Here is a 56,818-nt window from a genome sequence, read left to right on the forward strand (position 1 = left end):
ATTTGATTGGCATTAGCAACCGTAGCTGTAAGACTTGTCGGTACTGACAAAGTACCATTGGAATTAGTTGTCCCAAAAACAGCAGAGGATTCTGAACTTGTTCCAACACTGTTGATAGCCCGAACTTTGTAATAATAAGTAGTGTTCAATGACAAGCTTGAATCTATATAACTTGTGGTTTGTGGTGTAGCAATAATGGAATAAGTTCCAGTTGGCGAGGTAGACCTGTAAACATAATAGCCAGTTGCATAACTTGCGGGATTCCAGGTCAGGTTTATTTGATTGGTACTTGAAACTGTAGCTGTGAGATTTGTCGGTGCTAATGGAGTACTTAGTGCTAAAGTGTTCTTCGGAAATATTAATGTTGAGATTAATAAGCAAAGTACAAGAGTAATTAATTTAAAATTATACTTTTTCATCAATTTGCCTCCTCAAAAAATGGTCCCTTAACGAGGTGTTTATCAGTTCTTATTCTCTATTTCTCTATTCTTGTTTGTATCTTGATAATCCTTCCTGCGAAGCAAACATTTCTCATAGAGAAACAATAATCAACGAAAAAAGACTAGAAAAGTTTCTCTAGCCTCAATGATTACGCACCTTAAAAAAGTTATAGTTTCACTAACGTAAAATACTTTGGTTCCCAAAAAGCTTTTTTAGCCAACAAGCAACGCATCTAAAGATCAGGTAAAGTATAAACGCAACTAAAAAACCCCAAAGGCCTTCAACAATATCCTGGAATTCCATATTACCTCGACCTGTTAATTTCTGCTCAATCTCTATGGCAAAAACCAGAACAACAAGGACTGTAAACGTATAAATGAATGAAATTGCTGTTAGGCTATACCGAACAAGATACTTGAATAACTTATGTACAACTAAAAAGAGTACTATTCCCAAAAGTCCAATGACTAAAAAATGTAGCTGTTTATCGTTGAGGTGAAGACCCAACGAATGAGTCAATAGGACTAATTTGTCGTGGAAATAGTTCAAAATGCTGGTTATAAGTCTCAACGCATTACTCAATACATTACCTCCAAGCAGGCCTACATTATACACGCCGATCTCTATGCTAAAACAAGTATCTTGCGCCTCTCTCAAATGTGATTGAGACCCTCCACACAACACCCAATCGCCCCATTAAACTGGGGCTCCTGCGGTATAATAATCCGCTTGCCCGACCCCGCTTCCAAAAGCTTACCTACCGAACGATTATGTGCGACTCCTCCGGTAAAGACCAGAACCTCACCGGCGAATGAACGCAGGAGAGGTAAGATACGCTTCACAATTGTAGCATTAACCCCAGCCGCGAGTTCAGCTAAGGGGAAACCTTCCACAATCTTACCGATCAACTCGCTTTCACCAAACACGGCACACGTCGAGCTCAACTCCACCGGAGTATCTGCATATTGTCCCAGTTCCTCTAGTGACACATCAAGAATGCTCGCCATATTTTCTAAGTAGCGTCCAGAAGAGGCCGCACATTTATCGTTCGTCATAAAATCGATCATTTTGCCATTTCGGATCTGGATGATTTTACTGTCTTGTCCACCCAGATCGACCAAAGTAAAATCCTTAAGCCCTGTCTGATAAATTGCCCCCAAGACATGCGCCTTAAGCTCCGGAATAGCGTCCCCACCGGCAAGCTCTAAAGTATTACGCCCATAACCAGTGGAAACTAAGCGATCCACCACAGGCAGTCCCAAAGCCTCAAAATTTACAGCCAGTTTTCCCCCTTGCTTGCGCCCATACTCTCGGTAAAAACGGATCGTATCCAAACTTTCCAATCGGAGGATTTCTAAACCTTCCCCCTCTATCCTCTGCCGCATGAGGGCGATCTTCACGCTCCGGCTGCCCAAATCAATTCCACAAATAGTTTGTTGTTCAGACATGTGATGGCCCCTTCCAAAATGTTCGAAACAATTTCTAGTTTGGCACGACGATCGCATGGCCGAGGGACGTGTCTCATGACCCGATCATACTCAAAAAGGATTCCAATCTCATCTTACTCCGAGCATCCAAGCCCGTTGGATTTTCTCCTTCAAGGGTTAGAATCGGGCAATCCAATTTCTTGCGTATAATTAAATCCTCGATCTGTCGATAGCAAAAACTTTGGGTATAATGGATAATCCCGTCAAGACGACGACGGTCCATCTCTGTCGCGATATCTTCAATCCGTTGAAATACTTGATAAGGATACGTGTATAACCGATACTGTTCGACAACGTCGTTCGTCTCAAAAGGCATTGAGAACTGCCTCTGGACTTCATTAAAAACAACGCGGGCTCCGTGTTGTTCTAGAAAATCGTATAATTCCGGAAAAATAGGTGGAACCCCGATAAAACCCAGACGGATTTCTCGACCTTTCCCTCGTGGGCCCGAACGAATCTGCCCCGATAAAGGCTCTCTCTTACGGGCAGTTTGAATAAAGTCTTGCATTTCACGGGCAAAGCTTTCGGGGTGACCATTAAAATCAGAACAGGAAACTTGGTAGAGGTGGTTTTCAAACCCACTTACGCGGTTTTCTTCCCAAGTCAGTCGATCTATTTCCCAAGCCAAAGCTCGGACCCGATCCAGCCGTTTCTTCTGTCGATTCACACCCTCCCAATCCGTGCCCATAGCTTCCATAAACTTATTGATTTGGAGACGGAGCATATCAGGATCTCGATCATATGGAAAAGCGAACGGGATAATTTCGATCCCCTCAACTTGCCAAGTTTCCATCAATGCATGGGTATTGCTACAATCTCCTTGGGTTACGGCAACAATGCGCTGAATCTCCGGATTACGCAAGGCCGTCGAATACAACCCTTTAATCCAGCCACATACATTTCGGGGGTATCCGGCCAGCTCGGCTTCCTCCACTCGACGCATGGCTTCCGAACTAGTAATGAAACTATTGTTTAAATCGACTGGCGTATCTCCTGCTGCGTAAATTACTTCAACAGGCACCGTCGTGGTTAAACCGATTTTACTCATAATCGCTGTCTACTCCTTGTTTAACCCTGTTTGAACTGACTCTCGGTTCTAGTTTAAAGGATCAAGCCTAAAATGTTAAGTATGTGACATTAGGAAGTTTAAATCTGTTTTTAAAATAAGTGGATAATAATGGTATATAATCTTGATACCATGTTAGCATGAGGGTTATAATAGTAGATAATTAATATACAATTTGCGATTAACAGAAGTTTACGCCTAAAAGCCAATACTGATTTTAATACTGAAGTCTCCACAAGTTGAAAGTTATTAAGGAGAGTGATTATTATGCCACTATCCCAAGAAGAAAAAAAATACACGTATGCAGACTACTTGACATATCCAGAAGATGAAAGATGGGAAATTTTTGACGGTGTACCCTTAATGCAAGCAGCTCCTGCACCTATACATCAAGAGATACTGATGGAATTATCCAAACAAATCGCAGTCTATTTGACGGGTAAAACCTGCAAAATTTACCCTGCACCTTTTTGTGTAAGGCTGCCTGAAGGCTATGAGAAAGATGATAAAGAAGTCAAAAACATTGTGGAACCTGATATTTCTATTATTTGCGATAAATTCAAAATTGATGAAATGGGTTGTAATGGGGCACCCGACATGATAATTGAAATAATTTCTCCGTCGTCAATTAAAAAAGACAGGTTTCTTAAGTTCAATATGTACGAAAAAGCTGGTGTTAAAGAATATTGGATTGTAGAACCTGATCAAAAACTTGTGAGTGTTTTTCTGCTTCAGACAAACGGAAGATTCAGTCGTCCAGAAATGTACACTGACGAGGATAGTATAAATGTATCTATCTTTCCCGATTTAGTCATTAATTTGAGTACTGTTTTTACGGTCTCATAAGCTCATGACCGTGGAAGTGATACTTCAACAGTGCTAAGGTCCTATTCATCTCATTATGCACGATCATATACCCTTCATCCACCCCCATACCGGGTTTAGCCAGCATTTGGTCAGGCCGCGTTGCCAGCGATACATGCACTGCTGTCCGACCTCCTGCATCTGTTTCATTACAGGATCCTCCGACATAGGCACCCACTCCAAATTTCTTAGCATAGATTACCGCTTCAATCGTATTTTGAATTCCACCCAAGTCCGGAGTTTTAATTTGAACCATATCTGCGGCTTGCGCATCGACAAATTTGACGATATCTTCATACGTATTGCACCATTCATCCGCCACGATTTCCACGTTAACTCCTCGTACTTTTAAAGCGTCACGCAAAGACTTAAGTTGTTCAATCTGACCTTTTATACTTCCCGCATCCATCGGCCCTTCGATCCGCAAATGCAAAGGGGAAGCTGCTTTTTCCAACTTCGCAAAATAATTGACCATCTGCTCTGTATCATCCTTAAAAGCAATCCCAATCGTACCATAAACATCGATGTGCAAGACAGGACGATAATCATCGCCACCCAATGATAGCACACGATTTCTAAGCCATTCTACATAATCTAAAAGTAGTTCACCATGGTTGCCCAACTTTGTCTCTACATGATTAATTAAGGCATGGGGTAAAACCCCGGCTCGTTTAATAATTGCTTTATCAGCATTATCATAGCGGTCATCACCCGTTTGTGTAAAAATTGGTACAGGTTCAAGGACCATCGGAAGTTCATATTCTTTTACAATAACTTCTGTCATCGTTTTTTGATGAGCTTTAGCCACACCATCAAGAATTGCTTGGCTGATCCCATAACGAATGGCAGTATGATAACGAACCCCATTTGGTCGTTTCGAATCCTCAATCTGACCCGCTAAATGTCGGAAAGAATCTAAGTTCTGCCCAATCAACATAGGAGCAATCTCTTCCATGATAATTGAAATAAATTCCTCAGCTAAAAAAAGCGGATCCCGACCACCCGCTCCAGAATATTGTACAGCAGCGCAATCCCCCGAAGCAACTTGTCCATCCTCCAAAATTAACATGACTGAAATCGACTCACCTCGTTGACGAACCGCCTTAAATCCCGGCGTCTGCGGTTCACCCAGATAAGCAAATCCATCATGAGCAGCACCCGCTTTAATCGCTTGTTGATCATCAAAATAAAATCCCGTCAACCCAGGCGAAGCAATAACATCAATAATTTTCATCATGATCCTCCTTTTTAGTGAAACAGGGGGACAGGTTCACTGTTTCACCAGGGAAACAGTGAACCTGTCCCCCTGTTTCTGCCCCTGTTTCTGTGAAACAAGGAACCTGTCCCCCTGTTTCATGTCCCCCTGTTTCACAACCAACCTAAATACCCCCAAGGGGCTTAGCATCCTAAACCTCCCCAGCCTTCCGGGAATACCCGACCATCCAACCTAGGATAGACGTTGCTTGAGACAGAGTGAACGCCTAAAGCAAGCAGCCCGCCAAACTTCACGAAAGCGACCCGGAAAACAGGGCTGAGCACAAGGATGTGCGAAGCCGGCCATGCGACACGGATGTCGCTTTGGACGGGTACCCTGTTTGGAGGCAAGCTTGAGTGACTAGTTTGGCCTGCGAGCGCCCGAAGTGAACGAGTCTCAAGCAACGTCCATCCCCAGCAACCCAGGTAATCCCGAGACACTTGCCAAGGGATGCTAACCCCTTGGCCGCCCAACGAGCATCCCTTTCCCAATCGCATAAATATCATCGATGACCATCTGGAAGGACGGATCTCGATTCTCATCACGTCCGCGCTGAGCAATACGTTCTCGATGAAACTCCTTGATGGTTTCATCAAACGGAATATTTCCAAAATCTAAAAGCCTTACCGCACCCGCGGTATCCCGGGCTGGGAGAATTTTGCCCGCGTTATAACGGCTTGGTGCAAACGGGACGTCAATCACTCCTGCTTGAAAAGCTCGCACAGTACCAACCGCAGCATCTCCCTCGCCTAGTTCGAGAACTCGATCAAGAATAGCCCTCGTTTCCATCAGAATCATGGTCTCTTCTAAAGCCAGCTCTGCAGTCATGGGCAAAGTTTGGTCTTTCAACATACTTAGAACTTGCTTCGTGGTACGAATGCCTGCTGCATTAGCCTCTTTAGTGGGAATGCCGAGTGCTTCGTGCGGAGTTTTCACAATCACCTTAGACGCCTTACCTAAGGCAGCAGTCACTGCACCCCACGAAATCACCCCATAGGCTTTCGCCTCATCTTGTGGAAAACCACCCATCCATTGATGAAAGACCGTGGTGATCATCACCTTTGGATAACCTAGTTTTGCTAAATACTCTTCCGCCAAAACAGGAAGAGTATGCAGAGCTGCAATATCTTGCATAAGATTACCACATTGACCGTAACCCAGCGTCAGGCTACGGACCCCTTGAGCTACTGCAAAGATCCCTTCAAGAACTGCTACAGCATGGGAGATAGCAGGAGGAACAAGCGTCCCGGTTAATGGTCCGAACGGTTCACGGTTAATTTTAACCCCTCGCTCTTCGTAGAGACCGATAAGGCGGTCAACATACTGCCAGTATTTAATCGTATTTTCAATCGAAACGTCTTTAGAATACGGAATGTTATAAGAAATTCCGCCTCCTTCGTAATCTGTAAAGCCACCAGCAATCGTCACTTCAGCAAGCAATCGAGCATCCGGAGTTCCATGCCGAACCTGAATTGGCACTTGAACACTTTCTACTACACGCCGACAGGAGGCTACCCCATGGTTTACCGCTGGAAATCCATTCAACATCGAGCGTCCGATGGCTACACTTTCTTCTATGCCCGCCTGCGCTTCTGCATAACGGTTTTGCCGAGTATAAGAGTCGATCGTGGAGGGCAGAAAATCTGCTCCCCCTTCATCTTGAAGGAAACGCAACAGTTCAATATGTTCATTGAGCAGAGCTACTCCGGCACGCGGTTGGGCAAAGGTGATTCCTTTAGCTTTCCCTTCGGCAAGTTTTTCTGCAAAAATTTTACTTTTGGGTAATGATTTTTGATACGCTACAGCTTCCTCAAAGTCAACATCCTTACCAGTCTCCCATTGCCCCAAAACTTCCAGCCGCTGACGTTGAAATTCCTCAGCATCCATTTGTTGAACGGTTAATTCCATTTCTAGACCCCTCCTCCTAAAGTTCGACGATATGTTTTTTCATGATCCTGAGCGCGGCGAGTGGTGCCACTTCACGAAGTAAACCCATAGCCGCTAAGATATACTCTTTATCCAAATAAAAAGCAGCGTTTTGTGGCTTAAGTAGCATAGGTTCCTCTGGCTTAAAAACCGCTCCTTGTAAGATTTCCAAAACATCAGGGCGATGAAGAAGCACCCCCCCCGTCCCGATTACCACAGGTAGTGGCGTTAGATCTTTTCCATGCTGTACATAAGTTGCACCGAAGGGTGTATAAACGACTTCAATCGTACCCACGTGACGATCCACAGATAAAGCGACGGCCATTCGACCCATAGCCACATCAAATTTGGCTTCCTCCTCTGTTTGAGGAATTCGCCAAGGATCTTGTTTACATAAACCCAGTTGACTTACCACTTGAGCCTCCGTCCAACCCAAATAGTCATTTAACCGTCTTCCCGCCGCCTCCACCAGTGCCTCTGAACTATAGCGCATTCCCAAGTCGCCCTCTACCGTTCGTTTGGCATATGGCTCTGGTAACCCTTTGAGCATAACGCCGGGTTTACTGGGATCCCCCTTAGCAATCGAATGGACATCCGTTGTAGCCCCTCCGACATCCACAATCATCAACTCTCCCATTCCCCGTTCCGAACCATGTCCCTGAGCCAAAAGTTCAGCCGCAGAAAGGACAGCTGCTGGGGTCGGCATCATAATTCGTTCCAGGAATTCCTCGGCAGAGTCTAAACCCTTAGCCCGAATAATGTGAGTTAAGAACACATCCCTAATCGCCAAACGTGCCGATTCTACTGATAATACGCCAAGCTCGGGCATCACATTATCTGCTACAACCACAGGATGATGTTGTGTTCGCAAGATCTCTGCAGCCTGTGCAGACACCACCTTATTTCCCGCAATCACAACCGGGAGGCTCTGAGGAAGTAGAGTAAGCATTTTGGCATTTTTTAAGAGGATTTCTTTATTGCCACCGTCAGTTCCCCCCGCTAACAAGAGCATATCTGGTTTTGAACTTATTATGAGTTCAAGATCATCTGGCGTCAGTTCGTAGCTAAAAACTTGAAGGACACGTGCGCCTGCTCCGAGGGCTGCTCGCCTGGCTGCTTCTGCCGTGAGTTCTTTTACTAAACCGCTGGCAATCATTTTTAACCCGCCAGCTGCACTACTGCAAGCGAGCTTGCGAACAAAATTCCAGCCTCCTACTGGCTCAGGAATCTGGGCCAATGCAGCCTGCAAACCTTCCATAATATTAGTTTTAATGGTCGTCCCCGCTCGAGCCGTGCCTACTATATCCTCTGAATCTAGGTCTGCAATGGTCACTTTAGTGAACGTACTGCCAAAATCAATGAGAAGGACTGCTTGCAAGGTCCGTTCCCCCTTTAATCTTCAGTCATGCCTAAATCTCTACGTAAATCTTCGATTGGAGTCTCTGGCATAGTTCCAGGTGGATAAACCCGGTCAAAACCCATGGCCAAAAACCGTTCTTTAACTGACTCAAAATCCTGTTTCCCACAGACTAAGTTACCACCGACATACATAAGGATATGACCGATTCCCGTTTCCTGGCATTTTTCACGTAAACCTCGGCAATCCATCTCTCCATGTCCATATAAGGATGAAACCAAGATTACGTCAGCGTTTGTTTCAATAGCGGCATGGATGAACTCCTCCTGTGTGGCAAGCACACCGATATTGATCACTTTAAAACCCGCTTGAGTAAAAGCAAAATCCAAGATCCGATTTCCCACAGCATGAACATCTGATCCGATGACCCCTAACACCAAGGTTTTTTGTTCCACAATCATTCCTCCTGGTCTTCTAAGAAAATTTATCAGAACCTAAGCGCCAACAAAGTAGGGATTCGTGGTTCATACTTCGCGCTTCGTGCTTCATACTTCATGCTTCATGCTTCATACTTCAGCCTCGTGCTTTCGCTTCGTGCCTCGCGCCTCGCGCCTCGCCTTACTCGCCCAAAACGACTTGCTCCACATGATCGATCCCCTCTGAAAGGAGCGTATTGCCTACTTGTCGGAAAAGCCCTGGGTCTCCACTTACAAAATAACGAGCACGCCAATGCTTTTTCCCCAAAACGGATGCAGCAGGTGACTCCAGTAATCCCGAACATTCCCAATCGTCCAAATGCTGAAGTAATATTTCCAGCTCTTTAACCACTGCCAAAGCTGGGTCCACAATCAAGACATTTTCTCCTAAGGTTTCCCTGATAACTGGCTCAAGAAACGGATAATGCGTACATCCCAGGATGAGAGTATCTACTCCCGCTGCTTGTAAAGGAGCTAGATAGGTTCTGGCAATTCCACGTGCCTCGGATGAATTCGCTAAACCAGCCTCAATCAAAGGGACAAAGAGTGGACAACCTTGAGCTTTAACTAAAGCTATAGCCTGTTCGCCTAGCTGCCATGCTTCTCTGAGCACTAAGTCTTCGGGTAAGGTTCCTTTAGCCAGTGCTCGGCTCACCCCGGACGAATACGCTTTGCTGCGCACAGTGGTTTCTGTGGCAATCAGCCCTATCCTTCCAGCGATGGTTTTTTCCACCGCCAAGCGAGCTCCTGGTTCAACCATACCGATCATGGGGATATCAAACCGATCTCGCAGAACAGGGAGTGCGGTAGCCGAACTGGTATTGCAGGCTACGACAATCATCTCTGCCCCTTGCCCAATTAGAAAGGTGACAATCTCCTCTCCAAAACGGATTAATTCCTCTCGAGATCGGTTTCCATACGGGACACGCGCAGTATCTCCAAAATAAACAATTCGGACATCGAGTAGTCGCTCCAGAATTTCTTTCATCACGGTAAGGCCACCCACTCCTGAGTCGAACATCCCGATAACACGCTGTTTCTTCAAAGTTTCTCCCCCTTTAATTCCAGCAAAAGTCCTCTTATCAGATTAAGACTTCCTGCATCCGGTTCAAACTTAAACTCAATGCACTCCATGTTTGCCGGGAGCACTTTTTCAACCTGAAACCGTAGCCTAGGAGCTAAGATCACTGCGCCACATTCTGGCAAGACTTCACTCAAACTGGTCTCATCAGGTTGAATCAAGGTTTTTAGCATTAGGTACAAACCAGCTTGCCTAAGTGCCCCTTTCACCATTTCCGCAAATTGATGACTCTCACAGACCAAGGCCAATCCTCGTCCCATACTAAGCTTGGCAATGCGCACAATCGTATCAAGCTTAGGCTGCATAGAAATCCCTAAAATAGGAATGCGTAGCTTACCAAGGAGGATTTTGACTTCCGCGAGGTGAGTTACCCCTGTGATCACCATATCCATTCCCGTCAAACGTTCCTGCGTCCGAGGGGATTCCTGAAGTTCAGAAAGTAAAATCGGTAGCAGGCTCACTCCTGGACCAAGATTCCAATTAACTTCCGCAAGTTGCTCAGGGTTCGTGACGATGAAAGCTACTTTCATTCGTGATAGAAGCTCTTTCTTTTCCATTCCCCGGACATGCACAAACGATACAAAATCATCGATCGAAAAACCAAGTCCAACTGCTTCCTCCATGGCCAAATCGACAATTCGGAGGACCTTCTCCTTTCGACCTTCTTGCTGTAAGATTTGCGAAGTATCCTCAACGAAGGTTCCTTTGCCCCTGGCTGAACTTAAAATCCCTTCACTCTCCAGTTCCTTATAAGCTTGGCTGACGGTATTTCGGCTGACGGCTAAGCTTACTGCCAACTCTCGTTCTGGAGGAAGTTTCGTCCCTGCCGGCCAAATTCCCTGAGTAATTCGCCGACGAATCTGCTCCTTAAGTTGGATGTAATAAGGTACACCACTTTTCCGATCCAAATCCATAAAAATCACCTTTCTAAAATCCCACTACTTGAGAGCACAATCTATTCTATGTTTGGTATAATCCTTTTTGGACCTGTTGACTAGTCCAATTTATTATTTCTACATCCCTATAGGTTTTCCCTTCTTTAGATTAGTCTTGTATTAAATTTAAATTTATTAAATTTAATACAAGGCCAGCGGCCACCTTAGTTACTTATACTACTGGAAATTTATACTTTTGATAGTACAAAAGAAACCTGTCACACTATGACAGGTTTCTTGTAACATATTTACTGTTCGAAAGGTATATTAAATTGTGTGTTCAAAGTGTGTTAAAAGGACCGTCCCTCTTACACACCCCTCTTACACACCTCTTACACCCCTCTTACACATTACACACCCTTACACACCCACACCTTATCTCATCATGTAATTATTCTGTGGTTGCTCTACTGCATAAGCATGGACTAAAGCGTAGGCGGCTTCAGCTCTTGTTACGGTTTGATTTGGGTTTAGGGTAGTCCCATCTAATTTCAAAATGCCTAGTCCCCAAGCAAGTGCAATATAGCCCATTGATTCGGTTTGAATCTGATCAAAATCTGTAAAAGGTACAAAATAGATGCCTCTAACCTTCGCTGCAGGTTCCATATTAATGAGGCGAATCATCATTTTGGACAGATCATCTCGACTCAATTCAGACCCCAGTTTTAAATCCCCAGGGATCCAACCCCGCTCTTTGGCAATCTTCAAAACATCCTCATCGTTCAAAACACGATCCCGGTTATTTCCTTCCGCCGCAAGCATCGCCCGCAAAAGCGAACCCGCGGTAATTTTTTCGTCAGGATGGAATGTATCTCCATATTCTCCAAAGGCTCCCATCAGACCCATTAAACTTATTTCCTTTTCCGCATAATTTCCCGAGATATCTGTGAAATTCTGGGACTTAAACCACTGGGACTGCGATTTGCCATACCAATCCGTAAGGTCACCCGTTTTAGCGTCCAGCATCGCTGGATTGTTCATGCCATAGTTTGTCTTTGGTTGATAGACCAAGCGGACTTCCTGTTGCCCCTCCTGCTTAGAAATTAAGGTGTAGTTCATCTCCAAGGGACGCATTTTTAAGAACCGATCTGTTGCTTGGTTAATAGGCAGCACATCAGCGGAACTTGGGAATTCCAAGTTAGACCAAGTCATATCGTAATTCATGACTTGGTTAGCAGCCGTATCTACGGTTATGTTGAATCCGTTACGTGAAACAGGAATGCCATTGACGACCCTAACATAAGAAAACATCTGCATATTGGGAGGCATTTTTCCCCCATAGAAGTTTTCTGATTCCATTTTAACAAGTTTAAAGCGCTCAGGCTGTATACGTTTGAGAAAGTCCTCTGCTATTATTTGCGCCTCTTCACGGTTAATGGTCTTAGACTTGTCATCCAGTTTTGTTCCATAGGACATATTAAACCCGATCAAATCCCCAGTGTTAGCGTTCACGCGAGCACCGATGTAACGGTTTTCTCCCATATTGAAAGACCCAGTATTCCAATTTAATTCCCAAACTTGTTCACTAGGGTTTTGCCAATCTGGATTCAGGCTGGAGAACTGGATCACAAAATCCTTGGGAATTATAATCGCTTTTTTGACGATCTCAACCGCTTCACTCTGGCTAATTTTTTGAGAGTTCTTCAGAGTATCCTGGCTGATTGAGGATTCTTTCACTGGGGAAGCAGCTCCTGCTGGTTCTGTCGCTGATGTTGCAACTGAAACACTGCTTACAGCACTCATGGGTTTATAGCCGACTGCCTGCGTATCAAGGGTCACAGGCTGCCCGCTCAAGGCGTCAATGGCTCCTCCGTAGTATTTATTGGACAACTGGTACACAAGGAGTACTCGCCGGGGTTCTGATGTTTGAGGATTCATGATCGGAGGTATAAAATACTGTAATTCGAGCATGGGTGTATCGGTAAACGCTTGCCGCGCCGTTTCAAGGGAGATAACCTTGGAGGCAGCGGGGAAAGTAAGATCTTGTGCCCAATTAAAGTTATAGTCTCTAACATGCCCATTGTCACCCCTAACACTCACGCTCACTCCGTTCCCGGGAAACGGAATACCGTCTACAACACGGATCCATTGGAAATTGTACGCAAAGGGTTGCGAGTTGTTTAAGGCAAAAACTTGTTGGTTATCTCTGACAAGTTTCATTTGTGTTTGATATTTACTAGTTAATTTTGAGACTAAATCGGTAGCTACTTTCTCAGCATCCCCTGCGGATAGCACAGGTAGCTTAAAAGACGGCTTTAGCGCTTGCTCCCATTGATTAACGTTCAAAATGTCTCCGGTCGTTGCGTCAACCATTGCATTGAAACTCCCACCCGGTTGATCTGTTGAATTCCAGTTTATGGAATAGGTGGCACGGTTGTTATACTCATTATACCCCGTTGACATTCGTGTATAGTTCGCTGGGATACTAAAATTATCCTTGACCACCTGCACGGCCTGCTCAACTTTAATACTTGTCTTTTCGTTTCCAAGGGTATTTACCGGATAAACTACTAATTGTACAAGGAGCATGAAAATAACTACAAGGTTCAATTGGCGAATCTTCCTAAACAATCCTTATCAATCCTTTCCCACCTCATTTTAATGCGACCATTTCTTTCCTGGTTGCGAAATACCGGGCAATTCTATACATTAACACGTTCCCTTTGTCTATATAGCAAGTGGTCATCCCAACCTCCTTCAATCTATGAAATGTTAAAGCTATTAATTCTAATGTATAGGCCGCACTCTTAATATATTCTTCACTTACCGATATCCTCCTGCAATATTAGAATTATTTTCCTTTTTGTTTTTCAAGATTATGGGTTTCTATCAAACAAACGTTTTATTGGCTCACCTGCATAGCGAAAAATCCGTTTGACAAACTAAAGTCAAACGGATTTACAAAATGCAGTTTATGGATTTTCAAGTTCTATCTGATATATGGATGGGGATGGAGTGGATTAATGTTGCAGCATCTGTTGAAGTTTCTGCTCCAGATCATACGTGACCCCGCTGTTATTGCCAACAACTGCTGATTTTGAAATATATCCTTTATTGTATAACAAGAAATAGTTTAGACTTGATGGAAGAGTATTCGGTGGTGTCATTGCTACAAATCCTCCGGTTTTAGCCGCCAAGGCAGCCGTTACCAACGCATCAGCATAGGGTTTTCCCGAACTAACATCATCTTGGCGAACTAACCCTGATGCAAAGTAAATTGGAGACTGAGGTTGCGAGCTGTTGAAAAGGTTTTGAAAAATGATGCTCTGCGTATCGTAGCGATCATATCCACCCCAGCGGTTGACAGTATACTTGGAACTTAACTGATTTTCAATTTGGGTGCTGATGACTGCGGTTCCTCCCAGCAAGATGACATTACTTGGCTTGAGATCTGTTAAGGCTTGGAGTGTAGAAGCTGGTAAAACATCTCGATCTGTAAGCAAAATAGGACTTCCTTGCTCAGCGGCAAAGGCACTGATCGCAATAGCATCAGGTATGGCGTATCCATTGGCAAGATAGACGGTACGAGTGGGCACGCTCCCCACAATGGAGGAGATATTAGCTGCTGTATCATATCCTTGTAATCCGGCTAGACGAGTAACCGTAAATTGGTTACTCAAACTGTCCTGGATTTCCTGAGATATAGCAACAGTTCCACCAACAATGTAGACATTCTTAGCGCCTAAAGCATAAATCTCTGCTAACGTCCGATCGTCTAATTTTGTCGAATTAGTCATCAAAATTGGCGCATCGAGCTTTTTAGAAAGGGGCCCGGCAGCGAGAGAATCTGAAAATTGATCATCTCGTGCCAAGATCACATTTGGAGTCCCCATGGTCCAACCGCTTTTGGCAACCTCGACAGAGAGAGCAACATTATCTTCTGCAGTCCCACCAATTCGCGCATTTTGAGTATAGGCTGGAAGAACTGGGATCGTCCCTATTATATGACCTGCGAAAACGATGTTAGCTGTACCATATAAGGTTGGGGTCATTGAAAACGTAAACGTTCCATCACTGAGCGTAGTAAAAGATGTGGTCGATGCCCCAATTAACGTTCCATCTACAGTTCCTGATTTACGGCCCAATGGATTACCTTCAGTATCCGTAACCTTAACCCTTATAGTATTATTCTTGTTGATAACGAGAGAATCTGCAATGAGGCTCTTAGCATTCAGCACTGTTATGGTTCCCGCAGCTAAGGCTGTACCCGAAGCCCCTTGACGTATTACTAGGTCATACTCTCCAGCGGTCTCTAAGGTGACGTTAGAAATCGTATAATTTCCAGCTGACCCGGAAACTTGAAATAACTTATCATTCCCATCAGCGTCTGTAATGGTAGCGCTACCTACAGACCCGGTAAATGGATCGGATTTATTATCCCAAAGTTGAACATTTATATTACTTGTTTCCCCGGCTATCAGTTTGGAATCTGCACTAGTTGCGAAGTTGAGCCATCCAAGCCATGTACTCCCATCACTAGTGTTCGCTGAAGCAACCCCCGGTATCATTCCAATCAGCAGGAACATTATCATCAGAACACCAAAGATTGATCGCGTCTGGTTCCTTTTTCCCACGTATTATTTCCCCTTTCCATCTTTCGTAAAATCGACAAGTGTCTTTTCTGGGGCAATGTCGACGGTTCTTTCGTTCACGCCTTCATTTCTGGATGTCAGATGTCCCTGTTACCAAGAATCAAACAAAAATGTTAGAGATTAATGCAAGTCACGAACCGACCCTGACTTGCATCTACTAATTTACTCATATCTTAAGGCATCAATCGGATCCATAGCAGCCGCCTTTCGCGCTGGGAATACCCCGAAAATAATGCCGATTGCGGCAGAGAAACCGAAAGCCATCAACACGGAGGACATCGAGATACTAGTATTTAAGGTTAATGCCTTCCCTGCCAGGCTAGAGCCTCCATACCCGAGGGCGATGCCGATGCCTCCCCCTAAGATACTAAGCACAACCGCCTCAATAAGGAACTGCAATAAAATATCCATGCCTTTAGCCCCGATCGCTTTCCGGATTCCAATCTCTCGTGTTCGTTCGGTGACCGAAACAAGCATGATATTCATGATTCCGATTCCTCCGACCAACAAGGAAATGCCCGCAATCCCACCCAGAAGCATGGTCAAAGTTTGAGTGACATTTTGCATAGTTGCCAACATATCGGCCTGATTTTGTACCCTGAAGTTGTTGTCTTTGCCAGCCTGGATCTTATGGGCTTTTCGCAACGTTGCCGTAATCTCATCTTGTGCCGTCTGCATAAGCTCCTCTGACGAAGCGGATACTAGAATACTACGTACCGTCTTCTTTCCGATTAAACGCGCTTGAACAGTTGTAATTGGAGCAGTAATCATATCGTCACTGCTCTGAAATCCGGTAGACCCTGTAGCTGTGGTCACCCCAATAACTTGAAAAGGTACATTATTGATTTTAATTTTTTGCCCGATAATATCAGCATTTGCACTCCCCAAGAGATTTTCCACAACGGTCGGACCGACCACAGCAACCCTGGCGTTACTACTTACGTCCTCTTTTGTAAGATAGCGGCCACGAGCCATTGTGACATTTTTAATCACTTCATAGCCCTCTGTCGTTCCATTAATACTCGTGGAGGTGTTTCCGGAGCCTAAAACTACTTGAGCATTTGAACTCGCAACTGGGGCAACTGCTTTAATCGATGTTCCAATCTTAATCTTATCAACGTCATCCATTGTCAAGCTATTCGAACTACCTGCTCCTCCGCTCACTCCTCCATTATTTGACTGCCCTGGGCTAATAGTCAGGAGATTTGAGCCCATGCCTTGAATCTGAGAAGTGATTGAAGCAGTTGCCCCATTCCCTATTCCAACCATGGCAATGACAGCTGCTACTCCAATAATAATCCCTAGCATGGTCAATGCTGAACGCAGTTTATTCGCTCGTAAAGCCCTAAGAGAGACCCGGATACTTTCTAAAAAGTTCACTCTGCCACCCCTTCCTCGATGACCTGTGCTTGGGCCTTCCGGGGATTTTTAACGGGTTCGTCCCCCTCAATATGACCGTCACGGAAACGAACAATTCGTTCGGTGAATTCTGCAATATCTGGTTCATGGGTCACGATAATAATTGTATTTCCTGAGGCATGCAGTCGCTGAAAAATCGCCATAACCTCTTCACTCGATCGACTGTCCAAATTCCCAGTAGGCTCATCCGCTAATATAATAGAAGGGTTGGTCACGAGCGCACGTGCGATGGCGACCCTTTGCTGCTGCCCGCCTGATAGTTCTTTGGGACGGTGATGAATTCGTTCGCCAAGACCCACAGATTCTAGCGCAGCAATGGCACGAGTACGTCTTTCTTTACCTCCCGTCCCTGCATAGAGCAAGGGAAGTTCGACATTTTCTACAGCCATCGTCCGGGGAAGAAGATTAAATCCTTGAAAGATAAAACCGATCTTGCGGTTACGAATGACCGATAATTCATCCCCACTGGCCTTCGCGACATCGGTTCCATCAAGATAATACTCTCCCTCTGTAGGGGTATCTAAGCATCCTAAAATATTCATCATGGTTGATTTGCCCGAACCGGAGGGTCCCATAATAGCTACAAACTCACCAGCTCCCACGTGAAGATCCACCCCACCTAGAGCTGCAACCTGAATATCCCCGTTGGCATAGATTTTTCTGATCCCTTTGAGATTTATCAAATAGCATTCCTCCTGACGTATCCGTCAAAGCAAGTTTCAAAAATCTTACTGTTACCATAAATAACAACCCATTCCCTTGTAAGATTGTTATTGAAACTTAAACGTTAATTTCTTGGTCCAACAGCTCTATTTCCACCGCCACCTAAGCTAAATCCCCCTGTCGAAGCTTTAGCTGTAGTTGCCGAAGAACTCACTGCAGTAATGACTTCTTGCCCTTCTTTTATCCCGCTTTTGATTTCTACATTGGTTCCATCATCTAAGCCAAATTCCACTGGTACAAATTGAGGGGTTGTTGTCGCAGTCTTGGAATTATTACCAGATTGAGTGGCAGGTTCGACTTGACCTGAACTATCTTTAGTAGAAGTTGAGGGAATCATGACTCCTTTTTGAGTCCCTCTGGTCTTGATCGCTTCACTTGGAACAGTCAGAACATCCTTGGCTTCTGCCACAACGATGTCAATATTGGCATTCATTCCTGAACGAAGCTTATCGCTGGCTTGTTCTACCGCCACCGTGACTTTAAACGTGGTAACATTCGAAGCGGTTGTTCCTTGTAGGGCGACTAAGCTCACACTCCCGCTGCTATGCTCATCTGGGTACGCGTCAAGGGTAATATCCACTTTCTGACCTATTTTGACCTGAGCAATATCTGCCTGATCAATCGTCGCTGCTACTTCAAGACTACTCCCTGCGCCCTCTGATGGCGTAATCGTGATCATTGAATTGTCAGTTGTGTATTGGTACAATTGCAACCCCGTATTGATAACCACTGCATCCGTCGGCGCTAATATTGTAGCTTCTGCTAATTTCGCGTTCGCACTGTCAAGCTGAGCTTGTGCCTGAGAGATGTTGGCTTGAGCCGATTGCAGGTCTGCTGCTGTCGGACCAGCCTCTTGTTGACTAATTTTGTATTGCGCCGACGTGACATCCGCTTGTGCAGCCGCTAAAGCCTGAGCTGCTCCTCCATTTTGCAAATTTTGGGCAGTCCTTAAGGCAGTTAAGGCTTGGGTCAACGAACTTTGAGCAGATTGTATAGACGACGTATTTACACTCTGATGTGCCTTAGCTAAAGCATCACTAGTCTGTTCGACATTCTGATTAGCCAGTAAGACCTGGTTCGCTAAATAGCTTGGATCCGCATTCTGCTGAGCTGTGGTTAAATTCTGTTGTGCTTTAGCGAGTGCCGACTGAGCCTCTGCTTTCGTTTGGGCGTTAAATCCATCTTGAAGGGATTGAAGTCTAGCTTGAGCCGTCATTAAATTGGCTTGCTGTTGCACAACGGCTGTCTTAAGAGCCGCATCATCAATCCTAGCAAGAACTTGCCCTTTCTTTACAGAATCGCCATCCTTGATATTGAGTTCAACCACCTGTCCTTTGTTTGAGAATTGTAAAGGAATCGAGTGGGGAAAGTTCACCGTTCCGGTAGCAGTAATCACCTTGCGTACATTTCCTATTTTTACTTTCGAAGTAATGTTTGAGGCCACTACAGGTTTAGCCGTAAACTTCTTATACCCCCAGTATCCGCCTCCAATAACCAAGACACCTATTACTCCAATCGTCACCCATTTTTTATTCATACTCGTTTCCCCTTTTCTCCCTTTACTCTAAAAAACAATCCTACGCTCAAATACACTTAGGTGTAAGGCCACAAATCTCACGTAAAAACAGTAGTCTTAGTGAAGATATCATAAATTAATCTTGCTAAGGATACCACAGTATTATGGTCAAACAACGAAGATCATCTTAAGAAGTTGTTAAGGAGTTACTCCTTTAGCATCTTTGGTTTTATCGGCAATAAAATCTTAAAACGACTTCCGACGCCTGATTTACTCTCAACTTGAATAATGCCACCATGTGCTTGAATAAATTCCTTGGCAATTGCAAGTCCCAGGCCCGTTCCTCCGCTTTCCCGCTCTCGCGCTTTATCTACGCGGTAAAAACGATTAAAGATATACTCAAGTTCTTCTTCCGGAATACCATCTCCTGAATCTTCGACAGTGACTTGTACCCAGCCACTGGAACTATCCCGATCCGTTTCTTGATTATTATTCACTAAATTTGCTTGCTTGATTTCTGCTCTTTCTACCTTTTCCCCCTTACGTCGGAAAACATCCCGCAAACGATGCTTGTTCTCGGATATAAGTGTTCCGTCTTCTGCGCTTCTTTCAGCCTCCTCCAGTAATAAACGGAGAGTTCCACCGGGTGGAGTATGCAAAAGAGCATTCCCAATTAGGTTAACCAAGACCTGGGTTAAACGATCTGGGTCGCCAATAATTTCTGGTGCATATCCCAAAATTTCAACCGTCAACTTGCGTTCTTCAAATTCGATGGCAAATTGTTCCGTTATTCGTTCCACTAATTGCCTAAGATCGACTTTTTTAAACGCCATTGGTAACTTACCGGCTTCGGCTAGGCTTAACTGCTGAAGATCTCGAACCAAACGAATGAGTCTCAAAGTCTCATCCTGAATGGGTAATATGGTTTCTGGTGTAGAGGGTAGGACCCCTTCCTGGATCGATTCTAATTTCCCGAGAATGACCGCCAGCGGGGTTCGCAGTTCATGGGCAATATCTGCCACCATATTGCGCCTCACTTCCTCATTGCGGGTCAATTGTTCCGTCATCCGGTTGAAGTCCCGAGCCAAGATTTCTATATCTCCGTTCCCTTTCACATTAACCCTTGAGGAAAGATCTCCTTTACTAACGTTCCGGACGGCTTCCATTAAATGGTTTAACGGCTTTGTAAAATGTCGGGTCAACAGCATACCCAAAAAAAGTGCCACCAGAGACGTGATAACTAATCCGATGATCATTGCTTGAACTATCGAGGTTCCTATGGTTTTAGCAAGTTTGGAATTACTGGTGTTTAGGCGATTATCTTGCCAGTAATATCCCACTGTCTGGTTTTTAACTTTAATCTCATCCCATTGCTTTGTGATTTTATTGTCTGAGGGAAATTGAGAAAGAGGTTTGCCAAGATCTTTATTAAGGGAGTCGCTCACGACTTTTTGGTCTAGGTCGAATACCCAAAAGCGTGGACCCTCGCGTTGAGGTCGACTAATTTTCAGATCCGGTTCTGTTACAGTTCGTGTCGCTGGAATTCCCTCCACAAAGGGCCCAAATCTCCGTTCTGCCTCAATAATCTTCGTAACGTAGCCCTGAACTCCATCCCAGTTACCATGGGCCTCATAATAACCACTCAAAAGCCGATTCCAGCTTTCTCCATAGGCTTGCTGAACATAGGTTTCAGCATGCCCGAGTAAAGCTTGAGTCGACAATAAGGCAATCGCAGTAAAGACAATCGCCATAAAAAAGACCATACTCATAAGTGCCATAATAAACTTCCGTCGCAGTGTCACAGGCCTTCACCAAACCGATACCCTACGCCAAATACCGTTTCTACATACTTGGGGTCGCTCGGATTATCCTCTATTTTCTTACGCAAATTTGAGACATGCGTATCAATCGAGCGCTCGTAATAGAGATACTCCTCCCCCATCGCCTGACGTAAGAGTTGTAAGCGACTATAAACCGTACCAGGGCGTGAAGCGAGCAAATGGAGAATGTTGAATTCCGTGGGTGTTAGAAATATCTCGTGCCCCCTTTTCAAAACTTTGTGGCTTGAGACATCCAAGCTCAGTTCACCTCGGATTAAGAGGGAAGAGGCCGCTTCCTGTGAAACTCCAGAAGAACGCCGCAACACAGTTTTGATCCGTGCCGCCAATTCTCGAAGGCTAAATGGCTTGACAATATAATCGTCAGCTCCAAATTCCAAGCCCAAGACTCGGTCAATTTCTTCCGATTTTGCTGTAAGCATGATTATTGGGATCGTACTCGTCTCACGCAAACGTTTGCACATTTCCAATCCGCTCATTCCTGGCAACATCCAATCCAACAGAACAAGATCCGGTTTTTCGCGTTCAATAAGTTGCATGCCATCAAGACCGTTGACCGCCGTAAGAACCGTAAATCCTTCCCTGTAAAGATAATCTCTAACCAATGTTAATATTTCCGGTTCATCATCCACTAAAATTAGTTTCATTAACGTTCGGCGAACAAACCCCCAGCGTCTTTCAGTGGTTGTTCATCCGCCTTCTCTCCTTACTTGTTTGATTTATAATAAAAATCTAATGTCTAACCGCCACTCTAACACAGGATCTAGCAATCCAAGGCAATGTTTTAATCTTGAATACTTTGTCATTAAGTATATAAGCTAAATTTCAGATGTATCTAGGGAAGATCTCAAGATCTTATGAAGATTCAAGTTCTATTATAGAAGAATACCCTCGCTTAAGCTATCTTAAACGAGGGTATTCTTAACGACTACTTTAACTCCATCCGCTGAGTCAAAAGCACTAAGCTCTGTAACAATTCTTCGTATTCTAAATTTGCGTAATCCTGGATTACTTCCCCGAGAAAACTTTGGCGCTCTGCAATCACGGCTTCGAGAACTTCATTCCCTCTTGCCAATAAATGCAACTTAACAACTCTCCGATCCTTGTCATCACGCACCCGTTCAACCAGTTCCGACCGTTCCATCCTGTCAGCCAAATCAGTCGCTGTGCTACAAGCAACAAATAAGTTTTTACACAAATCTCCCATTGTCAAAGGCCCTATTTCCCGAATGGTTAAGAGTACATTGAACTGAAGTGCAGAAATCTCCATGTCCATTAGAATCGATCGACCGCGCTTAAACAAAATAGTATTGGCACGTCTCAAGGTTTCCTCTAACTGTTTTGTCAATTCTTCGGTTGGTGCCATCTCAACTCACCCCCCATTAACTTAACCATATAGTTGATTTTAACATAAATTAGCAGCTTGTACATCTAAAACATAACCAAAAGGATAACCAACAGCCCACCGGCAGATTAAAAGACGGCTCTTAGTTCCACTTAATGGAACTAAAAGCCGCCCCTTCGTCTTCTTTCTTCTATCTTCTATCTTCTTTCTCCCCTTGCCCCAGAGGGTCGCGATCACACGGCGTGAACGCCTCTGCGTGAGTCGTAGCCAAACTCGGCTTTAATCCGCTTTCTTAAAGCGGGACGGGAAACAAGGACGTTTCCCGCCGGCCATGCGACAAGGATGTCGCTTTGGCCGGGAATCCCGCCCGCTTCCATAACGGATTAAAGCCCTAGTTTGGCACGACGAACGTATGGCTGAGCGAGTGTGACGCGACCCTCCCCACGACGAGCGCACGGCTGAACAAGTGTGACGCGAACCCTCCCCAAGTGTCTCGCGACTCTCGCTACTCTCTTAGGTGGAGCTTGGTGGGTAATTAAAGAGATTGATTGAACTTGGTGAATCTGGAAGTGCTCCGTTTTTGAGGCTACTTGGTGCTGTTACTCCTAAACCCGTGCTGTTATTAGTACCGGTACCTAGACTTGGGACAGTTTTCTGATCCGAAACAGCTCCTTTAACTAAGCTCGCTTTGAATTTCAGCTGTGTCGCATCGACTGTTCCATACTTAGTTATCGGTTTTCCTTCAACACGAATTTGGACTTGGTTAATCGTCGAAAATTGGGTCAAGGTGTTGACAAGCCCATATAGCACGACTTCCGGTGAAACCTTAGAATTTGTGGTTAGAAACTCTTTACTTAAATCAACAATCGCCACGTTGTCTTTGAGTGCTATATCTAAGAGAGCTGTAGCAGTCGAAACAGAACTTTGCATCGTCCCTTTTGTAATAGGTCCTTTTAACCACTGGTTAACAGTCTCTCTCGCTAAACTTACGGTCTTAGGCAAAGTTCGCTCTTCTTTCACCAAAAATTTCCCAGTCGAATCCGCAAAGTAAAGTGCCACTGTTTTTCCCTCTCCTGGGGTTGTGGTTGCAGGAAGACTAGCGTTTTTATCCCCATTTACACCGATCCAATCTGCAATAGAACCTGAGGTTCCGTCCTTTTGGACTAACGTCTCTAACGTTCCACAGCCTGTCATAAGAATTAAGCTGAGGAGAACAACCCCAATCATTAGACAATTACGTAACCCTATTCTCATTTTTTCTGCCCCTCCCTCAGACGAATTTTTAGGATGGTTTACTAGGCCTCACTTCTTATGCTTAACTTATGCTTTGTTTCTAAAAATAGTACAAGTACCTGCCTGCCAGCAAACTAAAAAGAAGCCGTCAAGGCTAAGCCTTAACAAACTTCTCATCAATCTTTCAGGAAAATTATATTGTGCACAGACAACCTTATCGCTGTATAAAGTGCGACTCTGGACCATAAATATGGGTATCGTGATGTTCCAGAAAGGAGCTCCTCATGCAAGATATGTTTGAAATTGTCTGGATAAGTATGATTGCTGGACTGGCAACCACATTGGGTAGTGTACTTGTCCTCTTATTTGGCAAGCCAAAAGAACGCATCCTTGCCTGCCTCTTAGCCGGGGCCGGAGGGGTTATGCTTGCAGTCGTATGCGTTGATTTGTTACCCAACGCTTGGAAGATCGGACCCCCGCTTCAAGTTGGTTTGGGTGTTGCCTTGGGCCTCCTCTTCATGTACCTGGCAGACAATCGACTTAATCTCTCGGATAACACGCTCCCTTTATCTCGACGTCAACGGTTAAAAAGGATCGGTCTTTTAGTCGCGACTGGAATAGCGTTACATGATATCCCAGAAGGCATGGCTATCGCAGTTAGCCAAGAAGCTGTACCAGGTCTAGGTTATCTTATCTTTATCGGTATTACATTACATAATCTACCCGAAGGAATGGCCACGACGGCACCGTTAATTATGGCCCAAATCCGATGGTGGAAAATTCTTCTTCTTAACATCGGAATTGCCTTTTTCACCCCGCTGGGCGCCTTGCTTGGGCTCTTCGCTCTTGCAGGCGTGCAAAACTCTCTCACGTTTTTTCTATCCTTTGCCGCAGGAGCGATGCTGTTTCTCGTCTTTGCTGAGCTAATGCCCCTCTCTCGTGAACGGCACCCCCATTACGCACTGTTGGGTGGAACGATCGGATTTGTCGTATTTACGTTGATTAGCGTGTTGCTTCCAGCTTAACTTATTTGAGGATTTGGGCTGCGTAGTCGCCCATTGCTTTGTACCCTTTGGCATTTGGATACTTCCCATCTATCGTTAAACCATCTAAGTATTTTCCTTCTGAGTCAAACAGTACGGAAGAAAAATCCAACGTTAAGATTTTCCCCTCCTGTGCGTAACGTAGTTCCCAAGTTCTTGTCTCTAGAATGCTTTTTTGAAATCCGGGATATCCGATCGGAAGGGCCAGAACAGGAATAATGTGATTTGATTTAGCCTTTTCGACGATTCCAGTAATATTCGTTTGGACGTCTTTGAGAGGCACACCCTGAATGGCATCCCCAATTCCAGCAAAAATAATCACCCTACCTGGTTGCTCTGCTACAACATCTGTATCAAAGCGATTAAGTAGGTCTTTCGCCGTTTGCATTACTTTTCCCTTATTGACCACAGATACCTGAAGAACTTCCCCTGTACGCTGAGTCCAGGAATACTTCGGGTCCAAGGGGTATCCTAAGGTAAACGAATCTCCTAAAGCGACAATCTTAGAATTGGTAAGGGTTGAAGCAGAATTCGTTACTGTAGCCCCAGTTCCTGTTTGTCCCACAGGGACTTTGCTACTGGGACCCCAAATTCCGAAATATCCTGTAATCAATACAATTAGGGCTAGCCCAACTGCCATTTGTATCAAGCGTATTTCTGACCGATATGTACGCATATGAATTCCTCCTCTCATAAAATATTCTACATCGTTAGCCACTTTCCTTCAAGCTTATCGAAATGCACTGATTCTCACTTGTCTTAAGGAAAGCGGGATACACCAGTGTGCCTTTCAACGCATATTTTGTATAAGGAAAAAAGGAGGTAGCCTTATGAATTACATTAACAAGGCTCGAGAATTAGGGGAGGCCCTGTCACAGACTCCTGAGATTCAGGCTTTAAAAGCTGCAGAAGCTTCTATTATGGCCGATACCCAAAGCCGAGAGGCCTTTAGCCAGTACCAGGAAAAAGAACGCGGAATTGTAACGACCCAAATGATTAGCAAAGTCATTCCGGAAAAAGAATCGTTAGCCCTTCTTGATCTTAAGATCCGTCTTATCAATAAATACCCTCTCATAAAAGCGTACTTTGTTCAACAACAGAATTATGAAAAACTAATGGCCATGGTTAACCTGACCTTAACCACTGCAATGCATGGTATGCCCTCCGCCAATGACCTGCCTATTCCTGAAGAGTTAAAAGGCATGGCTCAACAAATCCTTGACAAAATCAGCGGTGGTAATCCCTTGGAAAAGATGCAAATCTCGCCTGAAATGTTACAAGGGATCAAACTCCCTCCAGGCCTCAAAATGTAAAGGAAGTGTGATCAAGAGTGCGACCCAATGGTTATCAGGGCCCCTATTTCATTAACGATATCACGCACCCCGTAACCCTAATCGCGTTCTTAATCGTCATGCTCTTAGGAGTCTGGGTAACTATTTGTGCCTGGTTTTAAACCTTTAAAGTTCTTATAGATTTGAAAGGAGGAATTGCCGTGATCAACCTAAATGACTGTGCACCTCCGTTGCCGGCAACTCCTTTCTCATTTTCCATCTTAGTTTCAAGCCCCATTCGACGGAATTTACCCTTTTGTCCCGTCAGTGCGCTTATATTGCCTTTGGCAAAAGCGGACCTTCCTTTTGCATCAATGATTGTGGCAGGCTTAGATGTACTAATGGCATTTCTCTTTAAACGTTCCTTAGCGCATCCTCCAAATCTCTCTCAAACGTCCTCAGCTCTATACCCCGTGACTCTAACCATGCCTCAACTGACCCAACTAATGCAGGCCACCCTTGCTGGACAAGTTCCCATGCCTTCACCGTTACAATCCGTTCCCGGACAAGGATTTGGCCCCGTTGGACCTGACGAACCGCTATTTCCCGATAATTTAAGTGTTTCCCTATTTATTTCCGCTCCCTTTGCCCCTTTTGACGGGAGCCCGGATACTTCATTTAGCGTACCATTATTTGAGATTCCAGGAGCACCCGGAAACTTAATTATCGCTCTCGGCTCTGTGATAGCCCAGTTCTTCATCGAACGTGCCGGAGTGGGCACACCCAATGGAAGTGCTCCCTCGAACCCAGTTTCTAGTATGATAAACTCGAAGGGAGGATTCTCAAGTGTCACCTCAAATTCAATCATATAACTCCTCCTTTCCTTCGCCGATTTCACAAGGCTACTCTTCAAATCCACCTAATGCATGTCCTACCCGTTCTTCACTCTGTCCCGAATCGTCCATGGATCCCGAGAATCCAGAGGTTTGGAATTATGGATTTACACGTATCGTAACTTTCTGGCAATCACCGCCCTTAGGAGCAAGCATTTTAGGGATTACCTTCTTCTTCTTAATTGCTTTCTTCTCCAATGCCCTCTTAGAATCAGTGAACCCAGTGAACCTTGGCATTACCGTTACTATAGGCACATTGGGACTACTTTCATTAGTCACTATTATTCTTTTCCTTCTATGAAAAGAAGCAGGGGATTCAACTATCCTTGAATCACCTGCTCACTAAATTATTGTTGCCCCATCGGTGGAATCGGTGGGTTCTGCGGAATAGTAGTCTCCGTTGAAACACCCATTTGATTTAAAGATTGAAGAAATTCCGGACTGACTGGGGCAACTTCCGGACTGTTTGGTGCTTTTTTTCCACCACCAAACAGTCCAGTGATCTTCCCCCAAACTGTGGTAGCTGTTGTCTTCATCGGACCAAGAAAACTCATCACTCCCATGGGTTCTTTGACCTTCAAGAGAATTGTCCCCTGCGGAGCTTGCCCAAGTTGAGCCGGATTTTCCAACGAAACCACGACTCGACTGTAATGATGAAGTGGAACTGGACTTTGGAAATGTGCCCGATAAACTCCATTTCCGACCTGCCTCAAAACCCCTACCAGAAATCCAGTCTTCCCTTTATCATCCACCAGATAAGCAGCATACACCCCTGTTTGCCCTTGCCTGAGGAACATCTGTGGAGCCGGTAAATTAGCAATCAGCAGAAAACTATTATCCGGCGAGATGGTAGCTACACCATTGCCATTAATCCCTTCTTGAGCTGCCTGCAATATAAGTTGACGAACTTGCCCTTGATTAGGTCCTTGTCCCTGATAATATGCCATACGTTGATCATACCCCTGACCTTGGGGATATCCTCCACCTTGTTGTGAAAATCCAAGGCCGACGCCCTGTGTAGGCGGCGGAGCCTGCCACTGTGTACCCACAGGTGCTTGTTTCGCTCCTATGAAGCCCCCTCTTAAATTTTGGATTTGTCCATCTTTCTGAAAAAATCCACTCGCTTTAAGTCCTGAACCTAGTGTATTGCGGATCGAACCCGGAGAGTAACCCGGACCTAATTGACCATTAGGTGATCTAGGGAACCCCTGCGGTCCGATGGGCTGATATGGATCATTAGGTGTACCCCCACCGAACTTCACCATGCTCCCCTCCTTTATCAACTTCAATGTAACTTAATATCATAATATGATACTAGGAATGGAAGGGTTCTGAAGACAACTCAGTGGGCAGGCTATTAATTAAGGAGGGACAGTATGCCCAAAAAGATCGTGTCACCACTCTCAAAAACTTTAACACGCCGTACTTTTTTCCAAAGAGTCGGCGGTTTTATTGCTAGTCATTGGTTACTGACATCAACGCCTTTTGTCGGTGCGGGAGTCCTCGGCTGGGCTGGCCACGATACCCTTTCCTTAAGACATCGACAGTTTGATTTGTTTTACCCCAACCTGCCGAATGCCTTAGAAGGAAAAACAATCTGCCAACTCAGTGATCTTCATCTCGAAACCTTGCGCATTTCCCCCGAAAGTATTTATGAGGGTGTGATGGTTCAGAAACCTGATCTCATTGTGATTACTGGGGATATAATTTCTGACCGCACGGATTTAGATAAATTAAATCCATATTTAAGCGGCCTCACTGCCCCCTACGGGAAATTTGTGGTCATGGGGAACAACGATTATAGCCACCTTTCCCACACTCTTATGAAGCGATACCTGCAACAGTTTAAAACCCTAGGGTGGACTCCCTTACTTAATGAAGCCTCTTATTTACCAACCCTCAAACTATGGGTCATAGGGATAGACGACCCAGCCACCGCCCATGATAATGTAGATCTGGCTTATCAAAAAATCCTTTCATCCCCTGCCACTCAATCTAACCCAACCTTTCGTCTAGCCTTAGCCCATTCCACAGATTGTCTCGACGACGTGGTGAAATACGGAGCAGAACTTTTCCTCACCGGGCATACCCACGGAGGACAAATCCGCTTACCGGGACTCCAACCCCTCATTACCAACACCTATCTGGGAGACCACGGATTCTACGAAGGTTACCATGTCATTAACGGCATTCCTCTCTACATTAACTCCGGGATCGGTGAAAGCATCATTCCTATACGCCTTAATGTCCCCCCCGAAATTGCCTTCTTCACCTTACACCAAGGGGATGCACCGCCGAGACATCAAGAAAAGTAAACAAAATATCCATTTTTCATGAGAAAAGGTCCCACAACTTATTATTAGTTGCGGGACCTATTACGTTTCCGTAACCCAACACATTGCACATTAAAATGTACCTCTCCCCAACACGTTATCTCAGAAAAGGGCGAAATAGTTCATATCATGGAAGTCAAGTGCAAGCCGAGAACCGTCTCTAACTTGACTAACTTTCCTATTTTCTTCAGCATAGCAAACAAAACGTCCCCTTGCCATACTCAACTTGCATACTTGCAACCGTATCTAGGACTCGAGCCAGACGGTGCACATAAAATGTGCCGTCTCCCAAATCTTTCCTTCGTCTTTCGTTCTTCGTTCTTCGTCCTTCCGTTCCCCGACCCAAGCCCGGGACGCAGTATCACACGAGCGCGACGTCTTTACGTAAGCAGAATTGCAAACTTCCGTTCAAACGACCGACCCCAGATACGGGGCAGTGTACAAGGATGTACACTGCCGCCAATGCGCCAAGGTCCCTTCTCGCCGTCCATGGCTACAGGGACACTTGTCCATCCATGGACGGCGGATGGCGCTTTTGGCACGATAGTCTCCAGTGGAGATTATCGCCGTAGGCGCATTCTTTAAAATAATACTATATCGCCGGAGGATGGACCCCGCACCCCATAGCAGGAGCTTGAACGGTTAGTTTGCTCTGCGTCGTAAGCACCGAGCGCTGTGTGATACAAGTCCCCACTAAATACTAAACGTATGGTTTCCAATGCGTTTGACAACGGTACGACTTTTTATCCAATCATCTGTGGCGAGACGGGGATTGTAATAGAATATTGCCCCGTTGGTTGGATCTAAGCCAGAAAGTGCCGCTTCAGCTGCTTTGTAGGCCTGATCATTTGGATCTAAATGAATCTGCCGATCATTAACTGCGGTGAAGGCACCAGACTGATAAACAATATTTCGTATGGTTTTTGGAAAACGAGGATCTTTCAAACGATTAAGTACAACTGCTCCTACAGCCACTTGCCCCAAAAAGTCTTCGCCCCGGGCCTCACCATAAATGACGCGAGTTAACAATTCAACTTCCTCTTTGGTGACTAAGCGACCTAACCCTCGAGAGTGAATCTGATTATCAGAAGTCATTACTAAAGCTGCCTCATTATTCACGAGTTTAGATCGGTCATCTTTGATATCGGCGAGCTCACTAGTTGAGAAGATTTTTGTTGGCTCTGTGTTTGTGTTTACAAATATCTCATACGTCCTTATTTTTGACTCTGGTTGGGACGGATGAACTTCACTTGAGGTAGAGGTTATCGAATTTTGATTAGTAACTCCAGCAAACAATGGTATTTTACGCAATACACTGACCCACCAAGGAGTATAAGTTACGTTCTCCGCTGTTTTAGCTTCAGTCACGGTTACCGGAACTTCAGCCACTATTTTCGAAACTTCTTCCCTATAAACCATTATATCAATGATTTGTGGATCTTCAGTTTTCGTTGGAATCTCTCGATTTGGTATCAAGATAGATTGCCCTTCTCCAATTTGATTTGGGCTTTTCAACTGATTTAGACTTACTAATTCTTCAACGGTTGTCTGAAATCTTTGTGCGAGATCCCAAAGAGTGTCACCTCGTTGAACTACAAGTCTATTGGTCTCTATAGCTGGCAACGCCCTAAGTTCGCTTCCTTTTCCCAGAACAGGATAGATACTCGCTTGCCACAGAAACAAGCAAATTACCCCATACAGGAATATCGCCGTGGATTTCCGACATTGTCGGTGTGGCAAAAAAATCACCTCTTAAATCTTAGACTATTTCTAGTCTTTCCCAATTAAGGTGAGTTTTATAACAACACGACAATTAAACCTATGATTGTGTCGATTTTATGAACATTGCCACTAACAATGTTTGCATTATCATAATCCAAATAAGACTACATATATTTAACCAGGCTGAGAAAAAATAGCTTTAAGGAACTGTTTTATATTATCGAATTTAGTTCAGTAAGTGAGGTGAGGTTGATCAATATTTGGGCTATAGTAAAAAACCTGCTTCTATCGTTTTCCGACCCTGAAGAGGCTCCGCTCAGCGAGGAGGAGCGCTTACTTGCAGAAATTGAAGAAACAAAGGAAAAAATGAACTATGCCTGGGATCGACTAAACTATGCAGCTCCGGAATACGTTGAAATTGCCGTACTCGAACTTCTCATCATCGAAACTCAATTTGGGCTTCTTAACAAACGTTATCGTTTATTACTTGGAGTTGAAGACGAATCTCCCTTATTTTTGCCTCCAACAGCCAGGGCATTATCTTATTCTATGGTAAGCAGGCGCCAAAACCATGCGTTTTATGGGTCTTTTTATAATCCGACCCCCGAAACTCCCTTATTAGATTCAAATAAGCCCTTCAACTAGTGACGCAAAGTCCCATATCAATCATGCTAGAACCATCCTCATCCAATGGCCCTATAATTTAAGCGTCTAGTAAACTGGCCATAAAATTTCTAATAGGATAACCTTCCACCTCTAATTGAATATAGACCTTTCCGAGAGGTTTTTACTTTAAGTAAATCTTGTGGAGCATCATAACGCTCATTTGGAATATGCCCTAAGTCTGTTCCACAATACGGACAATCCCATTCTTTTCCATTCGAAGAGGAGTATGATTTTCCTTTACACTTGTAACAAATTCTCTTGTTCATAATCGGCCCCTTTCATATAATTCACAGCCCGTACCAAACCCTTAATCACTTCCAAATTATTCCACGTTTTTAATTATACTATGAACATACGGAAATAAAACATAAAGTCGTTCGCCAAATTATCTACAATTTTTCTTATATCTTTGAAATATTTCCATATTTAGGACATATACCTGATGATCAAGTGATTGCCGAGAAAGGCTTTAGAAGGCTTGTCGTAACAAGCGTTACAATGTTTTTTTACAAAGTATTGGTTAATGTCGTACAAGTTCATAGAAATTAGCATAGAAATAGCATCAATTGAAACCTTGAAACCCTTGCATATAGCGGGGGTTTTTTTATAATCGCAGATTTCTATATGCTACAATTTTTGTACAGGAAAACTCTGAGGCACAAATATAGAATAGAAATAGAATAATCTTTGTCATATAAGAAAAAATTATATAATAATAAGACTATTTTCTTCACAGAGAAAAAACTATTGACTTTTGTAAATTATTGGTATATTCTTAGTTTATGAAATGAGGTGTTGACTTGATCCAACGCGAAGAGTATCTAGATCAGCTTATCGTCGGACGCGAGAAGCAAATCATCAAGGTGGTAACCGGCGTTCGGCGCTGCGGAAAGTCCACTCTTTTTGCCTTGTATATCGACTATTTAAAATCTACTGGCGTTTCCGAAGATCGGATTATTTACGTTAATCTTGAAGACGTGGAACATGAGAACCTATTGGGCTACAAAGCGTTATACGACTACGTGAAGGAACGTCTGTGCAAGGATAAATATACTTATGTTTTTATTGATGAGGTACAAAGCTGTAAATCCTTTGAGAAGGCAATAAACAGCCTGTTTATTAAACCAAATGTGGATGTCTATATCACTGGCTCAAATGCTTACATGCTTTCTGGCGAGCTGGCGACGCTGCTTTCCGGACGCTACGTCACTATTGATATGCTTCCCTTGTCTTTTAAAGAGTACTGTGAAGCCTCTAATAGTGCTGAAAAAACTATACGGGAAAACTTTAACGATTATCTTCGATTCGGCTCTTTCCCTTATGTCGCCATACTTGAACGCAGCGATGCTGTCGTTATACCATATTTAGACGGTATCTACAGCACGATCTTGTTAAAGGATGTTGCTAAACGGGAAGGCATAACCGACGTTTCTCTCCTGGAAAACATCATTAAATTTGTCGCTGCAAGCGTCGGAAGTCCTATCTCGACTAAAAAAATCAGCGATACTATTAACTCAAGCGGCCGGAAGATTTCGGTCAACACTGTAGGACATTACCTGCGTGCTCTGACAGACAGTTATATTTTCTATAAAGTTGAGCGCTACGACATCAAAGGCAGACAGCATCTGAAAACACTGGGCAAATACTATCTAGTAGACTCCGGCATCCGTAATATGCTGCTTTCCAGTTCATCCTCTGACCTTGGTCACATGATTGAAAACGTGGTATACCTAGAGTTACTCAGACGTGGGTATAAGGTCAATATCGGCAAACTCTACGAAAAAGAGGTTGATTTCGTCGCTAGAGACATGAATGGAATAACCTACTACCAGGTATCTGCCTCGGTACTCGATGAAAGTACTTTGAAGCGCGAACTGGAACCTCTGCAGAAAATTGCGGACAATTATTCAAAGATTCTTCTAACCCTTGACGATATTGTCGTCGGAAGAAATTTTGCAGGTATCCACCATCTCAATCTGCTCGACTGGCTTCAGAAAACCTATAAAAGAGAGCTGTAAAGAAGCAAGAGGCCTCTGTTTTTGTTTAAGACAGAGGCCTCTTGCTTTTCGGTAACGCTTATTTATTTAAGCCCCTTTAATAGCACATCTACAATCCCTTGATGATCAATTTTAGCTAGAGGTTGGGGATCCATCAAAACCCTTTGCTTAGAAAACAGATCGAGAGCTCCGGCAATACAGTAGGTAGCAAGTTCTTCATCGAGATCCTCTCGAATCTCCCCTTTTAGTTTAGCTGCATGAACCATTTCTGTGTAATTTTTTAGGATAGCTAGATGTTCGGCAAAGAGCTGAACTCGCATTTCCTTAGAAAGAGTATTAACTTGCATAAAGATTTGCACGATATCCATATGCCCGTTGAGAAATTCGGTATTAAAGCGAGCGCAGTTTCGAAGCTTTTCCTCAATCGTTTCCCCTCGGGTCATGCTCTCTTTTAGCCCAAGGCGATACTCTTCTACGCTGAATTTAAGGATCTCTTCATATAAACGTTCTTTACTTTCAAAATACTCATAAATTGTGCCTTTACCAATACCCGCTTCTTTAGCGATAGACTCCATCTTTGCGCCGTCGAAGCCATGTTCAGAAAAAACTCGAATTGAGGCTTTGATAATGTCTGTCTGTTTCTCTTCTCGCGACGCCATTGATATTATCTCCTTTAAGCTAATAACGTTGTATTCATCGAACTTCACCTTTAAACTGAGTGTGTTATAGTTGTTGAAGTTAGGTTCTTTTCCCTCTTTTTCTTCCTCGAGTCCCGAATATCTTCAAAAATAGTATAAATGACCGGGACTAGCAACAAGGTGGAAAAGGTAGAAAGAGTGAGTCCAAAAATAACAACTACAGCCATCGGAGCCATTGTCTCCGAACCTTCTCCGATGCCTAAGGCCATCGGAATAAGGCCCAGAATGGTAGCAAGTGAGGTCATAATAATGGGTCGCAAGCGAATCGGCCCAGCGTTTTCAATAGCCTCCTCACGTTCCTCCCCTCGTTCTCTGCGTTTATTAATATAATCCACCAAAACGATGGCATTACTTACGGCAATTCCGATCAGGAGAATCAATCCAATAAACGAAGGCACACTTAAGGTCTTTCGGGTAATGAAGAGTCCCAGCATCCCTCCAGAGAATCCCATGGGCAAGGATAAAATAATCGTAAATGGATGCAGCAAGGATTCGAACTGTGAGGCGAGAATCATGTAAACGAGCAGGATTGCTAGAATTAACGCCAATCCTAAATCCTTGAACGAGTCGGTGAGTTCTTTATTTTGCCCAACCACTTCATAAGTATACCCATCAGGGATCTTGTACTCTTTTAACTTAGCCTCAATATCTGTCGTGACGCTCCGAAGATCCCGGTTCATGATTTGACTTGTGACATGAACTACACGAGTCTGTCCCGTACGGTCAATCATGACCGGCCCACGGTCCAGTGTAACCTTGGCAACTTGGCTTAACGGAATAGTAATCCCTGTAGGGGTGGGAATGGGAGTCTGTTCTAAGTTCGCCAGACTCGTCTTATAGGTATCATCTCCACTGAGCACGACATCGATTTCATTTCCTTGATAACGATAACGGGTAGCCGTTGTTCCTGAGATGGTACCCTTTACGGCTTGAGAAATCTGAGCAGCTGTTAAGCCAAACTGCACAGCATTAGGCCGATCGATCTTAATCACGACTTCAGGAATCCCCTCTGTCATGCTGGTTTTGACTTCACGAGTCCCGTCTACCGACGCAACGGTCTTCTGAATCTCCATACCAATCTTTTTGAGTTGATCGAGTTCTTCTCCTTTGATGGCAATGTCAATCGGGGTTGTGGATCCGCCCATTCTCATAGTGTCTGTAAGGGTCACATTAATTTCAGCACCAGGCAGGTCTTTGGTCAGCGAACGAATCTCATCGCCCACCTCTCCGACGCTTCGCTTGCGGTTCTTTAAATCAATCAGTTGAATATTAATGTTACCTGTATTCGCGGTATCCCCTCCAATTGAAAGGCCCCCGCTGGTCCCGATTTGAGTAAAGACTGTTTTAACCTCTTTGATTCCCTCGAGTTTCTTCTCGATTTCCAGAACTGTGTCTTCAGTCTCACGAAGTTTCGCTCCATCCGGCAGCGTCACTTTCACGCTGAGTTGTCCCACATCAGTTGCCGGCATAAATTCTGCCCCTAAGCTAAGGGCCGAGGCCGCTGAAAGAACAAAGATCACCGTGGCCAGCGCAACGACAGTCTTGCGATGATGCAGTCCATAGTGTAAAAATCTCCGATATATGGTCTCAACGCGCCCAAAGAGTCGATCAAACCACCGACTAAAGCGATCAACAACCCCTTTAGGTCCTCTGCGGCCTTCAGGTATCGCCTCAGTTTGCATGAGCTTGGCCGAAAGTGTCGGAACCAAGGTCAAAGAAACGAGCAGCGAAGCCGCTAGGGATATCGTAACAGTCAGGGCTAGCTCACGGAAAATCGTGGCCACCATTCCTTGCACAAAGACAATTGGAAGAAAGACTGAAACCGTGGTCAACGTGGAGGCGAAAATTGCCATTCCGACTTCTGAGACCCCTTTAATTGCCGCTTCTGTCTTCGAATATCCGGCTTTTCGATGCCGATGAATGTTTTCTAAAGCGACGATATTATCATCGACTAAGCGTCCCATTGCTAAGGACAGTCCCCCGAGCGTCATCATATTAAGGGTAATCCCAGCAAAGTAGAGTACGGCAAAGGTCGCCATCATGGCAATAGGGATCGCCGTGGCAGTAATAAAGGTTGTACGAATATTATGGAAGAAGAGAAAGACCACAACAATCGCTAAGAGCCCACCCAGAATGGCCTCGTTTTCAACTGTTTTAATGGATTGCTTGATCGCGATAGACTGATCCATCACGGTATCAATCTTCAGATCCGGAAAGTCTTTCTTAAAGGATTCAACCGTGGCATTGACCTCATCCGCCACTTTCACGGTATTCGTACCAGATTGTTTTTGGATAGAGATACTGATACTTTTTTCTCCATTTGTTTTGGATATCGCGGTGATTTCTTTAGGTTCTATTCCGACATCGGCAATATCTTTTAATTTGATCTGCCCTCCGTTCGTGAGAGGGATTAATAGTTCTTTAATTTCATCCACTGATTGGAATTCGCCGGTCGTCCGGATCGTCAGGTCCTGGGTTCCTTTTTGCACTTGGCCCCCAGGAGCATTAAGGTTTTCCGCACCAATGATTCTGGCTAAAGAATCAATCGTCAACCCATACCCTTTCATTTTCTCCATATGGGTGCTAATCTTAACCTGATTTTTATATCCTCCGGCAACTGTAACTGAGGCCGCACCTGCAACCCGTTCGAGCTTCGGTTTAAGCGTGTCTTCTGCGATCGACTGCAACTTAGCGAGATCCGCGTCCTTCGCAGAAAGGGAGAGTTGAACCACAGGCATCTGCGTAAGGTCAATCTTCATGACCATCGGGGCCCCTACATCGGAAGGAAAGAGACGTTTGACCAGATCTACTTTTTCCCGCATTTGGAGGGTTGCGAAGTTCATATCCGTGCCATTCTTGAACTCAGCGATAATGATCGAGCGCCCCTCGGTTGTGGTTGAACTCACCTTATCAATATTTTCCACGGTAGCGACGGCGCCTTCCAGTGGATTGGTAATAATCTTTTCAATTTCCTGGGGCCCAACGCCTGTATATTCCGTCACGATAATCGATACTGGAATATCAATTTTAGGTAGCAAATCAATCGGCAAGCGTGACATGGAAATGCCACCTAAAAGCATGATAATCAGCATTAGCATGATGATGGTCACCGAACGCTTGACCGAAACCTCCGCTAATTTCAAGACGCGTCCCCTCCTACAACCTTGACTTTGCGTCCTTCATCGACTAAGGTTTGTCCTTTGATAATCACCTTGTCGTCAAGGTTTAATCCTTTGAGAATCTCAATATCGACTCCCGTATCCAGGCCCGTGACCACCTCTTTAGCGACGGCTTTATCTCCTTCAACGACATAAACGATGGTCTTTTCATTTTTTAGGACGACGGCCTCGCTTTTAATCGCCATTACGTCTGCCTTCTCCTCGGTCGTTAGCTCGACCTTGGCAAACATGCCAGGCTTAATTAAGCCATTGGGATTCTCAAATGAAATTTTGAGAGGATAGAGCTGAGTTCGGGGATCTGATGAAGGACTGATATTCTCAATTTTCCCGACAATATTAGTCTCTGACACTGAAGGAACCTTGACTTTGACCGCTTTATCTTTTGTGAGGCGGTTCACCAAATTCTCCGCGACACTCAGTGAGCTGTAGACACTCCCTGTATTCGTAAGACCTATTGCTGCTTGGGCACTCGTGGCCATATTACCCACTTGAACATTGACCTGTGAAACAGTTCCAGCAACGGGGGCAGTCACAGTGGCATTATCCAAAGCTTCGCGTGCCTGGGCGAGTTGGACTTGAGCGAGTTCGAGACTACTGTCCGAAGCTTGCACTTGTAGCTGCTCGATTTGACTGGCGAAGGTTGCTTCTAATTCTTTGACACCCAGCGTGGTTTGATCTAACTGCACTTTCGAAACTGCTCCAGCCTCGAAAAGAGCCTTCATATTCGCTAAGTTCTTTTGTGCATCCGTGATCTTGCCTGCAGCAAGGGTCTTCGTACGCTCAAGAGATGCTTTCGCCGCACTCCAGAGTTCTTGGCTGTTCTGATATCTGGCATTCGCCAACTGGAAGGCACTCCTCAAATCTGTCGCATCAAGGGTGAAAAGAATATCTCCCTTCTTGACAGGGTCCCCCACGTTCACCAAGACAGAGTCTACTTTACCCGGCACCTTCGGAATGACAGAAACATCCGTATCGGACGTAATTTTCCCACTCAAAATTGCGGTATTCGTAAGTGTTTTCTTTCCTGCCGCTTCTACTTGTACCGGTATATATTTCTCTTCTACCACCGCTGCTGCGGGCTTACTCGTGAGTCCACGTCCCACAAAAACCAGCACTACGAGTACCCCGAGTGAAATTAGAATTCTTTTGCCTGTTTTCCCGATTTTCCTCTCCAACGCTATTCTCCTCCACTTTAGTTCTTACTTCTCGACCGTTCAGCCAAAACCGACCATTCGGTCATCTTATTAGTTATATATGATATCTTACTGGAAATCAATCCCTTTGACTAAACTATTCATTCAACCTCGCCAAAGGAGAGAATTTTCAAAGAAGAGGAAGCCTCACCGTCTAGTTAAGGTCACGATGTGGATCTTCCTCTTACCGATTACAATTCACTCTAGTACAATAATTACTGACCAGATGTACCCTAGGGATTAATTATCTAAACTATTTTGGAAATTAGCCGCCGCTGTCATATAGGCATTAATATCCTGCTGCAAGGTATACTGATCATTTAAGAGTGTATTTTGAAGCACAATCATCTCAAGACTACTCGACTTCCCGACCTCAATATTCTTTTGCATAACATCAATATTGATCTGATCTGCTTCAACCGTCAATTTATCCGCTTCAACGGTGTTTTCCAAAGTCTTTAACGTGTTATAAGCGGTTCTAAAATCGACTTCCAGCTTAACGGGTAAATTGGCAAGTGTTGCTTTCTTGTCCTCAATACCTATTTGGACTTGGTCTGCCACCATTAAATCTGAATAATAAAAATCAATGTCATACTCAATCTTTGAGATGTCAATATCCTGTTTAGTTTTGGGAATCTCGAAATTATTCTCAATAGCCTTGCCAATTTTGTTATCAAGATCTGAATCGTCAAACTTAGTATACTGGATGAGCTTGGAAGTTAGAATAACTTCTCGATTAATATCAACGCCCAGGTCTTGTTTAAGGGTAATCATTGAACTATTGCTACTGTTGATGATCGCTTTTTGAGCTGCTTCCAGCCTACTTTTCTGAGCAGTGTAAGAATATAATTCGGAGGGGACCTTTAAGCCAAGTTCGATCTGAAGGTTAACCTGGCTAATGACTGTGTCAAGATTCGCAAGCTGCGTCTTAAAATTATCCGCCTGCTGCTGAAGGGTTAAAATTCTTTCGTATTCGTTGGTTATTTGGACCTTCAGTGCCTTTAATTGAGTCTCTCGGTCGTGCTTGGCATTATCCAAGGTCCATTGAGATCGCTTATAATTCAGATCTCGTTCTTTTTTAGAATCTTCATCAACAACCCCTGTGTTGGCCTCATGCCTCGCTAAAGCTTGTTGATTTTGTTTGTCAAGGATCAGTAGTTTACTGTCCATTAATTTCAGCGCGCTGTTGCCTGTTTCCATAGACTTCAAAGCCTCTTCAAGCGAGAGATTCAACGTCGAATTATCGACTGGTGGTATCGGTGTTACCGATGGTTCAGTTGGCTCAGTTGTACTCGTGGCAGGAGTCTCTGAATTGGGCTGGGCGACACTATCTAAAGCCAAAGTACTGTGAGTTGACAAGGCAATTGAAGCGGAAAGCAGAAGCGCGAAAAACGTTAAATACTTCTTTTTCAAGTTAGACACCTCCAAGTTTTTAGTTTCTTAATTTCGATCTCTTCGATTTGTCGGATTTGGATTATTCTTTGACTTAGATTGGGTAGTTGAACCGCTCATCGCTTTAAGATTTGGCACATAACCAATGCCACAGGCCGAATCCATCATAGTTTGCATTAACCAAGCATCTAATTGTGCATTTTTGTAATTAATATCCGCTTGAGCTCTGGCAACTTTGGCATCGTCAAACTCTTGTAAGGAAATCTGGGAACTATTGAACCTGATTTCCGCTGCTTGATAATTGAGTTTAGCCAGATCTTCAAGATCTCTCTTCTCTTCCATGGCCTTCATAGCACTTCCCAAATCCTTGTAGAGATTCGTAATATTCTGCTGAACAGTTATTTTAGCAAGATCTAACTCGTTTTGGGCATTGTCTATCGCATACTCTTGTTGCTGAATATAGAAATCAAAATCCGTGGGTATTTCTGCCTTGCCATATTCATATTCCTTCTTAGCGAGTTCGAGCGTACTTTGCGCATCGATTATATCCGCTCGATTGGCCAAGGCCACGCCGACATAATAATTTAAAGATTTTATCTGAGCTGCCGGGGTTATGTTTGAATCTTGTAGTGTCGAGTATTGCTTGGATATGTCCTCCCCCATCGCCTTATTCACAGCCATAGAAGCCGAGTTAAACCCTTTTTGGGCACTATTATAGCGATACTTGGCTTTAAGATAAGCAATCTCACTCAATCTTAACTGAGACTGGGAAACCATGCCTAACGTCTCCTGAAGCTTAGCCTTTCTGTAGTCGGCATCACTCTCATTCATAAGACCTTGTTGTATGTTCAACGCGTAATTAACTTTTAAGAGGTTAATATAGTCTTTGTAGGATGCGAGTCTTACTCCATTTGTAATTACAGATTGCAAATGGTTAACCTTTTCTAAATTGTTTTCTGCTATCAAAGGAGAAAGAATGATTGATTTAACGATTGAATATGAATTTTGATATTGCAAGCTTCCTCTAGCCCCATTCACCATCCCATTAGTATCAGCATGAATCTTTTGGGCTTCCGTTACCTGTCTATTAATGGACTGGACGCCTTCAGAATTTTTTATCGACTGTATGGCAACTTTTTCTATGTCCAGAGAATCGGCTGCCGCCACGACCGTGTTAGCTGAAATTAGCAACATAAAAACTACCAATAAAATCGAAATTCCTTTTTTCACATGGACTCCTCCTTTACCCGACTATCAAAACCGACTGTTCGGTCACTAATTATTTATACGCTAAAATTAACAAGAAATCAATCCCTTATTTTCGAACCTCTCTCCACAAAGCCTTCACTTGTTTAATGACCTCCAGGAACATGGTAACCAAGCGTAAAGGATTCTTCCTCATCTCCTCAAGACTGACTGCCACCTCACCAACCGTGCCACCTACCAACTCACTGGTTTGTCTTACAATATGAGTCACTGTCTGAACATCCTCCAGCATATACGGTAAATGTGTGTTTAGCTCTTGAATGGTTTGCTTAGCTTCATCGGTGAGTTTTCGGACAGAGCGAATCCCAATGGCAAGTTCAATGCCGAGCACCCCTAAAATGATGGTCACTACAAGAGCACATACTTCATAAACCATGGCCCGTTCCTCCACTCCTTGTTTTAAGGCCTTTTGTCCAAATCCCAGAGAGCCCAACCATAATCTAGAGCTTGCAGGCCCTTACTGTTTGATCCGGTTATAGGCTCTTGAAACTTATTAAAGGACTGAATTTTCGTGGTATCCTCAGCTGCCGTATCTTTGATCGTCTGAGCAATCGCGACAGCGCCTTCAGACATGGCAAGCCCATTAACATCTAAGACTGAAGGATGGATAACCAGCCAATAGGTTGTATTCGGATTCAAGGCCGCGTTTGGAATGACTTGCACATCTGCAGTCCCTAAGGGTTCAAACTGCGCAGGGGTTCTCTCGCCCGTTTCACTATTAATCAGCTCTAGACTTGTGCTATTCACGCTTTGGCAATTGACCGACCCATTGAAATGCACAGTGAACTTCTTGTCGAGCGGTACTGCCGATAATTCACTGATTTTGTGATAACCTGGATAATAGAGAGCATATCGCTCAACTTGAACATTCGCAGCCACCGAGTTCTTAAGTTCTCCCCATGCCTGCCAGTAATCTGTGGTCCTAGCTTTGGCAAGTGCCTCAGTTTCGTTCGATAACATTAATTCTGCAGCCCTAAGCGAATCCGCATGCCGAATTTCAACATCGGGTTTAACCCCGATTTTATTGATCCCATGCCCAAGTGGGGAATAAAAACGATCCACTGTCATTTTAAGAACCCCTCCATTGGAAAGGGTAAACATACTCTGAACCGTCCCCTTGCCATAAGTTGTTGTTCCGACAAGAGTTGCCTTTTGATGATCTTTAACTGCCGCAGAAAGAATCTCTGAAGCACTAGCACTGTTTCCATTTGTTAAAAAGATAACCGGCTGACTCAAGGTAAAGCCGTGATCCGGTGCCTTGTATTCTGACACTGAACCGGTTCGGTCTTTGATCCCCACTACAACATCTGGCCCTATGAAGAAACCTGCCAGGTCAAGCGCCGCACTCAAATATCCTCCTCCATTATCCCTCAAATCCACAATCCATCCATTGACATTTTTGCTTCTTAACTGTTTAACGACCGTCTGGAATTCTGTCGGGGTATCTGAACCAAAGGAATTAAGGTCCAGATAGCCGATATGCCCATCAAGCATCTCGCCCGTTATGGTGGGTTCAGTAATCGCTCTCCGCGTGACATTAAAATCTCGAGTCTCCGTTTCTTGCTTGACTCTGATCTGAACAGTACTTCCTTCAGGACCCCGAATTAAGGCAATCACCAAGTCCGAAGGCAGCCCGACCAACGATTGACCATCTGCACTAACAATCAAATCCCCAGATTTGAGCCCTGCTTCCTCTGCTGGTGAACCAGAAATCACAGAGACGACTCTCACTCCCTCAGATTCCACATCAATATGTATCCCGATCCCATAAAAACGCATATCAATGCTCCCCACAAAGTCCTTGTATTCCTCAGGGGTGAAATAGATCGTATGCGGGTCTCCCAGACGCTCAAGCGTCTCATCCACGGTTGGAGCGTTTAAGACCTCCGCCGCAACAGGGTCAACATATTGATTTTGAAGCAGTTGCCGAATTTCTGGCAAAACATCAACATCAGAAGCCAGAACAGGCACCGTAGAACTCATAATCAAGGTTAAAATGAGCATCAAGTTTAAAAGTATATGCCCAACTGCCTTCTTCCGTAAAAATCTTACAAGCATCTTTTCTATAGTCCCCCTCGAAGTTCTTATAACTCACCTTGAATGTTAGATTCGACACATTGCTGGATTTACCTTCGAGCTTGTTAAAAAGTTCTTTTAAGATAACAAAAAAGGAAAGGGTTACCACCAACCCTTTCCAATCTTAAAACTATTAACCGTTTCGTTTATTATCTCGTCCTCTTTGGGCTCCTGCAGCTCCACCACGTACATCGCTGCCTTTTCTCCTAGACCACGTGTCAACCTTTTGTCCATAGCCGTCTCTGTTGTAATTTCCCTGAGGTCTTGCATTTCCCATGGGTCTTGCATTTCCCATGGGTCTTGCATTTCCCATGCTTCTCCCCCGCATAGGAGCAGATTCCGTCAAGCGAACTTCGACCGCTTCTGGTTCCTTCGTGATAATTTTCAAGGCTGCACATAAAAGAGTCACTGAGTCGTTTTCGGCGAGTAGCTCTTCGGCGACACCTTTATACTTCTCGATATCTTCCTCAGCGATTACTCTGAGGATCTCGGTCATCGTTAAGCGTTGCTGACCTTGTACAGCCTCAACGATAGTGGGTATCGGTTTACGAATAATCCTGCGTTTAATGACCTGTTCGATCAGTCTTAGCATACCGATCTCTCGTGGTGTGACTAGCGAAATCGCTAAACCTGATTTTCCTGCTCGACCAGTCCGTCCTACTCGATGCACGTAGCTCTCCGGATCTTGAGGAATATCAAAGTTGAAGACATGGGTTACTCCGCTAATATCAAGTCCTCGAGCTGCAACATCCGTCGCGACCAATACTTCGACCGTTCCATCTTTAAACTGTCTCAAGACGCTGTCTCTCTTGCTCTGAGTCAAGTCACCGTGAATTCCCTCTGCAGAGTAACCCCGCTTACTTAGAGCCTCGGAAATTTCATCCACTCGCCGCTTGGTTCGAGCAAAGACAATCGACAGATCAGGAGATTGTATATCAAGAATTCTTGATAAGACCTCAAATTTAAGCCGTTCGGTTACTTCCACATAATGTTGCTCAATGTCGGCGACCGTTACACCCGTTGCCTTGATACTGATCAGTTGCGGCTCTATCATGAACCGCTGGGCAATATTTTGAATCTGACGAGGCATAGTAGCAGAAAAGAGTAGGGTCTGACGCTCAACTGGAATCTCCTTCAAGATCGTTTCGATATCTTCTAAAAAGCCCATATTGAGCATTTCATCCGCCTCATCTAAAACGACAATTTTGATATCATTAAGGCGAATAGTTTTCCTTCTCATATGATCCATAAGTCGTCCCGGAGTCGCCACAATAATATGGGGTCTCTTCTTAAGGGCTCTGATTTGCCAATCAATTCCTTGTCCTCCATAAATGGGCAAGGCGTGGATGCGTTTAAACTGACCAATCTTATTTAATTCTTCTGCAACCTGGACAGCCAATTCTCGAGTCGGTGCCAGAACAATCCCTTGAATTTGTTCGGCTTGCTCCATAATCTTCTCCACTAGTGGGATTCCGTAAGCTGCTGTTTTCCCAGTTCCTGTTTGAGCCTGTCCGATCAAATCCCGCCCCTGCAGGGCTAAAGGGATTGTCAGTTCTTGAATAGGAGTCGTTTCTTCAAACCCCATGTTGATAATTGATCGGATAACCGGTTCGCTTAACTTTAAGTCTATAAATGTTGCCAATAGTTTCATACTCCTTTTTTGTATTTCTACCTATTAAGTTTTCCAATTGCGTCTCTATCTATAACTGCGCATAAAAATCTTTACTCTATCCTATAACCGCCGAAACAGAACATCCACGATCGCGCGTGAGTTTCGCAACGGGCAAAAGACGCTTTGGTACCCAAAAAAATATTATATCACATTGTTATAGGAATTAATACCTAATGTTCCAGATTACATAAAATAAAAAATGAACCATTCCCTCCCTGTCGGCACTTTTGGATGATAGGACCTTAGATGCTATTGAGAGACTAAATAATCGTGAACGAGAGCCGTTGCTTCATCTAAATGCGTAACCAGAAAAATTTTATTAGTGATCCGTCCGAGTACCTCTAAGTCCCTGATCGCGCGTAACTTTTCCTGAAGGGCTTGAGACTCTGCACCGAAACGAACTTCGAGATATTGACAAATAGCTTTTGCCTCACCCTCTGCCTTTGCCGCCGCCAGATTGGTAGCATCAGAGAAGATTGCCTTCTCCCGCATGTCATAAAGCCGTCGTTCCTGAGCATTGGCTTTGAACTGTTCCTCAATTGAGAGCGCTTTACCAATCATTGGATTACTCATCACTATTGCCTCCAATCCTTCCCCTTGAATATCACTGAGATAGACTAGCCATTCTTCCAAGGCATTTTGAGGTCCTCTCTTTAAGTGCTTGAGCTTGGGTAACTCTAAATAGTGTAGCTCTATATCGTCATTGAGCTTTTCCCGTGTCTCATCGTCCCAAAGATGAAAGACATGATGATAGCGATCATCCTTTTTGAACCACTCAAACCCCAGGATACTAATACCGATCGTAGGCTTCAATTCATTGTAGAGCTTCCCGTGCTGGAGCTGCCGATGATACAGAGATGCCCAATAATATAAACTTCGCTGGTCAATAAAGACCTGATCGGCCACTTGCACTTCAATCTGGTAGATATGACCTAGTTCTGTGGTTGCGACCACATCTAAGCGAATTGCTTTGTCCATATACCGTTCTGGATCAATTTCTCGATCCTCCAACTTAACCGTTTTGATTCGATTGTGAGGGGGTCTATTCTGCGTGGCATTCAGAAAATCTATTAGAATGTCTGATCCTTCCTCAGAGCCGAAGACATATTTGAAGAAGTAATCATTCGTCCTACGTAAGACAAATGTAGAATCACTCGCCATGAATCAATACCTCCTTACTCTCATATTATACCAACTATTTGTTCAACTTTCATCTTATGCTTAGAATTTTCTCCTTCCGTTCTTTGTGTAGGACATAGAAAAAGCCTCACGATCCGTCATTGGATCGTGAGGCTTGATTGATTGGCTACATTTCTAATTAATGATATAAGACTCCAGATACTATCGGGAGACTAGATAGTCTTCAACGAGAGCCGAAGCTTCATCAAAATTGGCGACAACAAAAATTTTATTAGTAATCCGTCCCAGTACCTTCAAGTCCCGGATCGTGCGTACCTTCTCCTGAAGAGCTTGAGACTCTATGCCAAAACGCACTTCAAGGTATTGACAAATGGTTTCTGCCTTACCCTTTGCCTCAGCCGCCGATAGACTGTTCTGGCCTTTTCTGCGTTCCAGTAAGAATAGCCATCGTACCAACGGATCTTGTTGGAGTGTGACTTCTCCCTCCTACTTTAGGTTTAATTCCAGTCAATGTCTGAATGGTTAACGGTTTCACCATTGGCTATTTCTTTTTCTGATTGGGTTAACCTCTCTCTCTCCAGAGGTGTCAGCTTTGTGAAATCACTGTCCCATGCAAGGACTATTCTTTTAATCATTTCAAATGCCAACTCCTGTTCCGACTCAGGAAGCATATCAATCATATCAATAATTTGCTTTGAAACTGCGGACATATTATCATCTCCTTACTTGTAAATGTCCCCTCGTGATCCGATATCCTTAATCATTAAGACTTCTTCGTCATTAAGATTAGTATACTCATATAATACCCGATATTTTCCTATTCGCAAACGAAAAGCAGGAGGATTTACGCCCTGCATCTGCTTAATATCACCCTTTGTGTACTTCAAGCAGCCCTTCTATTCCTGTTTTAATTCTCTGCTTTATAGATTTATCAAAACTATTGATCGCTTTGACTGCAACTCTGGAATATACAATTCGCAAGCTCTTCTCTCCCTTCATTCATATGCATAATATAACATTTTACCAACTTATTCCATTAATTTCAATCCTTCCTTAATCTATGAGCAATGCAGAAAAGATCTCACGTTCTGTTGCAGGAATGGGCCGCCTTGGGGTCGTACCCAATGTCATCAAGCTATCCTTACATAAAATATAGGTTGTTCATTTCCCGTCGAAATGAGCAATAAAATATATAATATAACTCGAAAAATACCATAAATCACTCCAAAAGCCTCATGTCCTTCTGGTTGAACGTGAGGCTAGACTAATTGGCTACATTTCGAATATATGATATATGTCTCAAACGTACACAGACACGGTTTTCTTGATCTATATTTCTCCTTGAGTTTTGTTGGGCCTACTTCATGGTTTGAACGAAATAAAGTCAGTAGTTTTTCCGTCAATGACCACCTGTGCTGTGATCGAACGGCCGGGGTAACTAGTCTTCAATTGAGTTAAAAATTCATTGGCTAAATTATGAGCGTAGTCTTTGGTAACTCCGCTTTTAAAGGTAATATCCCCGTAGACTATCCCATTTTGCTCATAGATCTGGGTGCCTAAGACATCCTTTTGAGCCATGATTTGTTTGGATACTTCAGTATTTGCAGTCACAAGAGGAGTCCCTGCCGGGACTGGTGTCAGATGCACTGCATTTGGAGCTTGTGTTGCTGCCGCATTTTGTTGAGTGTTACTTGACGGAGTCTGTTTTGTTCCACATCCTCCTAGGACTATACTGATTATTAATATGATCAATCCCATTAATAATCTTCTACTTCTAAACAAGTACCCACGTCCTCTCATGCAAATGATTAGTCTGAACTCGAAGTAAGGCTTCGTCGTGGGTATTATACCATTAATTTTGGCATCTTCAAAATCGATAACTTAATCTGTAATAGTTACTCTGACATCAGACTTATTCAATGTATATAAATCATAAAAAGAGATAATTGGATGAGATATGAACCACTTGCCATCTCCGGAATAAGTAACTTCACCCTGCGCTAATCGAATGGCCGGTAAGGTTGTATAGTAATCTTGATATAAAACGTTCCCCAAAAAGCTAGCACCGGGATAATTTGTGGCAATATCGTTACTTAAACTTGCAAAATAAAGCATAATCTCACCTTGATGATTTGTAGTCAAGAAATCCATCCAAGTTCCAAAATCTTGACTAACGATCATTCCATGAACGCTTACCTTACTCAAACCTGTTTTATAATCATTGACCTTCCAAGTAAAGCGAACGGATTTTCCAGCAATAGTCAAGACATTATAATGACTATTTAAGAACGTTGCAAATTCGTCATCGGTCTTTATTTCTGTTTCTTTACTAGTGGGACCTCCATGGGGTAGTTGTGCTAAGGTTAGATCTATATCCTGAGTTAACGTCAGCTTTAACAGATTAATGGGAATTGCAAAGTTCAAATTTTGTCCGTCAGTCAGACCTGCAGAAGTAATTCCAATCACTTCTGCCTGTTCATTCACTAACACTCCACCACTTGACCCCAAAGAGAGTGGTGCCGAAATTTGAATATAAGTGGCTCCATTGACTATTCTTGATTTGGAACTAATTAAACCATCACTCATCGTGTCATTCAAACCTAAAGGATTACCGATTGTGTAGATTTTATCTCCAGTACCAATCTTGTCGGAATCTCCGAGACTAACCGGCTGTAAGCCAGAAGCATTGATTTTAATCAGCGCCATATCTTGCGCAGAATCATAGGCAAAAACCTTTGAGACGTCATAGGTTTTCCCATCGTAGGTTTTGACCTTTGCCGAATATGCTCCTTTAATGACATGATAGTTTGTCGCAATTTTACCCGTTGAGTCAATAATAAATCCGCTGCCACTTGCTATTGGTATACCATTAGAATCACTAACTTCGATATAAACAACTGAAGGACTCACTATCTTCGCAATTTCACTTGGCTTGTAAATAATACCTGGCGTTATGTCCTCTGTAGATGGATTTGTATATCTCTGGACTATAGTTGAAGGCATTACTGCTTCACCGCCAAGAATAATAAGTTGCTTCGTTAAGATATTCTTAGTGTTGAGATAACTAGCAGTAGTATTATTAAAGATATTATCGACTAATACGATAGGAGCATTCTTACTTGAGGCATAAGCACTTCCTGCAAGGGCATCTGCAAAACCATTTCCAGTCGCCAGAAAGGTATTACTAAAATCAAACTTAGTATCAAATCGATTTAACACGGCGATATTTCTAGTGTATTTATCATTTCCTGTTATTCTTTCAACGTTAGGGAATTGGTTAGATACTGACTCAGCGATTTGCTCAAAGTTTCCTATTAAGTAGGTATGGGTTATAGTGTTTGAACTTAAATAATTCTTAATACTTTCGGTCAAATAATCCCTAGGAACTAATATAATAGGTGATTTATTAAGGGCGGATATTGAAGAGATTGACAAAGCGTCTGCATAATCGTCACCCGTGACCACTTTAATTTCTTGCACAGCCCCTATCGTTTTTGCTATTTCTATGGCTGTATCGTATTTATTGTTGCCCGCTAAGCGAGTCACATTAATCCCGATATCTTTAAGTTGGTTTTCGACGGTTGATGAAACTACCACAGTTCCACCTACGATGTAAACATTTTTCACTTTAAGATCTTGTAAAGTTTGTTTTGTAGTAAGTGTCAAACTCTGTGCTTCTGTTAGTAATATAGGTGCGTTAAACTTTCGGGCTAATGGAGCAGCCGCCAAGGCATCGGGGAAATTTTCCCCATAGGCTAGAATAGCATAATCAGATTGTGACCAACCTTCTTTTGCAATAGCAGAAGACGTATCATATTGAGTATAGCCAGCAATTCGATGAACCAAAGGCGAAGCGCTAGTATTGCTAACAAAGATTATCTGGAAAGTGAATACAGAAATTATTACTGCGAGTATACTATACCATTTATATTCCTTGAGTTTCTTTCTGAAAAGATACATATATACCATCTGACAACTCTCCCTATTCACACTTTTGTTATCTATCTCTTTCTACGCTTCAATTGTATATCCTCCTTATAGCTACTGATAAACTTTATAAATTTTAGGGTACTGGGGGTACGACCCCCACACATTTATGAACTTCGATTCAATTTTAACACTTCATAATCCGTACATCGGCACCTTGATTGCCCGTAATAACCACAAGGACAGGGATTCATTGCTGATACAAGCATGAAATTAGCTGGAAAAGTGCCCGTGCTCTTTACACGTGAAACCGTCACAACCTTATCTTCCATCGGCCAAAGCAAAAGAGTTTACAACAGTCGCCATTATTTATCCTCCTCGACTACATCCGCTTATTCTAAGTTTAGGATCAGAGAAATAGCACAAGGTCTTAGCCGTATCTACCGGAGAAGGGGAAGTACCCTCTATATATGCTCTGTAACTACTCCACTGGTAGTCTCGTGGATTCAGGACGATACCCGCTTTGACAGGATTAAGGTGTATATAGCGATTGAGCGCCAAGAAATATTGGTCATCCTCGATCACCTCGGCCAAAAACGGCCTTGCATCAGCTGCCCTACGAAGCGGTACTTCTTATTAAAAAAAATTTCATGATTTTTCCAGGTTCAGTCGTGATCGTCTCAAGCTGAAAATGCACATGATTGCTCATCAGACAGTAGGCATGTAGTATAAACGGATGTTTATCTTTAACCTGTGCTAACATGCTCAGGTATACTTGCCGGTCTTCATCATCTCGAAAGATCGCCAACCGATGGTTGCCCCCTACTCATAATATGATAACCAGCTATCCTCAATTTTCTTGCCATCTCTACTCCTCCCTTACAATTCCCTATTATTTATTTATTCGCCATCTTATTCCAACTTCCTATTCGCTTTCCTTTGGAAATGTTATTTTATACCTATATTTTAACACTTAAAAAAGAGCCTTCGTCTAATTATGACGAAAGACTCTTTCGCTTTATTATCAGAATAGTTCCCTCTTGTGTGGGGGGCAGACCCCGGGGGAAGGAGCCGCTGGGCGACTTACCCCGTTAGGTGAGAAGCGACAACAAGGGGGAGGAATAAATTAATACGCTTTATATCCTGTCCCCGCGCCAAGTGATACAGAATTAACTGGTTTAAACTAACATTCTCTCTTTCGGCCTGTTTGGCTCGATCAATGATAAAAGCAGTCGGCAGAAGCTGACTGCTTTTATCATTGATCTTGTTTATACGTATTTTAAGTACGTATTTTGTTTTTGTCCAGCTCCCCGTTCGCTAATTGGGGACTCAAACCCTTCTGCTCCAACATATAATTAATACTAATCCCCAGCCCTAAAAGTACCCAAAATACTGGCGCCACTGAAACGACACTATCGTTAAAAAAGGCTGCCCCCAGATAACCGCAAACGGCCACAAAGATAGCTACTCCTGCCCTAGAAACAAAATCACTATAATCATTCCTAATATAAAGCTTGGCACTTCTTACAAAATAAGCAATGAATAATGATAAAAGCGCCAAGAGAGAGATAATCCCAGTGTTTAGCCCAACTTGCAAATATAAATCATGAGGTTTATCTACCACCTGCCACATATCACCACTATAAGCATAGAATTTCCCCATAAAATCATTCTGTGGGAAATAAATAGCAAATGTATCCGGTCCGTACCCTACAAATAAAGTATGTTTCAGTAAAGGAATTGATCTGGACCAGATGTATCCCCGTGACGATCCCAACAATTCTTTCCCTTCAAATCCCCACTTTTCTATCGGTTGAATATTAACCACTTTACCTTTGCCATTTAGAAGAGCGACTTGATTATTAACTAGACTAAAGTTCAATTTAAGAATACCCTTCTCTAATTGGAGAGCTTTCATGTTATTGGGCTTGCCTGATGTTATCTTATAGTCCTTGTACCGATCATCCTGCAAATCAACCTTGCCAGTGCTTTGCTCAAATTTCATGCCGATCGGCTGATCCGCTTTGTCCTTGAACGTGATTTGATCACCGTTTACTTCAAACGTTAGTGTCTCGGTGGGCGTCACTAACGTCGCCTGGTTCCCTTTAATATCTAGCCCTTGCAGGAGGATATTATCTTTGGCATCATCGTGCCCTGTGCTTTGAGTAATATCGACCGCGTTGTTAAGCAAGGAACCTATCCTAGAGCCCAGATAACCGTTGGACATGTAATTAAGCCCGAACACTACAAGACCTATGATCACAAATCCGCTTAGAAAATACTTCCAGTCCCTAAGTATCACTTTGTTTATCATAATCATTAAAATTACAATTGCGATAGAGCCACCGAACATACCAGCGCGTGAAGTAGAACCAAGCCAATTAACCGCCATTAACAGAGCGAGCAAAGCGAAGAGCCCTTTAAGCCATCCTTTTTTTGTCAGGACAAAGAGGGTAAACGTTAAGGGGAAAAGCATGGCCATATAACTACCAACATAGTTGAGATGATAAAGGGTAGAGTATATAACAGTCTTACCAAATTGAAACTGCAATTTATCGGCCATTTGTTTAAAAGCCGCAGGCAAAATCAGGCTTTTACCAAAAACTGATTTAAAAAGATCATAGCCTATGTATTGAAACACACCAATAAGACCAATAATAATGGCTCCTGTGAACAAAGCCCCTAAGAGAACTTTGATATGCTCTTCCTTATTGACCAGATTAATGGTGACAAATAGAATTACCATATAGGCTAAAAGTACATACATTCCTTCATATCGATCGGGGAAACCCATTAGTGAGATATCCGTATACTGAGAAAACTCTGTAGAAAGAATCACAAAGAAAGCATACACTGCGATTGGTATGTAATAGTAGCTACCCCTTATTCTTTCAAATCCATAAAACATGACGATTAATGCCAAAACCCCGACTGCCAATATACTGCTAATTAAAATCCAAACCATCTTATAATACGAGAAAAAGTCCAAATTTTCTTTCTGACCGTTCCAAAAGTCAAAGGATGCGCCAGTTAAAGGTACCACTTTGAGATACACTATCAAGGGCACTACCGTTAGAAGAAACATCAGCGGCAACAATAAATACCAATTATAATTTATAACACTATTTTTCTTCGCCATGAATCTTTCACCTCCTAAAAACATGTAGTACATACAATAGTAACAAAACAATATGTGATATTATAGCATTTTTAGAGGAAAATTAGTATCAATTTTGGCCTTGCCCACTCCTTCTTCGCCTTTCACTAATTGACGAAAATGCCCCGTGCCCTATACTCGAAAACGAGGCGGTTGATAACTTCCTCTCTAATTTAAAGCCAAGTCATATTGTCCATGTAATCTCCCCCCGGAATCGGAGTGAGTTTGCTTCTCAGCGGTTCTGCGATGTCCCTCAGTCTTTGATCATCGATCTTCAAAATGTCCACGGTATCTAATTTGATCTTGTCCGCCAATTCTTTGACCGTCAGGTGCTGGATTATCCGAAGTTCTTTTACGGTTTTTTTATCCTGAAGCCAATCCCCAAAAAAACACGGTAATTCCCGCTTAATTCGCTAGGAAATCCTTTATTCCTTCCTGCGATGGCCTTAGACCATTTAATCCACTGCGCCTAATCTCTCCATGTTCACGTACGGAGTAAGCACTTCTCACAATAAAATACTTGCTCGATAGAGAGTACAAACTCTTCTCCAGCGCGTTTCGAATGGCCATAGCTACACTGTGGATTGGTTCGATCGGACTCAGAATAGGGAGTGCTCTTTTGTCCGTGATGACGTTCAATACAGAACACCAATCGGTATCCAGCTGGCCTTGAGCTCCGGTGACTAACACTTTCATCTGTCTCCCCCACAGTCGTTTAAACTTATCTGCTGGTCAATGATCTCTGTAAATTTTGCCCATATCCATAAGTACACTTCAGCTTGAATTTAAAAATGTTTCAGCATCCAACTCCTGAATACTTGAACATCTCTTTAATCTCAGTATTTTTCGAAAAGACATTACGCAAATCAAAGAAATAGTCATTTTTCATAACAGACTTAACTTTATCGAGATAGGCACCTCTGAACTGATGCCATTCTGTCATAAGAATAATGGCATCAGCCCCCTCCGCGGCTTCATATTCGTTTTTACAATACGTGATGAAGTCCTCTGTATCTTTCAATCTCCATTGTGCCTCCTTCATGCCTTCGGGGCAATAAGCTCGAACTTTTGCACCGGCATTAATAAGGGCACGGATAATGTCTATAGAAGGCGCATCGCGCACATCATCGGTTTCTGGTTTAAACGATAAGCCCCATATTGCAAAGGTGGCGTTTTCAATGGGAAACTCTTGCGAAACCGTGTTGATAATTCTTTCACTCATTTTCTGCTTCTGCTTGTTATTAGCCTTGATGGCAGCTTCAATGACCAGCATTTGCTCATCATATTTATGGGCAATATCTGCGATTGCCTTGGTATCCTTGGGAAAACAGGAACCTCCGTAACCAGGACCGGCATGTAAAAACTTTGAGGAAATTCTACCGTCCATTCCCATGCCCCGGGCAATCTCCTGAATATTAGCACCGACCTTATCCGCCAGCAGCGCCATCTCATTGATAAAGGAAATTTTCACTGCCAGAAAAGCATTGGAAGCGTATTTAATCATTTCCGCGGTCTCAAGGTTGGTGATCAGAAAGGGTGTCTGATTGATATAGAGCACATCATATACTTTTTTCATAATCTCAACTGCTTTTTTACTCTCAGTCCCGATGACAACTCTATCTGGCGTCAGGCAGTCGCGAACCGCTTTGCCCTCACGGAGAAACTCAGGATTGGATACGATGTCAAACTCAATGCTGACGCCCCGTTTATCAAGCTCTTCCTGAACAATATCCCGCACTATTTTTCCGGTGCCGACTGGAACGGTTGACTTGTCCACAATGACCTTATAATCGTTCAAGTATTCCCCAATGTTTTTAGCGACAGCCTGAACATATTGCAAGTCAGCGCTTCCGTCATCCTGGGGCGGCGTCCCAACCGCTATGAAAATAACATTGCTTTGTTCAACCGTTTCCTGTATGTTCATTGAGAAGTGTAGCCTACCAGAAGCGACGTTTTTGTCGAGCAGTTCTTTGAGCCCCGGCTCATAGATTGGCAGGATACCCTTTTTCAGCTTTTCGATCTTTTCCGATACTACATCCATGCAGATAACATTCATCCCGAATTCCGCCATTATAACGCCCTGCACCAGGCCAACATAGCCTGTGCCGATTACACCAATATTGCGCATAACGTCTCTGCTCTCCTTCTGAAATTCCTGTCTATTTAGATTCTTACACCCAATTTACCATTTTTTTAATGCCATCTATGCTTGCAACCTTTGGCTCCCAGCCAATTCTATTCTTTATTTTGCAATGACTGCCACAAAAAGCTATTGATTGCTTGATCCAGCAGGAATTTCTATACACTTAACTTAATATTTAATAGATTGTCCAGAATATCGAACAGCCCTAACAGCGATAATGATCAACCTTCTATATCCTATATCACTCCTTTCTCCTGAGAAGAATAGTTCCAAGAAAAAACATTAAATCTCCTATCACGGTTATCACTCGCCCTAACGCCACAGCCAGCAACAAATCCGCTTCAACAACTACACCCTTCAACAAAAATAACAGAACTAATTCCCGCACACCCACTCCGGCAGGCGCGCCAGGTGTAATCAGTCCAGCGAGCCAAGCAATAACAAAAGCACCGACTAATCCGATCACCATTTTAATAGTCAAGAAACCTGGTGAAATCATTACAAGCACTCCGATAAATATTAAGCCAGACATTACTAAGAATAACACCTGCCAGCCCAGCGCCAATGCCAATGAGAAATCAAGCCAGCGTCTAATCGCCAGACCCACGGCGAGTAGTATAATTACAAATAACATCAAGGCTACAAAAATGGGGAAGCTCTGCCACCACAGTGGCAGAGCCAATAGCCCAAACAAAGTGCCTGCGAATGCGATCAGCCCTAATTCCCATACGGAGGATTTAGCCAATGCCCAGCCAGGTACCTCAGCCGCCATACCTAACGCTTGTCGGCCAGCTAAATGAAAAATATTACCCGGAACATACTTAGCCAGTTGTGACACACCATATATATGAGTAGCCTGCAAAAAGCCAAGCGGCGTTCTTAAGAACACCAGAATTTGCTGCCAAGCCAAAACGAGCGCAACATTCATAATTGCGTATATAGTAGCAAGAACTGAAAATACTAACCAATCAGCAGACTGTATCCGCGACAGGTCAAGCTTGTCTATATTACCAGCAAGCCGTATCACAACAAAAACCACACCAATGAGTGAAAGCGCCCCACCAACCCATGATGAAACCAATTTTAATTTATTAAGGACTCCTCCGCGATCCATCATAATATACTATCACCATCCATCAGTTGAACAATTCGCAAAACCTTGTTTGAATTAGAGTTGTCCTGATAATATTAGTCTCTAGACTTTCGCCCAGCCGACTTATGGAAAAGCACTAAAATAGAACTGGATTATCAGCCTAGTCTATGAGACCAGATTCCAATACTACAAGTGTCTTATACGGCACAATACCATCGTCCAAGGTAGTGGGCTCTTTACTTCTAAAACATCGAAATACCGATTCACGAGTCGTAAAAAGCTTTTTTTCGACCAGTGCTGAATATGCCCAGGAGTATTTCCTAAATCGGGTATGTATTTCCCTCGTGCAAGATTGAGAATACGCCATAGCGGTTCCCGCGGTACACTTAAAATTATATGGTTC

General features: G+C 43.6%; 54 protein-coding genes and 1 pseudogene. 8 read left to right on the forward strand and 47 right to left on the reverse strand.

Annotation, left to right across the window (positions count from 1 at the left end; all coding sequences use genetic code 11):
- From UF75_RS06790 to UF75_RS06805, 4 genes are all read right to left on the reverse strand, one after another.
- A partial coding sequence (locus UF75_RS06790; protein ID WP_045573854.1) for a fibronectin type III domain-containing protein occupies positions 1-419 on the reverse strand: 419 nt, incomplete at its 3' end.
- A gap of 199 nt (positions 420-618) precedes the next feature.
- A complete protein-coding gene (locus tag UF75_RS06795; protein WP_045573891.1) occupies positions 619-1,023 on the reverse strand; it encodes a hypothetical protein in 405 nt (134 codons plus the stop codon).
- A 71-nt stretch (positions 1,024-1,094) separates the two neighbouring features.
- A complete protein-coding gene (locus UF75_RS06800; protein ID WP_045573855.1) occupies positions 1,095-1,889 on the reverse strand; it encodes an acyl-CoA dehydratase activase in 795 nt (264 codons plus the stop codon).
- Between the two features lie 73 nt (positions 1,890-1,962).
- The gene (locus UF75_RS06805; RefSeq protein WP_045573856.1) at positions 1,963-2,976 is read right to left on the reverse strand and encodes a 2-hydroxyacyl-CoA dehydratase family protein; all 1,014 of its coding nucleotides are present in this window, start codon (positions 2,974-2,976) and stop codon (positions 1,963-1,965) included.
- Positions 2,977-3,261: 285 nt separating this feature from the next.
- On the opposite strand from UF75_RS06805, the gene UF75_RS06810 reads away from it, so the two are divergent.
- Positions 3,262-3,840 carry a Uma2 family endonuclease gene (locus UF75_RS06810; protein WP_045573857.1) on the forward strand — a complete coding sequence of 193 codons (579 nt, stop codon included), beginning with the start codon at positions 3,262-3,264 and terminating at the stop codon, positions 3,838-3,840.
- Here the strand turns inward: UF75_RS06810 and UF75_RS06815 are convergent.
- The 16 genes from UF75_RS06815 to UF75_RS06885 all read right to left on the reverse strand — a co-directional run bounded on the left by UF75_RS06815 (position 3,827) and on the right by UF75_RS06885 (position 23,575).
- Positions 3,827-5,092: a methylaspartate ammonia-lyase gene (locus tag UF75_RS06815; RefSeq protein ID WP_045573858.1), complete on the reverse strand. Its 1,266-nt coding sequence runs from the start codon at positions 5,090-5,092 to the stop codon at positions 3,827-3,829. The genes UF75_RS06810 and UF75_RS06815 overlap by 14 nt on opposite strands.
- A gap of 164 nt (positions 5,093-5,256) precedes the next feature.
- A complete protein-coding gene (locus UF75_RS28060) occupies positions 5,257-5,553 on the reverse strand; it encodes a hypothetical protein (RefSeq protein WP_207642471.1) in 297 nt (98 codons plus the stop codon).
- A 13-nt stretch (positions 5,554-5,566) separates the two neighbouring features.
- Positions 5,567-7,021: a methylaspartate mutase subunit E gene (locus UF75_RS06820; RefSeq protein WP_045573859.1), complete on the reverse strand. Its 1,455-nt coding sequence runs from the start codon at positions 7,019-7,021 to the stop codon at positions 5,567-5,569.
- Between the two features lie 16 nt (positions 7,022-7,037).
- Positions 7,038-8,417, reverse strand: coding sequence for a methylaspartate mutase accessory protein GlmL (glmL, locus tag UF75_RS06825; protein WP_045573860.1), 1,380 nt, complete (start codon positions 8,415-8,417; stop codon positions 7,038-7,040).
- 14 nt (positions 8,418-8,431) lie between these two features.
- A complete protein-coding gene (gene glmS / locus UF75_RS06830) occupies positions 8,432-8,851 on the reverse strand; it encodes a methylaspartate mutase subunit S (RefSeq protein ID WP_045573861.1) in 420 nt (139 codons plus the stop codon).
- A gap of 163 nt (positions 8,852-9,014) precedes the next feature.
- On the reverse strand, positions 9,015-9,917 hold the full coding sequence (murI, locus tag UF75_RS06835) for a glutamate racemase (protein ID WP_082075050.1): 903 nt from the start codon (positions 9,915-9,917) through the stop codon (positions 9,015-9,017).
- Positions 9,914-10,867, reverse strand: coding sequence for a GntR family transcriptional regulator (locus UF75_RS06840; protein WP_045573862.1), 954 nt, complete (start codon positions 10,865-10,867; stop codon positions 9,914-9,916). Before UF75_RS06840 ends, murI begins: the two co-directional genes overlap by 4 nt.
- 396 nt (positions 10,868-11,263) lie before the next feature.
- Positions 11,264-13,438: a YcdB/YcdC domain-containing protein gene (locus UF75_RS06845; protein WP_348983032.1), complete on the reverse strand. Its 2,175-nt coding sequence runs from the start codon at positions 13,436-13,438 to the stop codon at positions 11,264-11,266.
- Between the two features lie 410 nt (positions 13,439-13,848).
- Positions 13,849-15,462 carry a cell wall-binding repeat-containing protein gene (locus UF75_RS06850; protein WP_052693049.1) on the reverse strand — a complete coding sequence of 538 codons (1,614 nt, stop codon included), beginning with the start codon at positions 15,460-15,462 and terminating at the stop codon, positions 13,849-13,851.
- Between the two features lie 180 nt (positions 15,463-15,642).
- A complete protein-coding gene (locus UF75_RS06855) occupies positions 15,643-16,860 on the reverse strand; it encodes an ABC transporter permease (RefSeq protein WP_045573864.1) in 1,218 nt (405 codons plus the stop codon).
- Positions 16,857-17,582, reverse strand: a complete 726-nt coding sequence (locus UF75_RS06860) for an ABC transporter ATP-binding protein (RefSeq protein WP_045573865.1) — start codon at positions 17,580-17,582, stop codon at positions 16,857-16,859. The genes UF75_RS06855 and UF75_RS06860 overlap by 4 nt, the downstream gene beginning before the upstream one ends.
- A gap of 104 nt (positions 17,583-17,686) precedes the next feature.
- Complete coding sequence (locus UF75_RS06865) at positions 17,687-19,159, reverse strand: biotin/lipoyl-binding protein (RefSeq protein WP_045573866.1); 1,473 nt, start codon at positions 19,157-19,159, stop codon at positions 17,687-17,689.
- Between the two features lie 185 nt (positions 19,160-19,344).
- Complete coding sequence (locus tag UF75_RS06870) at positions 19,345-20,916, reverse strand: ATP-binding protein (RefSeq protein WP_242860143.1); 1,572 nt, start codon at positions 20,914-20,916, stop codon at positions 19,345-19,347.
- Positions 20,917-20,936: 20 nt separating this feature from the next.
- A complete protein-coding gene (locus UF75_RS06875) occupies positions 20,937-21,623 on the reverse strand; it encodes a response regulator transcription factor (protein ID WP_045573868.1) in 687 nt (228 codons plus the stop codon).
- A 281-nt stretch (positions 21,624-21,904) separates the two neighbouring features.
- On the reverse strand, positions 21,905-22,342 hold the full coding sequence (locus UF75_RS06880; RefSeq protein ID WP_045573869.1) for a MarR family transcriptional regulator: 438 nt from the start codon (positions 22,340-22,342) through the stop codon (positions 21,905-21,907).
- 492 nt (positions 22,343-22,834) lie between these two features.
- Complete coding sequence (locus tag UF75_RS06885) at positions 22,835-23,575, reverse strand: GerMN domain-containing protein (protein WP_045573870.1); 741 nt, start codon at positions 23,573-23,575, stop codon at positions 22,835-22,837.
- A 263-nt stretch (positions 23,576-23,838) separates the two neighbouring features.
- On the opposite strand from UF75_RS06885, the gene UF75_RS06890 reads away from it, so the two are divergent.
- Positions 23,839-24,579, forward strand: a complete 741-nt coding sequence (locus UF75_RS06890) for a ZIP family metal transporter (protein ID WP_045573871.1) — start codon at positions 23,839-23,841, stop codon at positions 24,577-24,579.
- Position 24,580: 1 nt separating this feature from the next.
- On the opposite strand, the gene UF75_RS06895 is transcribed toward UF75_RS06890, so the two are convergent.
- A complete protein-coding gene (locus tag UF75_RS06895; protein WP_045573872.1) occupies positions 24,581-25,273 on the reverse strand; it encodes a GDSL-type esterase/lipase family protein in 693 nt (230 codons plus the stop codon).
- Between the two features lie 154 nt (positions 25,274-25,427).
- Here UF75_RS06895 and UF75_RS06900 point away from each other — a divergent pair, with 154 nt between their 5' ends.
- From UF75_RS06900 to UF75_RS28065, 3 genes are all read left to right on the forward strand, one after another.
- Positions 25,428-25,910, forward strand: a complete 483-nt coding sequence (locus UF75_RS06900) for a YlbF family regulator (RefSeq protein ID WP_045573873.1) — start codon at positions 25,428-25,430, stop codon at positions 25,908-25,910.
- A 179-nt stretch (positions 25,911-26,089) separates the two neighbouring features.
- Entirely contained in the window at positions 26,090-26,740 is a 651-nt protein-coding gene (locus tag UF75_RS06905) for a hypothetical protein (RefSeq protein ID WP_045573874.1), read from the forward strand.
- Complete coding sequence (locus UF75_RS28065) at positions 26,715-27,062, forward strand: hypothetical protein (protein WP_156146286.1); 348 nt, start codon at positions 26,715-26,717, stop codon at positions 27,060-27,062. The genes UF75_RS06905 and UF75_RS28065 overlap by 26 nt, the downstream gene beginning before the upstream one ends.
- Positions 27,063-27,108: 46 nt before the next feature.
- Here the strand turns inward: UF75_RS28065 and UF75_RS06915 are convergent, their stop codons facing one another.
- Positions 27,109-28,026: a hypothetical protein gene (locus tag UF75_RS06915; protein ID WP_348983033.1), complete on the reverse strand. Its 918-nt coding sequence runs from the start codon at positions 28,024-28,026 to the stop codon at positions 27,109-27,111.
- Positions 28,027-28,137: 111 nt separating this feature from the next.
- On the opposite strand from UF75_RS06915, the gene UF75_RS06920 reads away from it, so the two are divergent.
- Positions 28,138-29,076, forward strand: coding sequence for a metallophosphoesterase (locus UF75_RS06920; RefSeq protein WP_045573876.1), 939 nt, complete (start codon positions 28,138-28,140; stop codon positions 29,074-29,076).
- 398 nt (positions 29,077-29,474) lie between these two features.
- Here the strand turns inward: UF75_RS06920 and UF75_RS28070 are convergent, their stop codons facing one another.
- Positions 29,475-29,636, reverse strand: coding sequence for a hypothetical protein (locus UF75_RS28070; protein WP_156146288.1), 162 nt, complete (start codon positions 29,634-29,636; stop codon positions 29,475-29,477).
- 151 nt (positions 29,637-29,787) lie between these two features.
- A complete protein-coding gene (locus UF75_RS06925; protein WP_045573895.1) occupies positions 29,788-30,783 on the reverse strand; it encodes a cell wall hydrolase in 996 nt (331 codons plus the stop codon).
- 282 nt (positions 30,784-31,065) lie between these two features.
- On the opposite strand from UF75_RS06925, the gene UF75_RS06930 reads away from it, so the two are divergent.
- Positions 31,066-31,461, forward strand: a complete 396-nt coding sequence (locus tag UF75_RS06930; protein ID WP_242860144.1) for a hypothetical protein — start codon at positions 31,066-31,068, stop codon at positions 31,459-31,461.
- Between the two features lie 821 nt (positions 31,462-32,282).
- Entirely contained in the window at positions 32,283-33,500 is a 1,218-nt protein-coding gene (locus UF75_RS06940; protein WP_045573878.1) for an ATP-binding protein, read from the forward strand.
- A 62-nt stretch (positions 33,501-33,562) separates the two neighbouring features.
- On the opposite strand, the gene UF75_RS06945 is transcribed toward UF75_RS06940, so the two are convergent.
- From UF75_RS06945 to UF75_RS29615, 23 genes and pseudogenes are all read right to left on the reverse strand, one after another.
- Positions 33,563-34,138, reverse strand: coding sequence for a TetR/AcrR family transcriptional regulator (locus tag UF75_RS06945; protein WP_242860145.1), 576 nt, complete (start codon positions 34,136-34,138; stop codon positions 33,563-33,565).
- A gap of 50 nt (positions 34,139-34,188) precedes the next feature.
- On the reverse strand, positions 34,189-37,320 hold the full coding sequence (locus UF75_RS06950) for an efflux RND transporter permease subunit (RefSeq protein WP_045573879.1): 3,132 nt from the start codon (positions 37,318-37,320) through the stop codon (positions 34,189-34,191).
- Positions 37,317-38,531: an efflux RND transporter periplasmic adaptor subunit gene (locus tag UF75_RS06955; RefSeq protein ID WP_052693050.1), complete on the reverse strand. Its 1,215-nt coding sequence runs from the start codon at positions 38,529-38,531 to the stop codon at positions 37,317-37,319. The genes UF75_RS06950 and UF75_RS06955 overlap by 4 nt, the downstream gene beginning before the upstream one ends.
- Positions 38,532-38,789: 258 nt before the next feature.
- Positions 38,790-39,962 carry a TolC family protein gene (locus tag UF75_RS06960; RefSeq protein WP_045573880.1) on the reverse strand — a complete coding sequence of 391 codons (1,173 nt, stop codon included), beginning with the start codon at positions 39,960-39,962 and terminating at the stop codon, positions 38,790-38,792.
- A 27-nt stretch (positions 39,963-39,989) separates the two neighbouring features.
- Positions 39,990-41,171 (reverse strand): TolC family protein, encoded by a 1,182-nt coding sequence (locus tag UF75_RS06965; protein WP_082075051.1) that lies wholly within the window; start codon positions 41,169-41,171, stop codon positions 39,990-39,992.
- Positions 41,172-41,256: 85 nt separating this feature from the next.
- Positions 41,257-41,583, reverse strand: coding sequence for a hypothetical protein (locus tag UF75_RS06970; protein WP_045573881.1), 327 nt, complete (start codon positions 41,581-41,583; stop codon positions 41,257-41,259).
- Positions 41,584-41,606: 23 nt separating this feature from the next.
- Entirely contained in the window at positions 41,607-43,265 is a 1,659-nt protein-coding gene (locus tag UF75_RS06975; protein WP_045573882.1) for a S41 family peptidase, read from the reverse strand.
- A 151-nt stretch (positions 43,266-43,416) separates the two neighbouring features.
- Positions 43,417-44,925, reverse strand: a complete 1,509-nt coding sequence (locus tag UF75_RS06980) for a DEAD/DEAH box helicase (protein ID WP_045573883.1) — start codon at positions 44,923-44,925, stop codon at positions 43,417-43,419.
- 279 nt (positions 44,926-45,204) lie between these two features.
- Entirely contained in the window at positions 45,205-46,116 is a 912-nt protein-coding gene (locus tag UF75_RS06985) for an Rpn family recombination-promoting nuclease/putative transposase (protein ID WP_045573884.1), read from the reverse strand.
- 180 nt (positions 46,117-46,296) lie between these two features.
- Positions 46,297-46,551 (reverse strand): hypothetical protein, encoded by a 255-nt coding sequence (locus UF75_RS06990; RefSeq protein WP_045573885.1) that lies wholly within the window; start codon positions 46,549-46,551, stop codon positions 46,297-46,299.
- 41 nt (positions 46,552-46,592) lie between these two features.
- Entirely contained in the window at positions 46,593-46,805 is a 213-nt protein-coding gene (locus tag UF75_RS06995) for a hypothetical protein (RefSeq protein ID WP_045573886.1), read from the reverse strand.
- Positions 46,806-46,817: 12 nt separating this feature from the next.
- Positions 46,818-46,982 carry a hypothetical protein gene (locus UF75_RS29905; RefSeq protein WP_242860147.1) on the reverse strand — a complete coding sequence of 55 codons (165 nt, stop codon included), beginning with the start codon at positions 46,980-46,982 and terminating at the stop codon, positions 46,818-46,820.
- 475 nt (positions 46,983-47,457) lie between these two features.
- A complete protein-coding gene (locus tag UF75_RS07005; protein WP_242860148.1) occupies positions 47,458-47,853 on the reverse strand; it encodes a hypothetical protein in 396 nt (131 codons plus the stop codon).
- A 123-nt stretch (positions 47,854-47,976) separates the two neighbouring features.
- A complete protein-coding gene (locus tag UF75_RS26170; RefSeq protein WP_052693051.1) occupies positions 47,977-50,064 on the reverse strand; it encodes a cell wall-binding repeat-containing protein in 2,088 nt (695 codons plus the stop codon).
- 143 nt (positions 50,065-50,207) lie between these two features.
- Positions 50,208-50,357: pseudogene (locus tag UF75_RS26870) on the reverse strand (ATP-binding protein); the annotation flags it as partial.
- A gap of 34 nt (positions 50,358-50,391) precedes the next feature.
- Complete coding sequence (locus UF75_RS29910) at positions 50,392-50,616, reverse strand: hypothetical protein (protein WP_242860149.1); 225 nt, start codon at positions 50,614-50,616, stop codon at positions 50,392-50,394.
- A 22-nt stretch (positions 50,617-50,638) separates the two neighbouring features.
- Positions 50,639-50,830 carry a transposase gene (locus tag UF75_RS29915; protein ID WP_052693052.1) on the reverse strand — a complete coding sequence of 64 codons (192 nt, stop codon included), beginning with the start codon at positions 50,828-50,830 and terminating at the stop codon, positions 50,639-50,641.
- A gap of 471 nt (positions 50,831-51,301) precedes the next feature.
- Complete coding sequence (locus UF75_RS07020; protein ID WP_045573888.1) at positions 51,302-53,161, reverse strand: O-antigen ligase family protein; 1,860 nt, start codon at positions 53,159-53,161, stop codon at positions 51,302-51,304.
- A 191-nt stretch (positions 53,162-53,352) separates the two neighbouring features.
- Positions 53,353-53,589, reverse strand: a complete 237-nt coding sequence (locus UF75_RS29920) for a transcriptional regulator (RefSeq protein ID WP_082075052.1) — start codon at positions 53,587-53,589, stop codon at positions 53,353-53,355.
- Positions 53,585-53,875 (reverse strand): hypothetical protein, encoded by a 291-nt coding sequence (locus UF75_RS07025; protein WP_045573889.1) that lies wholly within the window; start codon positions 53,873-53,875, stop codon positions 53,585-53,587. Before UF75_RS07025 ends, UF75_RS29920 begins: the two co-directional genes overlap by 5 nt.
- 100 nt (positions 53,876-53,975) lie before the next feature.
- Complete coding sequence (locus tag UF75_RS07030; protein WP_045573890.1) at positions 53,976-55,307, reverse strand: UDP-glucose/GDP-mannose dehydrogenase family protein; 1,332 nt, start codon at positions 55,305-55,307, stop codon at positions 53,976-53,978.
- A 256-nt stretch (positions 55,308-55,563) separates the two neighbouring features.
- Positions 55,564-56,439, reverse strand: coding sequence for a hypothetical protein (locus UF75_RS07035; protein ID WP_052693054.1), 876 nt, complete (start codon positions 56,437-56,439; stop codon positions 55,564-55,566).
- Positions 56,440-56,601: 162 nt separating this feature from the next.
- The coding region (locus UF75_RS29615; RefSeq protein ID WP_207642472.1) for a hypothetical protein at positions 56,602-56,818 on the reverse strand (217 nt) is incomplete at its 5' end.

This window comes from Desulfosporosinus sp. I2, from assembly GCF_000960765.1.
Taxonomy (GTDB): Bacteria; Bacillota; Desulfitobacteriia; order Desulfitobacteriales; family Desulfitobacteriaceae; genus Desulfosporosinus.

Coding starts and splice junctions, on each gene's coding strand:
- UF75_RS06805 (WP_045573856.1), bottom strand. CDS start 2,976: ATGAGTAAAATCGGTTTAACCACGACGGTGCCTGTTGAAGTAATTTAC.
- UF75_RS06820 (WP_045573859.1), bottom strand. CDS start 7,021: ATGGAATTAACCGTTCAACAAATGGATGCTGAGGAATTTCAACGTCAG.
- UF75_RS06970 (WP_045573881.1), bottom strand. CDS start 41,583: ATGGTTTATGAAGTATGTGCTCTTGTAGTGACCATCATTTTAGGGGTG.
- UF75_RS06810 (WP_045573857.1), top strand. CDS start 3,262: ATGCCACTATCCCAAGAAGAAAAAAAATACACGTATGCAGACTACTTG.
- UF75_RS07035 (WP_052693054.1), bottom strand. CDS start 56,439: ATGATGGATCGCGGAGGAGTCCTTAATAAATTAAAATTGGTTTCATCA.
- UF75_RS06920 (WP_045573876.1), top strand. CDS start 28,138: ATGCCCAAAAAGATCGTGTCACCACTCTCAAAAACTTTAACACGCCGT.
- UF75_RS07005 (WP_242860148.1), bottom strand. CDS start 47,853: ATGGGATTGATCATATTAATAATCAGTATAGTCCTAGGAGGATGTGGA.
- UF75_RS06800 (WP_045573855.1), bottom strand. CDS start 1,889: ATGTCTGAACAACAAACTATTTGTGGAATTGATTTGGGCAGCCGGAGC.
- UF75_RS26170 (WP_052693051.1), bottom strand. CDS start 50,064: ATGGTATATATGTATCTTTTCAGAAAGAAACTCAAGGAATATAAATGG.
- UF75_RS06875 (WP_045573868.1), bottom strand. CDS start 21,623: ATGAAACTAATTTTAGTGGATGATGAACCGGAAATATTAACATTGGTT.
- UF75_RS06870 (WP_242860143.1), bottom strand. CDS start 20,916: ATGGCACTTATGAGTATGGTCTTTTTTATGGCGATTGTCTTTACTGCG.
- UF75_RS06865 (WP_045573866.1), bottom strand. CDS start 19,159: ATGAATAAAAAATGGGTGACGATTGGAGTAATAGGTGTCTTGGTTATT.
- UF75_RS06985 (WP_045573884.1), bottom strand. CDS start 46,116: ATGGCGAGTGATTCTACATTTGTCTTACGTAGGACGAATGATTACTTC.
- UF75_RS06815 (WP_045573858.1), bottom strand. CDS start 5,092: ATGAAAATTATTGATGTTATTGCTTCGCCTGGGTTGACGGGATTTTAT.
- UF75_RS06885 (WP_045573870.1), bottom strand. CDS start 23,575: ATGAGAATAGGGTTACGTAATTGTCTAATGATTGGGGTTGTTCTCCTC.
- UF75_RS07025 (WP_045573889.1), bottom strand. CDS start 53,875: ATGAAAGTGTTAGTCACCGGAGCTCAAGGCCAGCTGGATACCGATTGG.
- UF75_RS06895 (WP_045573872.1), bottom strand. CDS start 25,273: ATGCGTACATATCGGTCAGAAATACGCTTGATACAAATGGCAGTTGGG.
- UF75_RS06900 (WP_045573873.1), top strand. CDS start 25,428: ATGAATTACATTAACAAGGCTCGAGAATTAGGGGAGGCCCTGTCACAG.
- UF75_RS06915 (WP_348983033.1), bottom strand. CDS start 28,026: ATGGTGAAGTTCGGTGGGGGTACACCTAATGATCCATATCAGCCCATC.
- UF75_RS06975 (WP_045573882.1), bottom strand. CDS start 43,265: ATGCTTGTAAGATTTTTACGGAAGAAGGCAGTTGGGCATATACTTTTA.
- UF75_RS06945 (WP_242860145.1), bottom strand. CDS start 34,138: ATGGCGTCGCGAGAAGAGAAACAGACAGACATTATCAAAGCCTCAATT.
- UF75_RS07020 (WP_045573888.1), bottom strand. CDS start 53,161: ATGGCGAAGAAAAATAGTGTTATAAATTATAATTGGTATTTATTGTTG.
- UF75_RS06880 (WP_045573869.1), bottom strand. CDS start 22,342: ATGGCACCAACCGAAGAATTGACAAAACAGTTAGAGGAAACCTTGAGA.
- UF75_RS07030 (WP_045573890.1), bottom strand. CDS start 55,307: ATGCGCAATATTGGTGTAATCGGCACAGGCTATGTTGGCCTGGTGCAG.
- UF75_RS06840 (WP_045573862.1), bottom strand. CDS start 10,867: ATGGATTTGGATCGGAAAAGTGGTGTACCTTATTACATCCAACTTAAG.
- UF75_RS06890 (WP_045573871.1), top strand. CDS start 23,839: ATGCAAGATATGTTTGAAATTGTCTGGATAAGTATGATTGCTGGACTG.
- UF75_RS06995 (WP_045573886.1), bottom strand. CDS start 46,805: ATGTCCGCAGTTTCAAAGCAAATTATTGATATGATTGATATGCTTCCT.